51 protein-coding genes, 1 pseudogene and 4 riboswitches (1 of these 56 running past the window's edge) are annotated in these 57,671 nt (G+C 43.2%); of the genes and pseudogenes, 31 read left to right on the forward strand and 21 right to left on the reverse strand.

Annotated elements, in window-relative coordinates; translation table 11 throughout:
• On the reverse strand, positions 1–1,504 hold a 1,504-nt coding region (gene istA, locus COP04_RS06990), incomplete at its 3' end, for an IS21 family transposase (protein WP_100487311.1).
• A 1,343-nt stretch (positions 1,505–2,847) separates the two neighbouring features.
• Between istA and COP04_RS07000 the strand changes: the two genes are divergently transcribed.
• From COP04_RS07000 to COP04_RS07020, 4 genes are all read left to right on the forward strand, one after another.
• Positions 2,848–3,180, forward strand: coding sequence for an ArsR/SmtB family transcription factor (locus tag COP04_RS07000; RefSeq protein ID WP_100487313.1), 333 nt, complete (start codon positions 2,848–2,850; stop codon positions 3,178–3,180).
• A 73-nt stretch (positions 3,181–3,253) separates the two neighbouring features.
• Complete coding sequence (locus COP04_RS07005) at positions 3,254–3,652, forward strand: VOC family protein (protein WP_100487314.1); 399 nt, start codon at positions 3,254–3,256, stop codon at positions 3,650–3,652.
• A gap of 252 nt (positions 3,653–3,904) precedes the next feature.
• Entirely contained in the window at positions 3,905–5,281 is a 1,377-nt protein-coding gene (locus COP04_RS07015) for an MFS transporter (RefSeq protein ID WP_100487316.1), read from the forward strand.
• Between the two features lie 14 nt (positions 5,282–5,295).
• Positions 5,296–5,484 carry a hypothetical protein gene (locus COP04_RS07020; protein ID WP_157800219.1) on the forward strand — a complete coding sequence of 63 codons (189 nt, stop codon included), beginning with the start codon at positions 5,296–5,298 and terminating at the stop codon, positions 5,482–5,484.
• A 260-nt stretch (positions 5,485–5,744) separates the two neighbouring features.
• Here the strand turns inward: COP04_RS07020 and COP04_RS20220 are convergent, their stop codons facing one another.
• Positions 5,745–6,467 carry a coiled-coil domain-containing protein gene (locus COP04_RS20220; RefSeq protein WP_239984796.1) on the reverse strand — a complete coding sequence of 241 codons (723 nt, stop codon included), beginning with the start codon at positions 6,465–6,467 and terminating at the stop codon, positions 5,745–5,747.
• A gap of 472 nt (positions 6,468–6,939) precedes the next feature.
• On the opposite strand from COP04_RS20220, the gene tnpA reads away from it, so the two are divergent.
• From tnpA to COP04_RS20735, 10 genes are all read left to right on the forward strand, one after another.
• Entirely contained in the window at positions 6,940–7,356 is a 417-nt protein-coding gene (gene tnpA / locus COP04_RS07030; RefSeq protein WP_100487318.1) for an IS200/IS605 family transposase, read from the forward strand.
• 658 nt (positions 7,357–8,014) lie between these two features.
• Positions 8,015–10,441: a Xaa-Pro dipeptidyl-peptidase gene (locus COP04_RS07040; RefSeq protein WP_100487320.1), complete on the forward strand. Its 2,427-nt coding sequence runs from the start codon at positions 8,015–8,017 to the stop codon at positions 10,439–10,441.
• A 102-nt stretch (positions 10,442–10,543) separates the two neighbouring features.
• On the forward strand, positions 10,544–11,965 hold the full coding sequence (locus COP04_RS07045; RefSeq protein WP_100487321.1) for a C69 family dipeptidase: 1,422 nt from the start codon (positions 10,544–10,546) through the stop codon (positions 11,963–11,965).
• A gap of 284 nt (positions 11,966–12,249) precedes the next feature.
• A complete protein-coding gene (locus COP04_RS07050) occupies positions 12,250–12,966 on the forward strand; it encodes a response regulator transcription factor (protein WP_100489576.1) in 717 nt (238 codons plus the stop codon).
• Positions 12,956–14,290, forward strand: coding sequence for a HAMP domain-containing sensor histidine kinase (locus COP04_RS07055; protein ID WP_100487322.1), 1,335 nt, complete (start codon positions 12,956–12,958; stop codon positions 14,288–14,290). The genes COP04_RS07050 and COP04_RS07055 overlap by 11 nt, the downstream gene beginning before the upstream one ends.
• 125 nt (positions 14,291–14,415) lie before the next feature.
• The gene (locus COP04_RS07060) at positions 14,416–15,078 is read left to right on the forward strand and encodes a VTT domain-containing protein (RefSeq protein ID WP_100487323.1); all 663 of its coding nucleotides are present in this window, start codon (positions 14,416–14,418) and stop codon (positions 15,076–15,078) included.
• A 396-nt stretch (positions 15,079–15,474) separates the two neighbouring features.
• Positions 15,475–16,743 carry a ferredoxin reductase family protein gene (locus tag COP04_RS07065; RefSeq protein WP_100487324.1) on the forward strand — a complete coding sequence of 423 codons (1,269 nt, stop codon included), beginning with the start codon at positions 15,475–15,477 and terminating at the stop codon, positions 16,741–16,743.
• A 631-nt stretch (positions 16,744–17,374) separates the two neighbouring features.
• Positions 17,375–18,130 (forward strand): Tim44 domain-containing protein, encoded by a 756-nt coding sequence (locus tag COP04_RS07070; protein ID WP_100487325.1) that lies wholly within the window; start codon positions 17,375–17,377, stop codon positions 18,128–18,130.
• 146 nt (positions 18,131–18,276) lie between these two features.
• The gene (locus COP04_RS07075; RefSeq protein ID WP_100487326.1) at positions 18,277–19,170 is read left to right on the forward strand and encodes a magnesium transporter CorA family protein; all 894 of its coding nucleotides are present in this window, start codon (positions 18,277–18,279) and stop codon (positions 19,168–19,170) included.
• A gap of 36 nt (positions 19,171–19,206) precedes the next feature.
• Entirely contained in the window at positions 19,207–19,323 is a 117-nt protein-coding gene (locus COP04_RS20735) for an NAD(P)-dependent oxidoreductase (protein ID WP_162297083.1), read from the forward strand.
• Positions 19,324–20,036: 713 nt separating this feature from the next.
• On the opposite strand, the gene COP04_RS07085 is transcribed toward COP04_RS20735, so the two are convergent.
• The 4 genes from COP04_RS07085 to COP04_RS07100 all read right to left on the reverse strand — a co-directional run bounded on the left by COP04_RS07085 (position 20,037) and on the right by COP04_RS07100 (position 24,295).
• A complete protein-coding gene (locus COP04_RS07085; RefSeq protein WP_100489577.1) occupies positions 20,037–21,029 on the reverse strand; it encodes a ketoacyl-ACP synthase III in 993 nt (330 codons plus the stop codon).
• Positions 21,030–21,114: 85 nt separating this feature from the next.
• Positions 21,115–21,465 (reverse strand): hypothetical protein, encoded by a 351-nt coding sequence (locus COP04_RS07090; protein ID WP_100487327.1) that lies wholly within the window; start codon positions 21,463–21,465, stop codon positions 21,115–21,117.
• A gap of 517 nt (positions 21,466–21,982) precedes the next feature.
• Positions 21,983–23,413, reverse strand: a complete 1,431-nt coding sequence (gene aspA, locus COP04_RS07095) for an aspartate ammonia-lyase (RefSeq protein WP_100487328.1) — start codon at positions 23,411–23,413, stop codon at positions 21,983–21,985.
• 558 nt (positions 23,414–23,971) lie between these two features.
• Positions 23,972–24,295: an ArsR/SmtB family transcription factor gene (locus COP04_RS07100; protein ID WP_100487329.1), complete on the reverse strand. Its 324-nt coding sequence runs from the start codon at positions 24,293–24,295 to the stop codon at positions 23,972–23,974.
• A gap of 613 nt (positions 24,296–24,908) precedes the next feature.
• On the opposite strand from COP04_RS07100, the gene COP04_RS07105 reads away from it, so the two are divergent.
• On the forward strand, positions 24,909–26,231 hold the full coding sequence (locus tag COP04_RS07105; protein WP_157800221.1) for a helix-turn-helix domain-containing protein: 1,323 nt from the start codon (positions 24,909–24,911) through the stop codon (positions 26,229–26,231).
• 175 nt (positions 26,232–26,406) lie between these two features.
• Here the strand turns inward: COP04_RS07105 and COP04_RS07110 are convergent, their stop codons facing one another.
• On the reverse strand, positions 26,407–27,594 hold the full coding sequence (locus tag COP04_RS07110) for a S53 family peptidase (RefSeq protein WP_100487331.1): 1,188 nt from the start codon (positions 27,592–27,594) through the stop codon (positions 26,407–26,409).
• Between the two features lie 577 nt (positions 27,595–28,171).
• Between COP04_RS07110 and COP04_RS07115 the strand changes: the two genes are divergently transcribed.
• The gene (locus tag COP04_RS07115) at positions 28,172–28,783 is read left to right on the forward strand and encodes a flavin reductase family protein (RefSeq protein WP_100487332.1); all 612 of its coding nucleotides are present in this window, start codon (positions 28,172–28,174) and stop codon (positions 28,781–28,783) included.
• A gap of 400 nt (positions 28,784–29,183) precedes the next feature.
• Here the strand turns inward: COP04_RS07115 and metC are convergent, their stop codons facing one another.
• Together metC and COP04_RS07125 are read right to left on the reverse strand one after the other, a co-directional pair.
• Positions 29,184–30,371 carry a cystathionine beta-lyase gene (gene metC, locus COP04_RS07120; protein ID WP_100487333.1) on the reverse strand — a complete coding sequence of 396 codons (1,188 nt, stop codon included), beginning with the start codon at positions 30,369–30,371 and terminating at the stop codon, positions 29,184–29,186.
• On the reverse strand, positions 30,364–31,485 hold the full coding sequence (locus COP04_RS07125; protein ID WP_100487334.1) for a PLP-dependent transferase: 1,122 nt from the start codon (positions 31,483–31,485) through the stop codon (positions 30,364–30,366). The genes metC and COP04_RS07125 overlap by 8 nt, the downstream gene beginning before the upstream one ends.
• A gap of 137 nt (positions 31,486–31,622) precedes the next feature.
• Positions 31,623–31,735, reverse strand: a riboswitch (SAM riboswitch).
• A gap of 491 nt (positions 31,736–32,226) precedes the next feature.
• A riboswitch (SAM riboswitch) is annotated at positions 32,227–32,332 on the forward strand.
• Positions 32,333–32,499: 167 nt separating this feature from the next.
• Between COP04_RS07125 and COP04_RS07130 the strand changes: the two genes are divergently transcribed.
• From COP04_RS07130 to COP04_RS07160, 7 genes are all read left to right on the forward strand, one after another.
• Positions 32,500–33,663, forward strand: coding sequence for an amidohydrolase (locus COP04_RS07130; protein ID WP_100487335.1), 1,164 nt, complete (start codon positions 32,500–32,502; stop codon positions 33,661–33,663).
• 115 nt (positions 33,664–33,778) lie between these two features.
• The gene (locus COP04_RS07135; RefSeq protein WP_100487336.1) at positions 33,779–34,258 is read left to right on the forward strand and encodes a hypothetical protein; all 480 of its coding nucleotides are present in this window, start codon (positions 33,779–33,781) and stop codon (positions 34,256–34,258) included.
• A gap of 727 nt (positions 34,259–34,985) precedes the next feature.
• Positions 34,986–35,384 carry a MerR family transcriptional regulator gene (locus tag COP04_RS07140; protein WP_100487337.1) on the forward strand — a complete coding sequence of 133 codons (399 nt, stop codon included), beginning with the start codon at positions 34,986–34,988 and terminating at the stop codon, positions 35,382–35,384.
• A 15-nt stretch (positions 35,385–35,399) separates the two neighbouring features.
• Positions 35,400–36,572: an MDR family MFS transporter gene (locus COP04_RS07145; RefSeq protein WP_100487338.1), complete on the forward strand. Its 1,173-nt coding sequence runs from the start codon at positions 35,400–35,402 to the stop codon at positions 36,570–36,572.
• A 339-nt stretch (positions 36,573–36,911) separates the two neighbouring features.
• A riboswitch (SAM riboswitch) is annotated at positions 36,912–37,018 on the forward strand.
• Between the two features lie 115 nt (positions 37,019–37,133).
• On the forward strand, positions 37,134–37,583 hold the full coding sequence (locus tag COP04_RS07150) for a LysR family transcriptional regulator (RefSeq protein ID WP_100487339.1): 450 nt from the start codon (positions 37,134–37,136) through the stop codon (positions 37,581–37,583).
• A gap of 172 nt (positions 37,584–37,755) precedes the next feature.
• Positions 37,756–38,070 carry a hypothetical protein gene (locus COP04_RS07155; RefSeq protein ID WP_100487340.1) on the forward strand — a complete coding sequence of 105 codons (315 nt, stop codon included), beginning with the start codon at positions 37,756–37,758 and terminating at the stop codon, positions 38,068–38,070.
• The gene (locus tag COP04_RS07160; RefSeq protein ID WP_100487341.1) at positions 38,063–38,527 is read left to right on the forward strand and encodes a hypothetical protein; all 465 of its coding nucleotides are present in this window, start codon (positions 38,063–38,065) and stop codon (positions 38,525–38,527) included. The genes COP04_RS07155 and COP04_RS07160 overlap by 8 nt, the downstream gene beginning before the upstream one ends.
• A 230-nt stretch (positions 38,528–38,757) precedes the next feature.
• Here the strand turns inward: COP04_RS07160 and COP04_RS07165 are convergent, their stop codons facing one another.
• The 3 genes from COP04_RS07165 to COP04_RS07175 are packed head-to-tail and all read right to left on the reverse strand — an operon-like array spanning position 38,758 to position 41,591.
• Positions 38,758–39,522 (reverse strand): ABC transporter ATP-binding protein, encoded by a 765-nt coding sequence (locus tag COP04_RS07165; protein WP_100487342.1) that lies wholly within the window; start codon positions 39,520–39,522, stop codon positions 38,758–38,760.
• Entirely contained in the window at positions 39,516–40,508 is a 993-nt protein-coding gene (locus COP04_RS07170; RefSeq protein WP_204988034.1) for an ABC transporter permease, read from the reverse strand. Before COP04_RS07170 ends, COP04_RS07165 begins: the two co-directional genes overlap by 7 nt.
• Before the next feature lie 36 nt (positions 40,509–40,544).
• On the reverse strand, positions 40,545–41,591 hold the full coding sequence (locus COP04_RS07175; RefSeq protein WP_100487343.1) for an ABC transporter substrate-binding protein: 1,047 nt from the start codon (positions 41,589–41,591) through the stop codon (positions 40,545–40,547).
• A 1,413-nt stretch (positions 41,592–43,004) separates the two neighbouring features.
• Here COP04_RS07175 and COP04_RS07180 point away from each other — a divergent pair.
• The 6 genes from COP04_RS07180 (at position 43,005) to COP04_RS19515 (ending at position 48,699) form a co-directional block, all read left to right on the forward strand.
• Complete coding sequence (locus tag COP04_RS07180; RefSeq protein WP_162297084.1) at positions 43,005–43,259, forward strand: hypothetical protein; 255 nt, start codon at positions 43,005–43,007, stop codon at positions 43,257–43,259.
• A 235-nt stretch (positions 43,260–43,494) separates the two neighbouring features.
• A riboswitch (SAM riboswitch) is annotated at positions 43,495–43,593 on the forward strand.
• 649 nt (positions 43,594–44,242) lie between these two features.
• A complete protein-coding gene (locus tag COP04_RS07185; RefSeq protein ID WP_100487345.1) occupies positions 44,243–44,659 on the forward strand; it encodes a GNAT family N-acetyltransferase in 417 nt (138 codons plus the stop codon).
• Positions 44,660–44,873: 214 nt separating this feature from the next.
• Positions 44,874–46,184 (forward strand): O-acetylhomoserine aminocarboxypropyltransferase/cysteine synthase family protein, encoded by a 1,311-nt coding sequence (locus COP04_RS07190; RefSeq protein WP_100487346.1) that lies wholly within the window; start codon positions 44,874–44,876, stop codon positions 46,182–46,184.
• Positions 46,185–46,208: 24 nt separating this feature from the next.
• Positions 46,209–47,339, forward strand: a complete 1,131-nt coding sequence (locus COP04_RS07195) for an iron-containing alcohol dehydrogenase family protein (RefSeq protein WP_100487347.1) — start codon at positions 46,209–46,211, stop codon at positions 47,337–47,339.
• Positions 47,336–48,478 carry an amidohydrolase gene (locus COP04_RS07200; RefSeq protein WP_100487348.1) on the forward strand — a complete coding sequence of 381 codons (1,143 nt, stop codon included), beginning with the start codon at positions 47,336–47,338 and terminating at the stop codon, positions 48,476–48,478. The genes COP04_RS07195 and COP04_RS07200 overlap by 4 nt, the downstream gene beginning before the upstream one ends.
• Before the next feature lie 80 nt (positions 48,479–48,558).
• Positions 48,559–48,699, forward strand: a complete 141-nt coding sequence (locus COP04_RS19515) for a hypothetical protein (RefSeq protein WP_157800223.1) — start codon at positions 48,559–48,561, stop codon at positions 48,697–48,699.
• 31 nt (positions 48,700–48,730) lie between these two features.
• On the opposite strand, the pseudogene COP04_RS20225 reads toward COP04_RS19515, so the two are convergent.
• Positions 48,731–48,934, reverse strand: a pseudogene (locus tag COP04_RS20225) (methionine ABC transporter permease); the annotation flags it as partial.
• Between the two features lie 235 nt (positions 48,935–49,169).
• Here COP04_RS20225 and COP04_RS07210 point away from each other — a divergent pair.
• Positions 49,170–49,505 carry a DsrE family protein gene (locus tag COP04_RS07210; protein ID WP_100487349.1) on the forward strand — a complete coding sequence of 112 codons (336 nt, stop codon included), beginning with the start codon at positions 49,170–49,172 and terminating at the stop codon, positions 49,503–49,505.
• Positions 49,506–49,729: 224 nt separating this feature from the next.
• Here the strand turns inward: COP04_RS07210 and COP04_RS07215 are convergent, their stop codons facing one another.
• The 5 genes from COP04_RS07215 to COP04_RS07235 all read right to left on the reverse strand — a co-directional run bounded on the left by COP04_RS07215 (position 49,730) and on the right by COP04_RS07235 (position 54,004).
• On the reverse strand, positions 49,730–50,557 hold the full coding sequence (locus COP04_RS07215; RefSeq protein WP_100487350.1) for an energy-coupling factor ABC transporter ATP-binding protein: 828 nt from the start codon (positions 50,555–50,557) through the stop codon (positions 49,730–49,732).
• Complete coding sequence (locus tag COP04_RS07220; protein ID WP_100487351.1) at positions 50,544–51,395, reverse strand: energy-coupling factor ABC transporter ATP-binding protein; 852 nt, start codon at positions 51,393–51,395, stop codon at positions 50,544–50,546. Before COP04_RS07220 ends, COP04_RS07215 begins: the two co-directional genes overlap by 14 nt.
• On the reverse strand, positions 51,392–52,156 hold the full coding sequence (locus tag COP04_RS07225; RefSeq protein ID WP_157800224.1) for an energy-coupling factor transporter transmembrane component T family protein: 765 nt from the start codon (positions 52,154–52,156) through the stop codon (positions 51,392–51,394). Before COP04_RS07225 ends, COP04_RS07220 begins: the two co-directional genes overlap by 4 nt.
• A 136-nt stretch (positions 52,157–52,292) precedes the next feature.
• Complete coding sequence (locus COP04_RS07230) at positions 52,293–52,901, reverse strand: ECF transporter S component (protein WP_100487353.1); 609 nt, start codon at positions 52,899–52,901, stop codon at positions 52,293–52,295.
• 155 nt (positions 52,902–53,056) lie between these two features.
• Positions 53,057–54,004 (reverse strand): nucleoside hydrolase, encoded by a 948-nt coding sequence (locus tag COP04_RS07235; RefSeq protein ID WP_157800225.1) that lies wholly within the window; start codon positions 54,002–54,004, stop codon positions 53,057–53,059.
• Positions 54,005–54,326: 322 nt separating this feature from the next.
• Between COP04_RS07235 and COP04_RS07240 the strand changes: the two genes are divergently transcribed.
• A complete protein-coding gene (locus COP04_RS07240; RefSeq protein WP_100487355.1) occupies positions 54,327–55,340 on the forward strand; it encodes a G1 family glutamic endopeptidase in 1,014 nt (337 codons plus the stop codon).
• A 275-nt stretch (positions 55,341–55,615) separates the two neighbouring features.
• On the opposite strand, the gene COP04_RS07245 is transcribed toward COP04_RS07240, so the two are convergent.
• The 3 genes from COP04_RS07245 to COP04_RS07255 form a co-directional block, all read right to left on the reverse strand.
• Positions 55,616–56,044 carry a CBS domain-containing protein gene (locus tag COP04_RS07245; RefSeq protein ID WP_100487356.1) on the reverse strand — a complete coding sequence of 143 codons (429 nt, stop codon included), beginning with the start codon at positions 56,042–56,044 and terminating at the stop codon, positions 55,616–55,618.
• A gap of 124 nt (positions 56,045–56,168) precedes the next feature.
• Complete coding sequence (locus COP04_RS07250; RefSeq protein WP_100487357.1) at positions 56,169–56,981, reverse strand: energy-coupling factor transporter transmembrane component T family protein; 813 nt, start codon at positions 56,979–56,981, stop codon at positions 56,169–56,171.
• Positions 56,982–56,985: 4 nt separating this feature from the next.
• On the reverse strand, positions 56,986–57,671 hold the 3' portion of the coding sequence (locus COP04_RS07255) for an energy-coupling factor transporter ATPase (RefSeq protein WP_100487358.1). 172 nt of this gene lie beyond the right edge of the window; only the last 686 of its 858 coding nucleotides appear in the window; its start codon lies off the right edge, out of view; it ends in the stop codon at positions 56,986–56,988.

Raw genomic sequence — 57,671 nt, forward strand, 5'->3', positions numbered from 1 at the left:
CCCTTACCAGTTGTCGGTATTGACTAATATCGGTCACTTTCACCTTGTAGCCCTGCAGGGCTTCCGAAGTTTGGCCAGCCAGGCGAGTCACATTGCCGGTCACCTGTTGAATGATTTCATAAACCGCTTCGTACGTGAAGTTCTGCCTTCGTTCCGCTTCGGTCAGTGCCTCGGTCAATGTGGCCATACCCAAGTCCCGGTGAAGGAGTAGAAGTCGAATAAATTTGCGGTCTCCAGCTGCGCCTTCAGCCTCACGCATTTTGCGGTGAAATTGCCGGAAAACTTCAGGGATCTGCGGACTCTGAAAGGGGAGCGCATCTCGGATGGCACGCGGTTTTTTCAGAAGCGCCTCCAGATAGTGATCCAGACGGGTGAACAGCTGATTTCGTTCGTAAGAACGAGGATACTCCGCGATCACTTGATTCTGAGCCACAATGACCAGATGATCCACGAACTTCTTGACCCAGACGGCCTGTCCCACATAAACGCAAGGAACGGAATACTGATTCGTTTCCACATGAATTAAGGAGAGCTGATTGACCTGACAGGACACCAGTTGGCAGGCTTCAAACGGTGTTTCCGGTAGGGGATGGAGCGTCAGCTTTTCCCTGGCCCAAACCTGGGCCACCGTTTCATCGGTATGCGGAACACGGACGTGTTCCGCTTCTTTCTGGCACCACTCCAGAAGGTAGTCATTCAGCTCATCCAGGGACTGTACGTCTGGAAAAGGAACGAGTGTGTTACGCCGGACATAACCGACCGTTCCTTCAATCCGGCCTTTTTCATTTCCCCTTCGGGGATTGGCGAATGTGGCTTTGAATCCGTAATGCGCCTGGAGCGCGATAAACGCTTCCTGTTCCAGGCGATGCCGGCCCTCCAGAATTTTCTCTACGGCTGTTTTCAAATTGTCCAAGAGGCCTTCGACCGGCACACCTCCCAGAAATTCAAAAGCGTGTACAAAGCCATCCAAAAAAGCCTCCTGTTTCTGATGGGCATAGGCTCGGACAAAACGTAAACGGCTAGATGAGAGCTGGAGACAAAACAAAAAGATTCTCTGCGTCCGCCCGCTCAGGATGATATCCGCCTCACCCCAGTCGAACTGGAATTGAAGGCCCAATTGAAACTCAAGGGGGATGAACACCTCCTTCTGTTTTTGCCTTCTCCGAGCAACGAGTTTACGAATGTTAGAGGCAGATCCTTTGAAGTTGTATTCTTCGACCAATCGTTGATAAACTCTCGCCGCCGTATGTTTCTGTTTGACCCAGTGTTTTTGATCCTCAAGGAGCCACTGATCGATGACGGGCAGAATGCGTTGAGTTTCCTCTGAGTATTCTTTCTTCCCGTACGAACGTTGCCGAACCGCAAGGGTCGGAGGCTCCTTCTGTTTGAGATATTTACTCACCGTATTTCTTGAAATCCCTAAATTTCTCGCAATCTCACGTTGAGAAAGGCCTTCAACCTCCTTCATAATTTTGATACGATCATAGAGAGCCATATCGATCATCCTTTTTTCCCTCTCCCTTATGTAGAATTGCTGGTTACTTTTCTATCATAGGAAAGATGGGCTAAAAATTGGAAATCATGTGGCTCATTTCTATGCGATCATTTTGCCTATAAATGGCTCAATTCCAAGTTATCAAAAACACCAGTATTCAAAGCAACATACGATGAAAAAAAACATATCATTACCTGATCACTCTCATACAGTCTTAGTCAAAAATTATACGAAGAGTTAATCGCACATAAAGATTATTATCTGTCTTTTACTTTCCCCAGCCCAGTACAAAAAGATACAAAAAGATACTAAACTCCATTCTACGACACTTTCTAAAGGTGAATGGGCAGGGGGAGGCAGATTGAGATATTCTAAGGTTGTTTTGAACAAGAGTAATTCATTAGCACTGGAGGAAAGAAAATGTAGTGGCCAGCAGTATTCGCTTAATAATGTTGACGAGGATAAAGATAGCTGAGGATCTGATAAACGATCTATAATTTGCTGGAACAGGAAGGCCTGAAGATACTAACCGTCAATACCAAGCACGTGAAGAACATCCCGGATGTGAAAATGAATTTCAGAAGTTTGAAAATAAGTATTAATGAGAGGGTTAGCTGAGACCCAAGAAAATACACGAAATGACTAGATACAAGGATCATGGAGGTTTCCAGATTTATCGCTTTTGTATCTTTTCGTTTATAGCCTGACTTCCTAACGAATAAAGTATGATTAAGACTAAAAGCAGAACAATACGCAATATCTCAAATTTAAAAGGAACGATCACAATAACAGCAAGGATTAAAGCAATGTAAAGCAATGCCAAAAGAAAAGGAGATCGTTTAAATGACAAGTAAGTGCTAACAAATCTTTTCATCAGAGATCATCTCTTAGATAAATAATTTTATACGGACAATTATATAAGATATGTCATGTAAACGCTATACATTTTTAATGACCATATAACTATAAAATCGAGACTTTATCCGATAAATCGACAAGATAATTTAACCATACGGAGGGATTTCGATGAGAATAAAGGGAATAAAAATAAACACGGATGACTGATCAGCCACTCAAAAAGTTTTTTAAAGAAATTATACGGTCACCGTATCCATTGACAGCATAAGCAAAGAGTTTAGAACCTTGATTATTCAAGGACTCTGGGTTCTTATTTTAAAAAAAGTTGGTGATATTGGAAGCAGAACAGATAAACACATTAAAGACTGTAACTTAAATATTTGATTAATGGATTCTTTCATATTGTTAAATAGTTAAATATATGTTTAACGTTTGAATTATAAAGCTTTTTTCGATAAGATACAACGTAGAAGGGAGGGGGAGTTCATAATCCGATGCGATCAATTATTCATCCCGGTATGACAGATGTTGCTCTGGAACAACTGTTTTATGCACTCAGTGATAACACACGCTTAAAAATTGTTGAGCGGCTGTATAAATCCGGTGAACAGCAGTGCAAGTCCTTTGACACCCTGGCTTCGAAAGCGGCGCTGTCCCATCATTTCAAAGTCCTGAGAGAGACTGGAGTCATTTGGGTGAGAGAAGAAGGAAGAAAACGTTTTTTATCTGTCCGAGCCAAAGAGCTGGATCAAAAGTTTCCCAGCCTTTTGGAAACAGTCATCGAATGTAAGGTGAAAAATGATGCTGAGATACATTCGCAAAAGTAATCTTTATTTTTAATCTGTACTGGCCTGATTTTATCAACTTTTTTGAAAATATGGATGAAGGAGAGTAAGTAAAATGAAAATAAAAAAGGCATACTTTCGCATGTATGTCAATAATCTCGATGACGTCTTGCCTTTTTATCAGAAACTCTATGGATTGCCGGTCAATTTAAGATTCAAATACGAGGAAATGCATCTGGAATTAGCTTCAATCGGACATTTTCTGTTTGTCGCCGGAACGCCTGATGACTTAAAGCCATTCAGCCAAACTAAAATAACCTTTTTAGTCGATTCTCTGGATGATTTTCTCACTTATTTTGAGGAGAACAAAATAAAAATCATTAGAAAACCCCGAAAAGTGCCGACCGGTAGAAATGTGACGGTGCAGCATCCGGACGAATTGATTGCGGAGTATGTTGAGCATCAGGTTTCCGAAGTTCAAGCGGTCAATCTGATGAGTCACGAAAAATCCTGATTTTTGAATTAAAAGATTAATCGACGGCAAGCGGGATACACAAAAAATAAAGCAGTGTTATTGGAGAGATACTGGTGAGAGCTTTAACTGTGTGCGGAAAAGAAAAAAGGACTCTTACTCTCGGAATGACTGGAGGTACACCGGAAAGATCCACTTTGATCGAGAGGGTTTTCCAACGGCTTCATCTTGTTGCATTTTTTTGCCTGACAGCGATGCAGGAGCAGCAACGCAATGGCACTAGGAGGCAGGAAGATGAGTAGTTGGAGGAAGAACCACACGATTTTTATGGCGGCCATTTTGTCCGGATCGATACTTAATCCACTGAATTCATCGATGATTGCCTTGGCACTGCACAGCATTCAGCAGGACTATCATCTGAGTTTCGCGACTGTCTCTTGGCTGGTCTCTGCTTTCTATCTGGTCAGTGCTGTCGGTCAGCCGGTGACGGGGAAGGCTGGCGATCTGGTCGGGCGACGAAAGTTGTTCCTCGGCGGTCTGGTGCTTTCGGCAATCGCCTGTTTTTTTGCCCCTCTGGCATCGACTTTTCTTATCCTGCTTCTGATGCGTCTCTTACAGGCGGTCGGCAACAGCACAATTTATCCTTCCAGCGTGGCTCTGGTACAGCGTTCAGTCAGTCAGAAGAAACAGGGATCCGCGCTGGCCGCCTTGGCCATTTGCGCGTCGGTGATGACGGCGTTTGGTCCGACGGTTGGCGGTTTCCTGATTGTCTGGGGGGGCTGGCCGAGTATTTTCTACGTGAATTATCCGTTTATTTTCATCAGTCTCATTCTCGGTTTCTTCGTGTTTCCGAAGGACGTCAGAAATCATGCTTATCACTTGAAAAGTTTTCTGTGGCAGCTGGACATCCCCGGAATTGTTTTGTTCTCGATCAGTATTGTCGGCCTGCTCTGGTTCCTGCTCACACTGAAAGAACACGTTGCGTTTTGGACACTTGCCATCGGTCTGGCTGCAGCGGCACTTTTTATCTGGAGAGAATGGAAGACGCACGCCCCCTTTGTCGATCTGCATCTGTTGAAAATGAATCACCGGCTGACGCTTGTCTATCTGCTTTTTATTCTGCTGAACGTCGCTAATTACTGCCTTTTTTACGGTATGCCTGCTTTTTTTCAGAGCGGGATGCATCTGGGTGTCCGCGCGAGCGGGGCAATGATGCTGTCCATGTCGCTCGCCAGCGTTGTTGCTTCACTGATCATCGGACGACGGATTGACCGTTCGGGGCCAGCTGGGCCGCTGAAAATAGGAGCTGTTCTGACTGTACTCGGATCACTGCTCTTAATGATTGTTGCTTTCGACCGCTCCCTGATTCTAATTGGGCTGTTTCTGCTCCTGATCGGTTGTGGTTATGGTATCGGCAACGTCGCTTTACAGACAATGATGCTGATTGAGTCACCTGAAGAAATTGTCGGCACAAGCGCCGGACTGTTCCAAACGTGCCGCTTCATCGGTTCGATCGGAGCCTCAGCCGTTCTCGGCGTCATCTTTGCCCAGACAATCACTTCGATGGATTTTCTTGCCCTGACATGGGTACTTTCCGCCGTCAGCATTCCGGTGCTTTTGATCAGCTTGATTTTCTTTGGAAAAAAGCGTGCTGCAGGGGATGCAAAGTGAGGGAGTTTGAATGCGTGTCTTTGGTTAATGGCTATGTTAAAGTTCAATATTGGTTTCACCATTCTGTTGATTGGAACAAAGGGGCGCGGGCTCTGGCGGGAACCGCGGGCCCCAGCAGTGAAGTAGCGAGGGGGCTTGCGGATCGCCCGTGGAAAGCGAGCACATGGAGCGAAAATCAACAGATGAATTTAACAAAGCCTTAATGAGATTTATCAGAAAAATTCTGAATGAATGCTATCTCACACTATGTTTTACTTTGCCGGCTACCATTTTGTCGAAACGAATGGTTGGTACTTAATCTCATCAGAAGACATCATATAAATCTATATCGCCCATATCAATCCGACTACTTGATTCGTTTTAGTCAATGAACTCCTGATTTAAACTCACTGGTCTTTAGCCAGTAGATCCTTTCAGGACTTGGCGGCACAAGATACGCATTTAAACCTTGTGATTCGTTTGATCATCGAGCTTGCTTCAGGTTTCTTATTTCGCCTTCCTGCACGATCGACCGTACTGAAAGGGTAGTTATCACCTTTCCTTGCTCATCAAATTTCATATTTAGTTCGGTTATGGCTTCTGAATTTTTAACAACTTGCTTTTGAATACCATCAACTTTCCTCTCAATTCGATCCAAATGATCGTTAATTCCATCAAATTTTTGACCCACCGCATCGAACCTTTGATCTACTGCGTCAAACTTCTGATCCACCGCGTCGAACCTTTGATCTATGACGTCAAACTTCTGGTCCATTGCGTCGAACCTTTGATCTACTGCGTTAAACTTTTGATCCACCGCGTCGAACCTTTGATCTACTGCGTCAAACTTCTGATCCACCGCGTTGAACCTTTGATCTACTGCGTTAAACTTTTGATCCACCGCGTCGAACCTTTGATCTACTGCGTTAAACTTTTGATCCACTGCGTCGAACCTTTGATCAATTATGTCAAACTTCTGGTCCATTGCGTCAAACCTTTGATCAATTACGTCAAACTTTTGATCCATTGCATCGAACCTTTGATCAATTGCACCAAACTTTTGATCCATTGCGTCAAACCTTTGATCAATTGCACCAAACTTTTGATCCACCGCATCGAGCTTTTGATCAATGACGTCAAACTTTTGATTAACTGCCTTAAATCCTTGTCTCATTTCTGTGAGAATTAATTTGAGCTCTTCGTTCATTCAAAATCATGCCTCATTTCATAGGGATTATTAGTCTCAACATATATAATTATATATGGAAATGCGGGGGTTCGTATATATTTTTTCGACAATCAGATTAAACCATAGAACCTGAATTATTCATAGGGAATCTTTTCTCCTCATAACCTGTTGGTTCCATTTTTACAATATTATCTGTCTTGTCTTAGGCAGCGGTCATTAGGGCTTTCTTTCCTACTTTTTTCCAGCTTGTTTACTATTGTCTTCCTTATTTTACTATACCGGATAATAACTCAAGTCTAACACAATTAAATAGTGGTGCTTTTCTTGTCCTGAAGTCCTTTATCTGTGTATCGTCAAGAGAAGTATGTGATGTGTACAGTCATTAAATATTTTTGGCAGGCAGCAGACTTTTTCAGACTAGGGGATACTCCAGTATCCTCTGAAGCTCTGCTATAATAAGGTTAGGTGAACAAAATGAGATATATAAACTATGGAAGACACGGCCTACGATATGCAATACCATATTGTCTGGACAACCAAATATCGTTATAAAATACTGCGAGGGAAAGTAGCCGTACGACTCAGGGGGATTATATGGCAGGGGTGTGAGGCAAGAAATATTCAAATTATCAGGGGATGTATCGGGAAAGAATATGTACATCTATTGGTGTCCTGTCCGCCCAATATAGCTCTGAGTAATTTGCTTCAGTATCTCAAGGGACACTCTTCAAAAATGTTACAGGAAGAGTTCAATAAATTAAGGCAAAGGTATTGGGAACAGCATTTATGGGCACCGGGCTATTACTGCGGGACAGTGGGATCCGTGACAGAAGATATGATCAAAGAGTACATCGAGAACCAAGACAACGGCCAGGATGACGAGACGTTCAAAATTGTCAAAGACTGAGTTCAGTCGAAATCTTAAATTTGCTTGAGCCGAGGATTTTTTGAACGGCCTTAACCGGAAAAAATCCCCCCAAAAAAGAATTTGCAGCCAGATATTTGCTGAACTCATGATAATAACTGCAATAAAAAGGGAGAACATCAATGATTACCCAAATAGTGACAATAACATCTCGTTGTGGTTATTGCTTTATTGTTTGTTGCCTAGCGTGCAAAAACGGTGCACTTTGAGTGCCCAGTCTGCGGATATGCGTTTAAAGTATCGGTTGCGACATTCATGATCGCCTTTCGCATGATGGGGAAACGTGATGTTACGCGCCCAAACTGCGGGTACAGGGGGATGCCGCCGCCTGCAATTGCTGACGAATAATAAATGGACTGTCTCCAGAAAAGGTTATTCACTTAACGTGCTCCTTTCATCGCCGCCCTCCCATTTATGCAAATTTACCGATCCTCGATTTGCCCCCCAATTTTGGTCACACAATCGGGGGGCAAATCGCTCATATGGATTTATCAATATTCCTGAGAAAATATAAGCCTTCACAGTAATTTATCAGTCATCCCGTTACTCCTGTTTGAAAATCCACAGTAACGAAACAGCCTGATTGAAGCCAAGTAAGTGTTATAATGACTTCAGTTACTATATGAGGAGTTTTAGACATATGAAGAACAATCAATTTGCCCGGTTATTTGCCGACCACAAAACAGTGCTAAACGAATTACAAAGGATTCATTTCTTAGATGATCGAGTAGGCCGCGCGGTGACACCTGCCGGTACATATCGTTTGCTGCTGCGAAAGGCTTTTTTGAAGGTCAGGAGCGGCAATGAGCTTAATAGCAAACTTAAAAACTACTTAGCTACTCCCGATACCGATCTCAAGGATTACTTAGATAATGATCGGCCCATCACGCCGAACGTCTTCTATTTGGTTGCCCTGCAACTATTCGATTTCTTAGTTGATGTCGACTATGCAATCAATGATCCGCTTACTGCCATGGAAAAAATGCAGTTACCGGTAATTGAAGCCTCAGGTGTGTGGAACAAAGATCAGTTACTGGATGCCTGGTATCTGCTGCTGACGACCCACACTAAGGACGGCCAGACTTTTCTTGATCAGCTGACGAATCAAGGCTACTTTGCCTCGTTTTACGATTTGCCGGCCAGCAGGAAGCCGTTGTTTTTTAACGGCAAAGCCCAGGCAGTCTTTGATACGGCTAAACTGATTCGCGATGTCGTCTATGTGGAATCTTCAGTTGATTCCGATCACGACGGCAAACGTGATTTACTCAAAGTTGAAATTGTCCGCCCGGCGGATACTGAAAAAGATTTGAAGGTACCTGTTCTCTACACAGCCAGTCCTTACAACCAGGGAATAAACGACGAAGCTGGCGAGAAGGCCACGCATAACGTCAATGTACCGTTAAAAGAAAAGCAGCCCAATGATTTGAGTTACCAGGACATTGCCTATCACGGCGATGGAATATCACTGCCGGAGCCCAGACCGGTTTCTGGGGAAACGAAACAAGCCACTGAAACGTTTAGTCGCGAACAGTCCTATACGTTAAACGATTACTTTCTGGCGCGCGGTTTTGCGGCGGTCTACTCTGCCGGCATCGGAACGCTTGATTCTGACGGGATTCAAACGTGTGGTGATCCGCAACAAACTGAGGCGACAGTCGATGTCATTGAATGGCTGAGTGGCAAACGGCAGGCCTTCACCAACCGAACGGACAATATCGCGATCACTGCCTGGTGGTGCAATGGTTCTGTGGCCATGACCGGCCGCTCCTATCTCGGCACCCTGGCTACAGCTGCTGCCACGACCGGGGTTGAAGGATTAAAGACGATCATTTCTGAAGCGGCCATTTCATCCTGGTACGATTACTATCGTGACAGCGGTTTGACGATTGCCCCCGGTGGTTTTCCTGGTGAAGACGCTGATGTACTGGCCATAGAGACGATGAGCCGGATGAAGTCCGCTGCTGATTACCAGCTGAACATCAAAGATTTCTTCTCCCGGCAGATGAAGCAGATGGCTCAAGACATGGATCGTGACTCGGGCAATTACAACACCTTCTGGGATGCCCGCAACTACCGCAAGAATATGAAGCACATCAAATGTGATGTGCTTCTGGTCCACGGCTTAAACGATTGGAATGTTAAACCGCGTCAGGTAGAAAAGCTGTGGCAAGGATTGCGGGATGTGCCGGTCACCAAAAAGATCATCCTGCACCAGGGACAGCACATCTACATCAATGCTTTCCGTTCCATTGATTATACGGACATAATCAACCTCTGGGTCAGTCATGAACTTTATGGCATCGAAAACGGAGCCAAGGAAAGCTTACCGAACGTGATCGTTCAGGACAATGTGACCCCGGAAACATGGAACGCTTATCATGATTGGTCCGAGCCGGATTTAGCTAAGACGACCTATAAACTGGCCGCAGGGAAACTGGTTATTACTCCTGTCAGTCATGAGGTGCAGTCGTTCAAGGATCATTTGCCAGAAGATGTCTTTAATCGCTACGCTACTCATATTGATCAGTGGGAGCATGACATCATAGAGGATCAAAGAAACGATCTGGCTGAAAACCGCTTGTTGTTCAAGTCCCAGCCAATGGACGGGGACACGATGATCGACGGCAATGTCGACATCCACGTCAAGGTAGCCGCAAATCGTCCATTTGGGATGCTGAGTTTCCAACTGGTCGACTATGGCGAGGCAAAACGATTTAATGTTTCCCCAACCCCAATTCACGGGATGGATCTGGCCTATCATTGGCGCGAGGATCGTCTTCGTGAATTCACTTTGGCTAATTTTGCCACGCCATTTAAGATGATTTCGAAGGGCCATATCAATTTGCAAAACCGGGAAAATCCCTGGAAGACCAATGAATTGAAGCCTGACCAATTCTACGATGTGGACATTGAACTCCAGCCTACATTCCACAAATTAGCCGCCGGCCATCAACTGGGGCTCGTTATTTACGCTACCGACTTTGGAATGACGGTGCGCGGCAATCAGGATCTGCGCTACGCGCTGGAATTAGCTGGCTGTCACCTCGATGTCCCATTTAAAAAATAAGGTATAAAAAGAGGTTGTCTCAAAACGGTAATTAAGGAATCGTTCATTAATCAACCAGCTTTCAACAATGAAACTGGAATACGGTCAAAGAAGGTTTTCATAATGTCAAAGTCAAATCATTCAAGCTGTACGGCAGTCCTTGTCGGGAAGGAGGCCTCCATTGATGGTTCGACAATGGTCGCCCGTAATGAAGACGGACACGGGGCGATTAATCCGAAGCGATTTACAGTGGTGAAAGCTGAAGATCATCGGAGCAGGTACGTTTCTCGTGTCAATGAATTTGCGATCGATTTGCCTGATAACCCGCTGCGTCATACATTTACGCCAGGCGCTGATGAGTCTGAGGGGGTTTGGGGCGAATCAGGTATCAACACGGATAATGTGGCAATGAGCGCGACTGAAACGGAATTCACCAATCCCCGTGTACTTGGTTTTGACCCATTGGTGAAAGAAGGCATTGGTGAAGAAGCCATGGAGTCTGTGGTTATACCCTACATTCATTCTGCGCGCGAAGGCGTGGCACGTCTCGGAAAAATGATTGAAAAATATGGGACCTATGAGAGCAACGGTATTGCTTTTTCAGATGCGAATGAGGTCTGGTATATGGAAACGGTAGGCGGGCACCATTGGGCAGCCCAAAGGATTCCGGACGATGCGTATGCCATCGCGCCCAATCAGACGGGCATTCAGAACATCGATTTTTCAAAGCCGGATGAATTCATGTGGGCGACAGATCTCCGGGAATTTGCTGAAGAGAATCGCTTAAATCCGAGCAAAACGGAGTTTAATTTCAGAAATATTTTCGGGACGCATACGGAAGCGGACCGACACTACAACACGCCGCGCGCTTGGTACGGGCAGAAATATCTTAATCCCGAAATTGAGCAGGATCCGATGAGCGATGAAATTCCCTTCATTCAGCGAACGGATCATAAAATCAGCATCGAGGATATTCAATATATCTTGAGTTCACATTACCAGGGAACGCTATACGATGCCTTTGGCAATGGGACGGAAGAGCAGAAACATACGTTCCGTCCAATCGGCATTGACCGGAATCAGGAATTTCATATTTTGCAGATTCGTAATGATGTTCCAGCCGAATATGCAGCAATTCATTGGCTGACCTTTGGTGTGAATCTCTATAGCGCACAGGTGCCGTTCTATGCGAACGTAAATGACACGCCTGGAAATTATCAGAATACCACGAACACGGCCGATATGAACAGCATCTACTGGCTGAACAAAACGATTGCCGCACTTGCGGAACCGCATTATCATCAGGTGATCAACGAGGTCAATACGTTTAAAGATGAGGCACAAAGCTACGTTTGCGGAAGGATTGCCTCTGCAGACAAACAGGCAGAAGAATTGTCCGGCAAGGAGTTGACTGCTTTTCTGACAAAACAGAATGAAATCACTGCTGCTGAAGTGACGAAGCGTACTTATGCCTTGTTTGACAGCCTGGTCAAAGAGGCAAGCAACCACATGCTGCTTACTTTTGAAAAAGGTCAGAATTTATAATTTGATAAAGAGAGAAATGATAAGGAAAAAATCGGAGGGGTGTTCCCCCTTCGATTTTTGTGTTTAAATTTTAAAACAATCTCGATAAATATTGGGATGTAGATCAGATACTCAAGTTTCACATGACCGACCCCTGAGTATTATGCTTTATGGTTTCATGATTTTTTATATTTGTTTTATAGTTTTTTTAGGATGCAATGATAGAATGAACGATTATGTTAAAGTGAAGGATGGTTAAGGAAGGTTCCAATATTTTAAATGAAGAAAGGTAAATGGTGACGATGATGAACCAATCCATATTAATTGTGGATGATGATAAAGATATTGTCAGATTGATTTCAGACGGTCTCGAATATGAACAATTCAAAGCGGTCTCCGCCTTTTCTGGATTAGAGGCTTTGGAGGAAGTACGTTCAGGTCATATTGATTTTGTTATTTTGGATATCATGATGCCTGAAATGGATGGACTGGATGTATGCCGGACACTTCGGCGCGAATCCAATGTCCCGATTCTCATTCTGAGCGCCAGAGACCGGGAAATGGATAAAATTACTGGGCTCGAAATTGGAGCTGATGATTATATGACAAAACCATTTAGTGTTCAGGAATTGATTTCGAGAGTAAAGGCGCACTTTCGCAAATTTGATCGGCTAAAAAAAGAATGGAGTGTTCAAGCGAGTCAAGAAACGAATCATGACGTGACCAACAGGCGACTTATTTTAAATAAAAAGACTTATGAAACATTACTTGATGGACATAAAATTGATCTATCGGTCAGAGAGTTTCAAATTTTAGCTTATTTATCCGATCATTCTGGTCAGGTATTGAGCAGGGAACAAATATATGAAAATGTCTGGGGCGATGAATTCGGAGATATTAACACAATTACGGTTCATATCAAAAACATTCGGAAGAAAATGGGTGAAAATTTCAATTCAATTAAAACGATATGGGGGATTGGCTACCAATTCATCAATGAGGACAATCTAAATGAAACTTAAACTCAAATTATCGCTGATCTTTTCAATGATTGTCGTACTGATGGTACTCATGATTTTGCTCTATATTAAAATGGATGTTGCGGATCACATCGTTTCAACAGTTAGCGGACTGCAGACGCGCTATAATTACAGTGGCCAAAAGCTGGCAACTCAAATAGGCTCTGCATATCCTGACATGCCATCCATCAAGGAGACAATAAAAGCTGCATCAGTACGTGAGAAAATAGATCTTTCACTTTACAGTAAAAACATCGTAGAAATGTACGCGTTTCACGGTGACCCTGATATAAAAGCACTTGGCGAGAAATGGTTTCCAGTCAGGGACAACAACGGGCAAAACGTTTTACTGCTACGTGTACAGTATCCTCTTAAATTTGAAAACGCTGCATTGCATGATGTTCTGATCCGGACGCTACTCTTCCTTATTATTTCACTCGGTATTATTTTTATCTTGCTTGTCTTTTATCTAAACCACCTGATTACTAAACCCATCAGGCAACTTAACGGTTTCATCAAAAGAATCAACTTTATAGGCCCTGTATTGGTAAATAAGGAAAGACGAAGGGACGAAATCGGCGAACTCTATGATCATGTTCGAGATTTGCAGAGTAGGCTGAAACAGACCAATCAGGAGCAGGTCGATCTTATTTCCGCGATTACACATGACATTAAGACACCGCTGACTTCCATTCACGGCTTTATCGAACTTCTGCTCACTCAGAATAGGCTGCCTGAACAGACAAAAAAGGACTACCTGCACCTGATTGAAAGAAAATCACAGGATATGACGCAACTTGTGAACATTTTCTCTTCATTCACTAAAAATGAGATGCTACTGTTATCCATAGCATTACGCCCGATCTATGTCCGGCGTTTCTTTCAAAATGTCGCTGCAGAATACGAAACCGAGTTATCCGGACTGGAAATCGTATCCGTCTGGAACCAGCGCTTTGATAAAAATGATCTATTCTATGGTGATGAAACAATGCTGCGACGCGTTTTCGCCAATATTATCAGCAACGCTGTACGCTATGGACGCAGTCCTAATTTACAGATCTGGGTCGAGGGGTATCCGGGCAAACACGATTTTTTCTTTAGGATTGAAGATAATGGAATAGGTGTACCGGAGAAAGATTTCAAGCTTCTCTTTCAAAAGTTTTTCACAGTTGATCCGTCACGTCAATCCGAAGCAGGAGGCACAGGGCTTGGACTGGCCTCTGTTCAGTCGATTATCGAAAAACATGGAGGAAGTATTCATGCCTTTCGATCCGAGAAGGGCGGGTTAGGACTATTATTTTCACTGCCTAAGCCTGAGCATCTATAAATGACTGTCACACATTAGGATGCACCCTTAGATGATCAATTTATTTTTCTTTATATCTCCTTCACTTTCATTTTATTTTTTCTTGATAGACTAGTCTAGAATCGAAATGAAGGAGAGATATCTGAATGAGCTCTCTATCTTGGATCATTAACACTTTTTTGCACGTTGACCAAGCTCTAGCTCAAATTGTCGTTCAGTACGGTATCTGGACATATGGCATTCTTTTTGTCGTCATTTTCATTGAAACGGGACTCGTTATTTGCCCGTTTCTTCCAGGTGATTCTTTGCTTTTTGTTACCGGGGCTATTGCCGCCCACAACAGTTCGGGTATCAATCTGCTGGCTCTGATCATTCTGATTATTTTTGCCGCAGTTCTTGGAGCTACGGTTAATTATTGGATTGGGCGCGAAATCGGGCAGGGCCTGAAGAAACATCATCTGTTCGTCAAGCTGATCAGTGAGGAACAAATGGAAAGAGCCGAGAAATTTTTCGATAAGCATGGCGGATTTGCTGTCTTTCTCGGCCGGTTTATTCCTTTCATCCGAACCTTTATCCCGTTCATTGCCGGTGGCAGCAGGATGCGTTATTCATACTTCTTTTTATACAACGTGGTTGGCGGTTCAGTGTGGACCCTAATCGGCTTGTTTGTCGGGTATTTCTTCGGACAAATCCCGGTCATTAAAGGAAATTATTCACTGATCATGCTGATGATTGTCTTCATTTCACTGATTCCCATTCTGCTGATTTGGCTGAAGAAGTTTTTTTTAAAGAAAACCCGGCAAAGCTAAGCCTCTGGCGCAGGCTGAGCCTTAGTTGTGACGGCCTATGGATGGCCTAATGCCGACATGCCACAGGACGTGGTGTTTTATGTTCGGCCACCTATAATCCGCAAAATTTTAACTTTCTTATTACTGTAAAAAAACAGTAGACTGAATGATGCAGAAACAAAAGTGCCAGTCAACGGTACATTTTTATATGAATAAATGAGCCGTCAAAGACATCCGGCAGCATGATGAGTTTTCTGTTCCTGTAAGGCTGGCTTTCGATTACTATCAAGCGGGCGCGTCCCTTATAAAGAAACTAGAGAAGAAAGATCCCTCTCACTCCCACCTCAAATATTCTTGTCCTGATAAGGGGCAGCTTTAAATTATACAGTTATTAGCAGGTCGCAAAGGGGTTTTATCATGAGAAAGAAATTAGGTATTCTTATTATTTTTTTTAGTGTAGCCTTAACATGGTTATTCTGGTTATTTGCCAAGCCCACTAGAGATATTGCTGTGATAAGTGGCTATTCTCAATTAGTGGCCGCTTGTGCTCTAGTTCTCTTTGCCTTAATAAATTTTATTTCTACGAGGCACAAGGTTGTTGATTATTTGTTCCATGGACTGGATCGATCGTATATTTATCATAAGTACTTAGGTATCTCAGCGCTGCTTTTGATTTTTGTTCACGACGTGACAATGAGCATAGGGAAAAGAAGTCCCATTCAAGCAGGATTACCTAAAGATCCTTATGCTATATACGGAAGTTTAAGTTTGTATTCGTTTGTAATTATTATGCTCATCGCTATTTTGGCAAAAGAGTTAAACTACAAAAGATGGAAGACTATTCATAAATTCATGCTGCTTGGATATGCATTAGGTATTTATCATTATTACGGAAGTGCAACTTATGCCGTTTTTTCGATCAATGCTTTTAGTATATGGTTAAATATGATAAATTGCATCGGTTTGTTATCTGCTATTTATAGTATTTTCTTTTATGAAAGAACTGCTTTTAAATATCATTTTAAAGTTAAAAAATTGAATGTGGTGGCAAAAGGAACGTTAGAAATTACGGTAAGCCCATTAGGCGCTAACATGGACTTTCAACCTGGGCAGTTTGCGTTTTTGAAAATATTGGATAAGGACAATCAATTTGCATCTCATCCATTTACTATCAGTCAAGCGCCCAAAAATGGAGAATTACAATTTACAATTAAAGATTTAGGCGATGATACAAAGGCTATAATGAACACACTGAAAATCGGTGACAAATTGGTTGTCGAAGGACCCCACGGAAAATTTAATTACAAGACAGGGGCTAAAAATCAAATATGGATTGCGGGCGGAATTGGCGTCACACCATTCAGGAGTTTTCTACAAGCAGGAATACCAGAAGATTATTCCATTAATTTCTTCTATGCCTATAACAGTGAAGAAAACGGGGCTTATGTGAATGAATTGCAGGAGTTGGCATGTAGCCATAACATAAAAATACATTTGTTTAATTCGAAAGAAAAAGGACATTTATCAGTAAGTGAAATGAGTCACTACGTTAAGACTGCAGAAACTATTGATGTCTATTTCTGTGGCCCTAAACCGATGAGAGAAAGTTTAAAAAAACAATTCATTAGCAGCAAACTAAAGGTCGGAAACTTTCATTATGAAAACTTTCAATTCAGGGATTTTTAAGTGTTCATTTAACTTTTGCTGCTTTGGTTGTTAGGCAGATAGACTTTGATATAGTGGGGAAGCCCGTTGCGTTTATAAAGTGTTTATTATGCCTTTACTTTCCAAAAGCGGGGATCTCAATCCATCGGACGGTATCTGGTTTTAGTCTTATTACGGGGGAACCACTCCAATGAACAACTGGAAGGTATAATACAATGAAGAATAATATTTATGATACGGAATGATTGAAGAACGAGTCCATTACTCGTACCTGTCCAATAGAAGTCGTCTAAGCTCTTCTTGGGGGTCCGATACCTGATTCCTGTTCCAACGATCGCATGGCCAGTGCTTCTAAAACGGCTTGGACCGGCGAAAACAACGCCAACCGCTCAGAGTTGTTGACAACTTGTTCTGTGATCGTACTTAATTTTTGGGTTTGTTCTCTCCCAATCCGGCTAATTGTAGTTCCATCTTGTCCAAACGCTTTTCAAAAGGATTCATGCGTGTGTCCAATCCATCCAGCTTGTCAACAGTTTGTTTTAATAAGGCATTCTCTTAAGGGATTGCCGTAAAGTGGCGGTTTTTTCTGAGTAGCTTAGAGGCTTGACAGTGACCGTTAAACTAGAATTAAAAAGCAAGTTGGAGTGACTGGATGAAACGTTTGCGAATCATTTGTTTTATTTTACTTATCTTGTTTGCCATGGGATCGGTTGCTGAAAATGTGCACGTGGCTTATGCCCGGGCCGGTGGTGGCGGAGCAGGAGGGGCCAGAGGGGGCGGAACGACTGCTGGTGATGCCGGACATACCGGCGGACCAGGGCTTGGTCCCGGTCCCGGTCACTTTACACGTACCGATCCGGTGACACAAACCACACCTTTTGATATTCTCTTTACCGTTGCCTTTTTTGGTTTTCTTATTTTTGGTCCGAAGGGTGCATGGAGTGGTGTATTTAGGGGGGCTTTCTTTTACAGAATTAAAAACCCGACTTCAAAAAATATTGAATTCTGGAGAGATAAAGCTTTACGCGACCGAATTATCGAATGCTACGTTGAGATTCAGAAGGCCTGGTCGGCGCAGCATCCGGATGAAGCAAAAGCCTATATGTCCGATCTGATGATCTGGCAGCATCAGCAGATGATTGACGAAATGGTGAAGAAAAATGAGCATAACATCGTGAGCAGGGTGAGGGTCGTCGGTATTCGAGCCGTCTATGTGTCACCGGATAAAGACGATATGCGTGTGTTGATTACCGGAAAAATGATTGATTATCGAATCAACATAAGTACGAAAAAACTGCTTGCCGAAAGCCGGTTTCGTAGGGACATCGCGACAGAAAGCTGGCGCTTCATCAAACGCGACGGTGAATGGGTAGCTGACCGGATCAATGGCGAGATTGTCAGTAAGTGAAGGAAACAGTTTCATGTCACTGCTGATTTGATCATAGTCCGTCAGTCTCAGTGTTGGAAAAACCTTTGGGACAATGATATTCTCTTAAGAGAGAAGTTGCGGGCAAGGCAACCCTTAGTGACACCTTCATTTGGAGGAGAATATTAATGATCGAACGGTTTTTGATAGATCAAAAATCAACCTGGGTGATTGTGACCATCCCAGTGGAAAGCGAATTAAGCGAATTAAGAACGCAATTAGCTGATGAGATTCTGAATTATGCGCTCGATAGCAACGAGCGTGCCCGCGTGGAATACGACACCTATACGCATACGTTATTGATTATTTTTAACGCTGTTTTACCAAGTTTGGTAGATCAGCATTACGAGACAGCTCCGGTTGCATTGATTATAACGGATGGTCAGATGTTCTCATTTTTGAGTGACCAAACAGCATTTATTGCTGATAAAATTCGCGTGATTTTAACCGAACATCGCTCACGTTACCTCGCTTTATTTGAACTTTTATTCCAGCTTTCGGAAGATTACTTCGGCGATATTGAGGTGACTAACCGGCAGCGCCGAGCCGTGGCCGAGAAGCTTCGGCATCAAACAACAACCCCCAACTTATTGGCGTTATCTGATTTGGAACAAAGCCTGGTGTATCTGTTAACCGCGTCAAAAGCGAATGTGATTTCATTGAATCAGCTAAGAACACTGCAACCCATTCGACAATTAACAGGTATTGAAACTGAACGGTTGGATGATGTCATCATCGAAGCGAAACAAGCTGTTGAAATGGCACAACTCACCACCGATGTCATTGAACGTTTATCAGTGACTTACAACAATGTCTTAAACAACAATTTAAATAATACGATGAAATTTTTAACGGTTTGGTCATTGGTTTTAACGATTCCAACAATTGTTACCGGTTTTTTTGGTATGAATGTACCACTGCCTCTTGTGAAGAACATGTATGCGTGGGAAATAACCATTGGCATCACGATCATCTTGGCGGTCTCAATGATGATCAGCTTTTGGAAACACCATCTGTTGTGATCTTGCTGGCTATCACTTTATGAGCATGACAGTCAAGTGTTAAATATGATGGAACCCAGCGCCTACTCAGTTAATGAGGCCCAGGGCTCAATTGTCGATGAAAAAGAACTGATTCGTACGCTAAAGGAGCACAGAATGCATGTGCTCCTTTAGATGTGTTTTGGCATAAATCATTACCGGATGATGAATCAATTAGGACTGCACTTGCTTTTACCGTTAAGGCAAAGGATAGATTGTCGCTATAAACAACACAAGAAGTTGATCAGGTGTTGGTAGAAGAAAAGTCTCAGTGGGAAGGTAAATGAAAATAACTGAATGCCCGTCGGTAAAGCTGTTTTACGATATACTTAAGCGCCTACCTGAATCATCATCATCAAAATAGGAATTTCAATCAGGCTTAAAAGCGTCGTTTCTGTAACCATGACTGCCGCATAGTCTGAATCGGCATGGAAAATTTTGGAAACGATGGGTGCGTTGGTCATCACCGGCTGTTTTACAATTCATCTTCGGCACGTTGCTTATTTTACAAGTTTTACAAGAGGTGAATGTGCCGTGATACAATTATTTTTGCTACTGGATGGCTCTAAGTAACTATGTAACTATGCCATTTGATTAAATAGAAACGAGTTGAATATCGAGCACACTAAGAAAAGCATCGGAAACATCCCGATGCTTTTCTTACACTTTAAGAAAGTATAAAAATTTCAAGGATTAAAGTGTAAGTGCAACTNGAAAAGCATCCATCCCGATGCTTTTCTTACACTTTAAGAAAGTATAAAAATTTCAAGGATTAAAGTGTAAGTGCAACTAGGCCTCTGGCATTGCCTAAAGGCTTGCCAGAGGCAAGTTTTCTTTAGATGTCCACATTAATATTTAAACAGCATACCGATCGTTTGCAGACCTGCTCCAACTGTCCAGAAAATAACGTAGTCACCTCTTTTAATACGTCCCTCTTGCAGCCCTTCATGGAGGGCGAGAAAAGGACTGCTTGTCCCTGTATAGCCAAACCGATCGCCTATGTAAATGATTTGTTCATTAGTAAGGTTAAAGTGTTTCTGTATTTCGAGAATATTAGCTAGTGAAAACTGAGATAAGCAGTAGGCTTTTACTTCCTCTGGCGACAGGTGTTGCTCGTCCAATAATTCCTGAATTGAGTGATAAGCAGGAGGAAGTGCACAGCTTCCGTCAAAAGGTGTCCATTTAAGATAACGGCCGCCCTTGCCTTGGCGCAGAGCCTTAGCGAGACCTTGAGCGGGATAAATGATGTTCTCACGGGTTTCGGTTGTCTCTGAAAAGTAGCTGGAACCCAAGAAACCTTCTTCAGTTTCTGACTTTTCCAGAATGACGGCACAAGCGGCATCTCCATAGTTTGAATAAGTCACTTCATCATTGGGGTCGCAAAGCAGTGTATTGTAATCCGAGCCAACAACTAAAGTTCTATTTACTTTTGGATTAGATTTCATGTACCTGCAAGCCTGCTCCACAGCAACTGACATTCCGCCGCAGTTCGCGTTCGAATCCAGAATAATAGTATGAGATTTTGCCTGAATGGCATGATGAACAAATGTTGCGTTCGTGGGAAATGTGTATTCAGGGACTTGTGTGGAAAACACAATCATGTCAATATCTTCGCCAATAAGGTTCGCTTGTGCTAAAGCATCTTTTGCCGCTTCAGTGCCCATGGTTAATCCATTTTCTTCGTCACTTTGGATCATGTAGCGGCTTTCACGTCCCATGTGTGTTAAAAAGTGGTCAATGTCCTTCCCCTGGTCGTGAAAGTGTTTAAGAAAATATTCATTGGATAGGCTCGTTTCTGGATGATAGGCACCTACAGAGCGAATAATAATATTCAATAACATCTCTCCCAAAGTAAAAGTTTTTAATAAAAAAACATCATGAAAATGAAAAATGTCCACCGTAAGGAGAACATTTTGTTCCTGATCGTTAGTTAGAGGCAACCACGACTTCAGCATTATCCAATTCTGTTCGGTGAGCAATGCGCTTCAATTGCATGCTGACAACCGCGCTGCTTGTAATGAATTTAACTTTATTAAATCCACTCGCTTTGTACATTTTGTAGCACGCTTCAAGCATTGGCAAAATTTCAGGCGAAACGACAACCAAAGATTTGCAGTCCAGAATTAAGTCATAGTCTTTCGGATCAATGGCTCCGACTTCTGCCTGATAGGTCTGCACAAAACTTTGGGCATCTTTTTCTTGAAACTTACCGCTCACTGCAATATTGACTTCTTTTGTTTCTGGGTGAACTTCGATAGAATACTCGGCGTTGTTCATTTGAAAACTCCTTTATTTACTAGTAGTAATATTTACATTTGAAATATCGACATATTTCTCCAAAATATTTAATAGATCGGTAAAAAATGGAGTGTCCCAAATTTTCACTGCCCAATGTCCAATTCAGGCAAGTAAACCATGATTTGATAAAGTCCGCGTTCCAATGATTGCAGGCTGCGGAGAAATAGGCCCATTTATTAAACAGGGAGTTTAAAATTGATTGTTGGCTGATTAGATGAAGGGAGCATTGCTGACGTTTGAATTATTAACGAACGCATTGCTGCCTAGTATCTTGACTTTGAGTTTAATTCTTTTTGCCGGATAGAATCATGCTACTGCCCCATTTTGAAAACGCTACTTAAGAATGTGTAGCTCCATTGAATTTTGCTTTAAATTGATAAATGCCGAACAGGACGCCACATCCTGTTCAGCATTAAGCCATACATGCCGTCACAATTCCCTCATCCGCGAGTTGGAGTCATGTATTTTATCCAGTGTTTCAATAAAAGCAGTTTTATTAGTGTATGGGTAGACAGGAATTTAGCTGTTTTTCTCCCGATATCCCAGGTTTCGTCATTTCGTATGGGTCAAGAATAATTTGTAATTGGTTTCTGGTTAGCACATGCTGTTCTAAACAGAGTTGCCTGATTGGTTTTTTGGACAGGATGGCCTGTCTTGCCAATTCAGAAGATGCTTCATACCCTAAATAGGGACTGAGTGCTGTAATGATTCCAACACTTTTTTCAACGTAGGACTTTAATGTTTCTTCATAGGGCTCAATCCCCTTTAAACAGTTCTTTGTAAATGTTTGAAAAACATTGTCCATGATGCTGATGGATTGAAGAAGATTGAACACTAGGACAGGTTCCATAACATTTAACTCCAGTTGGCCTGCTCCCGAAGCCAGTGCAATCGTCTGATCATTTCCGCTCACTTGAAAAGCGACTTGATTAACCACTTCTGCCATCACTGGATTTACTTTTCCAGGCATTATCGAGGATCCTGGCTGCCGGGCAGGAAGCTTGATTTCATGAAATCCGGAACGGGGACCAGAGGCCATTAAGCGTAAATCGTTTGCTATTTTTGACATATTGATCATGCATATTTTCAGCGCAGCCGACACTTCAGTATAGGCATCCGTATTCTGTGTCGCATCAACTGAATGATCTACATGGCGAATTGGCAAATGACTGATTTTTGACAGATATTTAACCGTTAGTTCAGTGTACTGTGAGTCTGCATTCAGCCCTGTTCCCACAGCTGTGGCTCCTATATTCACTTTGTAGAGCGGACGGCCAGCCTGTCTGATTCTCTCAATGTCCCGTTCAATGACATGGCTATAGGCTTCAAATTCCTGACCAAGCCGGATGGGTACAGCATCCTGAAGGTGTGTCCGTCCCATTTTTATCACATGGTCAAATTCATTCGCCTTTTTCTCAAATTCAACCAACATCATGCTCATAGAATCTAAAAGCCTTTTTAGCAATTTAATCGTTGCCAGGTGAGTTGCCGTAGGAAATGAATCATTGGTCGACTGCGACATGTTGACGTGACTATTCGGGCTAATCAGCGCATAATTTCCTTTTTCCTGGCCCATGAGTTCTAATGCACGGTTTGCGATCACTTCATTTACATTCATATTGATCGACGTTCCGGCTCCGCCTTGAATGGGATCTACGATAAACTGATCCTTCCATTTTTCATCTATAATTTCTGTCGCTGCCGTAACAATTGCCTGACCAATTTTGGGCTTAAGATGTTTGATCTCCATATTTGCAAGAGCTGCAGACTTTTTAACCATAGCGAATGCCTGTATTAATGTTTCGCTTATTCTATAACCAGTTATAGGAAAGTTTTCAACAGCTCTTAACGTTTGTATGCCGTAATATGCATCAACGGGCACTTCTTTAGCACCCAAAAAATCATGTTCAGTCCGTGTGCCAGACATTGAAATTCACACTCCCAATTGCTAATATTTTTTCTTTTTCGATTTAAAATAGACAATGGTGTCTAACGATACCCATAATAGTTAATGATCTGCATGTCACACCCTTGTGAGAAATAACATACTTCATCTGACGTTTCGCCGATAATAATACTACAAATTATTAAATGTTTAATATGTTTGTAAGGTTATTTGACAAAGTTTTTGATTCAAAATAGGCTCTAAATAATCAAAATTAACAACAATGCTAACAGTCTGAATTAAAATTAATTTATTTTATTACATGTTGAACAGTACTAATCGGGGTTACAATTCTTTGGATCATGTTTTATATGTAGCAGAATGTTCTGAAATAAAGGAGAAGGAATTTACTTTTAATCGTTGGTTGGACCAATTGTCCAAAAGCGATGGGTGAAAACGAAAAAATAGTGTTCTATTAAACCTTTTAAGGGCTTCCGGGAATCTCAGCATCTTCTGATGGGCTTTACAACCGGTGAACATTGACAGAATCAAATTGACACACAATGTAAATATTTGGCTTGCTTCTCAGCTTTCTACGTTTCACTTACCGGTGTTCATTTCTTTTTGAATGTTCATAATAGATCCTATTAGATTTGGGAAGTACTTGTTTAACTCTGTCTTTCTAAGCGATAAAAAACTGTTTCTGCCATTTCTGCGTATGTGGATCAGACCATTTTCTCTTAATGTCCGGTAATGATGCGACAAATTGCTCTTTTTACCAAGATCCTCAAAATGAGAGCAGCTTTGTTCTCCTTGGTTATTATAGAGTCTTGTCACAATTTGCAGGCGAGTGGGGTCACTTAAAGCATATAATAATTGTTCTAAATTAATGTCCTCAATGTTTGGGTGAATGAGCGGTCGCACGATGAACCTTCTTTCTTTATATTACGATTGAATATAGCTTATTATGCTATACAATTCAACTGTTTATCAATCTACAAACAATCAAATTTCAAAGGCAAAAAAAATCGAGCCCCACGAGGCTCTCTACTTTTGCTTGAATTAAACCAGAGTTTGGATGACTTCGATAATACATCTTTTTTTATTTAGCGATGACCTAACTAATCCGAAGTTATCACAAAGAAGCGTAAACAAATTCAAAAAAGAGTTAAAATGGGCAGGATTCAATAATTGTGATTCGTTTTCTATTCTATTAATTTATTATCAATTGCAAAATGATGTCAACTTTTTAGAAAAGAAATGGAGTTTAGAACACCATCAATTGGCCATGTCCGACTAACCACCGGTAAAAAGTGATTTGAATTTAAAATGGCAAATGTTATAAGCAACAGAAAAAGGACAAAAATAAGTTTTTTCATAAAAAGTCCCCCTATTGGTTTTTTTGTGACGAATATACTTAATAAATTTAACTTTAATAACACTAAGTAATCCTGTCAATACTTTATTGAAGAAAACGTGCAAAAAAATTGTTAACAAGTTATTATATAGTAAAAATACGAGAATGGGAGTTAAAGTTGTGGAATATATTCAAAATATTAAACGCATTCGACGTGGATTGGGACTAACTCAGCAGGAACTTGCAGGACCGGGCTTAAGCAGAAGCATGATTAGTTTGATCGAAAGCGGCAGGAGCGTCCCGTCACTAAAAACTTTACAGATCATTGCTGATAAATTAGGTGTGCCGGTGCAAAACTTAATGGAAGATGAGCCACATAATCAACATGAGATAAAGTTAACCGTCAGTGATGAAATTATCCAAAAGAGAATATCGGTTTGCAAAGCACTTCTTAAGGCTAAAAAGCTGAATGAGGCAGAAAAACTTTTATCAGAAACGGCTCAGCTAACAAAGAATAATGTATTTGCCCGCGGACTTCTATTGAAAGAAAAAGGGATGATTGCTTTCGAACGGAAAGATTTTACTCAAGCCATTAATGCCTTTGAAGAGGCTTTGCTATATATAACTCCTGATCATGTTGAAGAATTAATGGAAATATATTGTCAGCTGGCAGAGACTTACCGAAATAACGGAAACTACGTATTGGCCATTGAAAATGCGTTATATGGAAATATCATAACGAAAACGAAACAAATACAAACTGATCCCCTGATTCAATTAAAGCTGTATTATAATTTGGCTAATTGTTACTGTCGACAGAAAGAATTTCACAGGGGACTTGAAGTGATTAATCAGGCTTTAAAAGTAATGAAAGAAACCAAGATGACCTATCTTGAAGGCAACTTTTATATACTTAAAGGGTCGTCGGAGTCTTACTTTGGAGACCATAATGCGGCATTGAAATCGGACCAAACAGCGCTTTCGCTTTTTCAGGTGGAAGAAGATGAAAAAAATCGGCAACGAATCATGGGATGCTTGGTTAATTTGGGGATTGACTATCGTTTCCTGAAAAAATTTAACCAATCATACGCTATGCTGTTAAGAAGCTATAAAATGATGGAAGAAGGCTGGCCCGAAGTTTCTCTGAAAAATGTTATTTATGAGCTTTCCTTAACCTTGGTTTATCTTGATAAGTATGATGAGGCGCAGAACTGGATAGCGAAGGGATTAGATATCCAGACCGATGAAAATTCAATGAACGGAAAACTCACGTATATTGCTGCTTTAATCTGTTTTCATCAGAACGAGCTGCAGGCTGCCAAACGTTCTGCTGACAGAGCGCAAACACTGCTGGGCGGTAACGCTTATTGGGAAGGGAAATGCCTGAAGCTAAAAGGAGAAATTCTCTTCAAAGAAGGTCAAAACGCAGAGGCCTATAGAATTGCAGACGAAGCACTGGATGCGCAATTAAAGGAGAGAGATAAAATATATTTTGAAGAATGAGCACTTATTATTATTTTTCGAAATAAATACTTTAAAGAATATTTTACGATTAAAAGAAACTGGGGAGAGAATTTAATTTTCTTTCTCCAGTTTCTTCATCTTTAAAAAGTTTGAGATAGTTTTATACAAGAAAGGATTATATTATTTGGGTAGAAATCTAGTAACCATTTAATTTTTAATAACTACTTAAAAGGGGTATCAAGTCATTCGCAGCCGGGCTGCCTATCCCAGTTACTTCATCATAACCTGGCTTCGCGGTATAACCATTACTTCCTGATGTGATGTCATGAAAGTCGGTCGTGTAGCCGCTGCTTCCGGTTGGACCGGCGATGCTATAAATAGCGCCTAACGCTTGCGCACTTGATAGCGGCTGCAAACGTCCTTGGTCAGCCAGCGCGATTAATGCACCCCATGCCGGAGCACTGAAACTTGTCCCACCGACTTGGAACCATCCCGATTGCCCTTGATTTGGTGTACTGGTATAAACATATACTCCGGTATTTGGGTCGGCATCGAACGCCACATCCGGTATACCTCTATTGGATCCAACCACATTTGACCAGCCTGTTTGGAAGTTTGGAATACTTTCGTAAGTACTCGTTGCTCCTCCAGAACCCGACCAGGCAGATTCGCTGCTGTATGACCCATCAGCTGCCAGATATAAGGAAGTTCCCCCAACCGAAACGACATTGGGCGAAGCTGCGGGCCAGGAGCTTCCCTCACCATTGTCACCGGAAGAGGCTAAATAAGTGATTCCGCTATGGTTAAAATGACTGTCGTACGAAGTTTCGGATGAAAATTCGGATCCTCCCCAGCTGTTTGAAACTACGGTTGCACCGTGAGCTGTCGCATAATCAATGCCTGCGAGTAAATCAGTAAGGGACGCTGACTTTGTCGCGACCACTAATATTTGTGCATCCGGAGCGAGGGCGTGAGCCCATTCGGCATCCAATGATGTTTCAAGAGCCCAGCCGCCATTAGTACTTGGCTTTCCTTGAGGATACGCCTCAGTAATGTTTGCACTCGACAGGCCAAACTGTTGATCAAATGTGCTCAAGTCGGCTTGGATCGTCGGGCTGCCATAAGCATCGACGACGGCAATAGTCTGGCCGGCTCCTGTCTGACTCAACTGATTAATTCCATAAGCGCTTCTAATCTGCGACGGGTCATAAACATTGGAAACAACGTTAGGCTTTATTCCACTAGAGATGTGTTTGAAATGCAGCGGATGATGGGCAACCCATCCACTAGGTATTGAGGGTGACGCTGCCGCTTTCGCATTGGCGAAAATGGGTGTCTCAGTGAATAGAACAAATAGCACAGCCAAAAAAACCATTCCGAATGCCTTGGAGATCCGTTTCATCTACTTTCCCTCCTAGATTGATAGTTTAATTTATTCTGATATTATTAATCGGAATAAATTTCAAAATCAATAATATCACGATATTCGTAAAAAAACCATCGAAAAATGTTATCAATACCATTCATAGATAGTAATAGTGATTATATTGGCTTAGTATAAACTGACGATTTTAATGAATAATTTTAAAAGAAAGAAAAATTAATAATAGCTAAATGGGTAAAAAGTACTTTAATCGGGGGAAAAAGAATATTGGTTTGATCCGGCCGAACTTAGCAACCTGACTCATTATTTTGACGGTATCAAAGGAATGGTGATTAACGGCGGGCAGTGTTTACACTTTTCTTTTCTGTACCCTTTGAGAAAAACCGTCAACTTTTTTGAGAAACAAAAGGAAAATGCTCGATTTAACTCAAAGAAGGGAGGCTCTCTATTAAAAATCCAATCCGGCATTCAAAATGAAACACGATTATATTTCTGCTATGAGTCGAAAGAGGTTATACTGTTTTTATTAAATAACAATCAACATTAAGAAAAGAAAGACACAGACTAATGAGTTTCAAGATGGGAGGAACGTACTTTGATCAGTATAGATCCTGCAACTCTCTCTGTGAGAGAGAACTATAAATTTTTATCAGGCAGTATTATTCCCAGACCGGTCGCATTCGTGACCACCCAGTCGCTGACAGGAGTCTTGAATGCCGCCCCGTTTAGCTACTTCAATATTGTCACAGAAGAACCGCCGATGATTTCTGTCTCAGTACAACGATCAGGCGGAAAAATGAAAGATACATCTAGAAATGCGGCTGAACAGAAAGAATTTGTTGTTCACATCTCAGATGAGACCTATATTGATCAAATAAATAAAACAGCGAAACCTTTGCCATCGGATGAAAGCGAGATTGAATATTCCGGACTCACTCCCATTGATAGCACAATGATAAATGTCTCGGGAGTGAAGGAAGCAAGCATTCGGATGGAGTGCATTCTTGAGAAAATCTTACCGCTTGGAGGGACGGGAGATCATCCTTCATGTGATCTGTTAATCGGACGCATCGTTCATTACCACATTAGAGAAGATTTATACAGGAACGGGCGAATTGACCCTTCAGGGTTAAAACCAGTTAGCAGGCTGGCGGGAAGTTCTTACGCTAAGCTGGGAGAAATCTTTGATTTGACTCGACCAGTGTAAGCATTTAATCATCCGTTCATAAGCAAACGGTGTGATTTTGTTTGTATTTGTATCAGAAAAATTATTGAGTGAGTCAATCCGTATTTACTGTGCTGGTTATTGCGATTGCCTAATTTGTACGCGGCCGATGAAAGCTTTTTTAGCAGACATGATATCTCTAAAACCATCAAAAATGGCTCGACGATGGCCACCTCGAATAGCAAATCTGCTTTGCGATTGAGCTGGGTCAGCTAGAGATTAACTGTCTGGAAATATATCAACCGTTATTGGGAAATATCGATTTTCATAAGAATAGACTAGCAGTGATGATAAAGACCCCGAAAACCTTGATAACCGAGGATTTTCGGGGTTTCCGTTTTTTTATAGGGCGCTTCATTACTTCATCAGGAAGATACTCGTATCAAAGGAGGCCCTTTACCGTCTCCCGTTCATTTTCATGGCCGGCGGTTAATCCGACCGTAAAGTCACGAATCAGATCATCCGGATCTTCCAGACCAACCGATAGACGGAGCAGACCATTGCCGATGCCGGCCTTGATTCGTTCTTCTTCTGAAAGTTCAGCATGAGACATCTTTGGCGGGTAGGAGAGAATTGATTCGACCGCGCCAAGGCTGACTGCGAAAACAGGCAGGGATACGTGATTGACAAAGCATCGTGCAGCTGCTTCATCTTTTAATTCAAAAGAAAGAACGGCTCCGCCTGAACCGGCCTGCACCATCTGAAGATCGGATCCGGGATGTCCGGGTAGGCCGGGATAATAGACCGTTTTTACTTCCGGCCTTGCTGAGAAAAATGAAGCAATTTTCAAGGCGGATTCCGCAGATTTACGGAAGCGGACATCGAGTGTTTTCAGTCCTCTCAGCAAGAGCCAAGAATCCTGAACACCGAGAACCGCACCCAGTGCATTTTGCAGAAAATAAATTTTCTCTGCCAGTTCCTTGTTCCCGGCGACTGCCAAACCGGCCACAACGTCACTATGCCCGGAAATAAATTTGGTGGCGCTGTGTAAAACAAGGTCGGCACCCAGCTCAAGCGGACGCTGAAAGACAGGGGTCATAAATGTATTGTCAACGAATGTATAACATCGATGGGCTTTGGCGATTTCCGAAACAGCATGAATGTCTGTGACTTTAAGTGTCGGATTTGAAGGAGTTTCAACATAAATCACTTTTGTATTCGGACGGATCGCCTGTTCGACCTGGTCGAGATTTGAAGTATCAACAAAAGTATGGTCAATGCCAAACCGGCCCAGTATCTGAGTCAGAATCCGGAAGGTCCCTCCATAGACGTTTTTCGGAACGATGGCGTGATCACCTGTGGAAAGCAGCAGGAAAGCTGTGGATATTGCTGCCATTCCGGAAGCGAAGGCAAAACCTTGGACGCCGCCTTCCAGCGACGCAATCGCTTTTTCCAGAGCTTCGCGTGTCGGATTGCCGGATCGGCTGTAATCATACTTTCCAAAGTGGTCGAAGTCTTTTTGATGAAAAGTCGATGACAAATAGACCGGAACATTAGCTGCACCCGTCTGCGGATCGACGGAAACGGTATTCCGGATCAACCGGGTAGAAAACTGGAAAGAATCAGTCATGGATCGTCACTCCCTTTTTCAGTGATTGAAAGGCCTGATCCAGATCCTGAATCAGATCTTCCGAATTTTCAATGCCTGTGGACAGGCGAAGAAGCGTATTAGTCAAGCCGTACTTGAGCCGCAGCGCTTCAGGAATATCGGCATGGGTCTGCGTCGTCGGGTAAGTGATCAGACTTTCCACTCCGCCCAGACTCTCGGCAAAGGTGATCAGCTTAAGACCCTTTAGAAAGGGTTCAACGTAAGATTGCTTGCTGATTTCGAAGCTGACCATCCCTCCTTTTCCCGGATAAATAACGTTTGTGACGAGAAGTTGTTCCTTCAGGTAGCTGACAATCTGTTTGGCATTGGCTTCATGCTGCTTCATGCGCAGAGCCAGCGTTTTCAAACCCCTAATCAACAGCCATGAGCTGAACGGATCAAGCACAGGTCCATAGGAATTGTGGCTGATCCTCAGTTTCTCAGTAATCTTTAAGGAGTTGGAAACAACCAGTCCTGCGAGCACATCGTTGTGCCCTGCCAGATACTTGGTGCCACTATGCACAACGATGTCGGCTCCTTCTGAGATTGGCTTCTGAAGAATCGGCGTGTAAAAAGTATTATCAACAATCAGTAACGCCTGACTTTTTTTTGCGATATATGAAATCCGGGACAGGTCAACCTCATGCATCAGCGGATTAGTCGGTGTTTCAATAAAAATAGCTTTTGTTTCTGCCTTAATCAGCGAAGACAGTTCCTCATAACTTTCACCATCCCAGTACGAGAACAAAATGTGGTATTGATTGGCGAGAATCTCAAATAACCGGTATGTTCCGCCGTAAAGGTCGCGTGAAGCGATGATGTGGTCTCCGCTGCTGAACAGTGAGAAAACAAGCTGTATGGCGCTCATTCCAGAACTACAGGCAAAACCCTCTTCTCCGCCTTCGATGTCGGCAATCGCTTTTTCGAGAATGGACCGTGTCGGATTTCCGGTCCGAGTGTAGTCGTAACCTTTTGATATACCAATCCCGCTGTGCCGGTAGGCCGTGGATAAATAGATTGGAACGCTCACAGCGCCCAGTTCGTCAAAACCATTCCCTATTTGTGTCAGTTTGGTTTCTACTCTGTACTCAGACATATTTTGATTACCCCTCTCATTTCATTGTTTGGTAATGATGCAGGAAAGCTTCGAGAAAGACAGCCGGATTTACCCACTATTTTTCTCAAAAATAAAAAGCCTTCTTCGGAAAGAAGAAGGCTTTGTCAGCAAGTTTCTTCTTATCCCTCAGGCACACTCCTGTACCTGCTGGAATTAGCACCTTACCCCTCTTTTGGCGGCGGTTGCTGAAGCGTCATCGGGCCAGTCCCTCGACTTCTCTTGATAAGAAAGTAAATCATTAAGTATTGTTCAATTAATGAAAAGTGTATAACAGTTTAATTGCTTTTTCAAGCCTATGTTTCTTTTTGAACTATTCTTGAATTGGGAAATCAATGAAATTTACGGCTTTTTTTTCTAAAATATGCTCTCGAAGTTAATACAGACCTTCACAGTAAATAAAGGCATGATCATCGAATGAGGATAGGCAACCATTGGAAATCAGTACGTTGCTCAGATGATTGATCACCGTAAAATTCTGAGGAGAGGCGCTCCCAAAAATATATTAACAAGTATAAATTCGATAATTACTATGTGTATTAAAATTAATTAAGTGTAACCCATCAAAATGATAAACTCCGTAAGATGGCCCATGTTTTTCGACTTGCCAATATGGCGTCTGTAAATTTAATTAATATTAAACACATGAGAGCAATGTGAATTTAATATTGACACTCTGAGATCCGGTATCTATGATTAGTGACAACAACTTAATTTTTAAAATTCTTGTACAGAGCGGCGGAGAGGTTGGCCCAATGAAATCTGATAACTAGTATTTAGTTGTATGGTGTCAATTTCCGGAACACGGGATGTGTTCAAAAGATGAGAAGAAGCAGGAATAAGCGTTCTTATTTTTCGGGCTTGTTTTTTGTGTTGATCTCAGGAGATTTCGCTTATTTCCAACAACTTCATTTTTTAAAAATTTCAAGCAATTGCCGGTTAGACTGTTCTTATCAGGTATAGCCACGAGAGGTTTAGATAGGGGTGGAGAATCAGATGCAGACAAAATTAACCCATGCAGCATTGCAAGAAAAGATGATACACTTTCGTCATCATCTTCATGAATATCCGGAACTGGCGGATCATGAATATGCGACAACAAGGTATATTAAAGAAATTCTGCAATCATGGGGAATAAAGATATTGCCGACGACATTAAAAACAGGTGTGATTGCGGAAATCGGCAATAACGCCAAGGGACCAACTATTGCATTGCGTGCCGATATTGATGCTCTTCCGATTACTGAGCAAACCGGATTACCTTACGAGTCACGAAACAAAGGCGTGATGCATGCCTGCGGACATGACATTCATACCGCATCACTACTTGGTGCTGCTTACTTGTTAAAGCAGGAAGAACAACAGCTGAGAGGCAGTATCCGCCTGATTTTCCAATTGTCGGAAGAAGCAAACGAAGGTGCTTTGCAGGTGATTCGTGCCGGGCATCTCAAAGGTGTCGCGGCTATTATCGGTTTTCATAACGAGCCGGGGATTTCATTGGGCAAGATCGGGATACGTTCGGGTGCCTTTATGGGTGCCATTGATAAATTTAAGGTGACACTTCGTGGCAAAGGGTCACACGCGGCGCACCCGGAAGCCGGTCATGATCCAATCATCGCCTTGACCACTACAGTAAACGCACTGCAATCAATCATCAGCCGTAATCTATCTCCACTCAGCGGTGCTGTTGTGAGCGTGACCCAGCTGAATGCCGGTAATGTATGGAACGTTCTACCAGAGACAGCCGTTTTCAGCGGAACCGTTCGAACACTGGGGGCCACCGACCGCAAGATGATCCATCAACGATTTTCTGAAATTGTCACACACACAGCGGCTGCATATGGAACAACTGCTGAGATTGACTGGTACAGCGGCGATCCTTCCGTGAACAACGATAGAAGACTTTCAGAGATTGTGGCTGACGAAACCGGTAAATTTGCGACTGTATTTATCCCTGAGCCAACACTGGGCAGCGATGATTTCGCTTGCTATCAGGAGCACATCCCCGGTGTCTATGCCATTATTGGCGTTAATGGGAATGTGAGCGTTCATAATGCCCACTATACAGCAGACGATGGTGTGTTAATCTATGGTGCCCGTTACTTTGAAAGGAATGCCGTCAGAATTTTACAAAAACTGGAAAATGAGTCAGTAAGATAATGTGACTGGCAAGGATCAGGTGCCCAGACAGCCATAGACTGGCTATGAATCTGCAATTGAACGGTGAGATAGAGATTCCGAAGGAGCAAATCCTGAAGGGAGTTAGTGAGGCATCATGAAGGAACTTAAAAAGACATTCGTTTCATTTTTCAAACTGCCACTGGTTTTATCTCTGTTATTAATGCTCTTGCTCGTTTCCGCTGGTTGCGGAGCACAAAATGCAGAGGTACCGCATCAGATACATAAAGCTGCCAAGGTGAAATCTTCGAAAAAACCTATGGTGGACGTATCGACTAACTACGATTTTAAAGTGAAAATAACCCCTCCAAAAGTTGGAAACGATAAACTGGCTCTTGCTGCCTTCTATAAAGGGAAAAGAACAACAGATCTCCAGAAGGTTTCTCTGTCAATAAAAATGGTGGTTATGGATATGGGAACGACTCAAATCCAGTTTCCGGTGAAAAACCTGGGTAAAGGGACGGTGCTTGTTAAAGATACATTTCTGATGCCCGGCCGTTTTTTGATCCATATCCATGCCCTAACAGCTTCGTACAAGGTTGCTAATAAGGATATCATTGTTAACATCGACAATTAACTACGGGAGAGCATCGTGCCGCGACAATCAGAAAAGTTGTTCGCAACACATCCGCCGTCCTTCTTACTGCGGATGCGTTGTTTATTTTTCAAAGCAGTTTATCTGCGATGGCAGTGTGAAATTGAGTCGGATTCTGTTGTTACATACACCATTCAGATTACTTCCGAGACGAAGGTAATCCCCAAACGGCATTACGTATCCTGGATAAGGTAAACTACCGAACGGATCAGTCAGTGGCGAGATGGTTAATAACGAACACAAAGGACAAAACAAGTGATCTGGCAGACGAACAGACAGGAAGTGGTCCCTTTGTCAAGATAGAGAGAGCTAAGATAGGGAGTGGTGTGTAAATCTGCTCTCTATTTTATTGCCCCGCTCTGAGCAATCTTGTCCCTCGGTTTTGTCCTAAGTGCCCTTCAGAGATAGCACAGTTGGGCTTTTATAATGATAATATACACAATATCTATATTATAGAGAAGTAATGGATTTTTCAGTCAGGAATTGATATGAATGAAACTGTTGATAGTTTTGCACCTGTTTCAGAATAAGCTTCTTTTTCGAGACCCTTTTTCTTCCTTTTTACCATATCAATTTGGTTTATCTGGCTTTTGCTTCCTTACCCTGACGCGTTAGAAGGTAAAGCCAAGTTTATGAGAAGAATTTTGATTATTGCTCTTGACTTAGAGGTAACTCTAATTCTTATACTACGAAAAAGGGGATAGGTCATATGAATAAAATCAGTGATGTTTCGCAGTTGACGGGGATGTCTGCCTATACACTTCGCTACTATGAAGAAATAGGTTTACTTCCTAAAGTTAAAAAGAATTGTTCAGGTGCAAGAAATTATAGCGCCGAAGACATTGCATTTATCGAATTTATCAAAGGTTTAAAGAAAATGGGACTCTCGTTAGAAGAGATCGTCCATTTTGGAAAAGAAGGTTGTATCAGTGAGAATAGAAGTTTGACCGGGAAGGTTGAACTCAGAAGTGTATTAGAGAAACGTTCGGCAGTATTAGAAAGTCATTTACGAAAACTTGATGAAAAACGAAAAATCATTGAAAATAACAGGAAGAAAATTATCGGCCGAATGAACTTATACAAGGCAATGATAGACAAACAGCACTAATGAGGAAGGGTTAGCTTGAAGCATTCAAAGTTAAAATGGTTAGTCACTGGATCAATTTTAAATAATGCAGGCGTTAGTTTTATTTGGCCGTTAAATACTATTTACATGCACGATCACCTAGGAAAATCACTGAGTGTGGCTGGCCTTGTGCTGCTATTGAATTCAATGACAACGTTGATCGGTAATTTTTGGGGCGGACGGCTGTTTGATCGAATAGGTGGCTATAAAACGATTTTAATTGGATTGTTTACCTCGATTATTTCACTCATTGGTTTAGTTATGAATCACGGCTGGCCTCTTTACGCAGTATTTTTAATAATACTCGGTTTAGGCACAGGTATCATTGTTATATCCATTAATTCGCTTGCTTCCAGCATGTCCGGCTACGATCATCGTTATGTATTTAATTCAATTTATCTCGGACTTAACATCGGGGTGGCTGTTGGGACTTCGATTGCCGGTTTCATCGCTGATATCAATATTTCTCTTATATTTACAGCAAACCTGCTGTTATATGTAGCCTTTTTAACGATTGTTTTATTTTTTTACAAAAATATAGAGGCTGTTCATCTACAAAGTCATCCTGAAAAAACAAAGAGGGCAAAGATGGATCGTAGAAGTCATAAACAGTTCATCAACGTCTTTATCATTTGCTTTCTTTATTTCATCATATGGACCGGTTATGTGCAATGGCAAAGCAATATTTCGGTTCGTTTACCAGAATTAGATATTTCAATAAAGCAGTATAGTTTTTTATGGACAATCAATGCAGTGCTTATTATTTTAGGTCAGCCATTTATTTCACAAATTATTAAGAAAGCGGCTCATACTTACAAAGCACAAATTGATATAGGCATTGTTTCGTTTATTTTATCTTTCGTCGTTCTCATGTTCAGTCGGCAGTATGCGGGATTCATAGTGGCAATCGTTTTACTGACTTTTGGTGAAATGTTTGCGTTTCCGGCGATACCGGCCATGATCAGTACGATTGCCCCCACTCAGCAGAAAGGATCTTATCAAAGTTTTGTAAATATGTCATCCACTTTGGGAAGAGCACTTGGACCAATACTTGGCGGAGTTGTTGTTGAACAATTATCTTATGTTTATCTTTATTTAATGACGATTATTCTAATAGGTATATCGACTTTCATTTTTCACTATATGTTAAAACATATTGGCTCGTATTGATATAGAAGATATTCTTCATTAGCAAAATTTCAACTTTCTCGGAATAAAAATTGAACCAAGTATAAATGGAAAAATAAGAACGTGTAAAAATATAAAAAATGGGCGATATCTTGCAGCTCGTTTCGTGAATAACTGACATACAGCCATTGACTCAATCTTTATAAATCCCATAAAAGCAACGCTATGGAAAATTATTTTGTCTATCTATATGCATACTACTTTGAATCGATCTACTGTGGAAAAGCAAAATACACAATAAACATATAAAAATAGTATGAATTAATCTTGATTTTTATATTCAAGTTATATATTCTGTAGTTAACCCCAAATTTTAATATATTCTTATCCAAAGTGGCAGAGGGACTGGCCCGATGAAGCCCGACAACCAGCACAGTGTGTATGGTGTCAATTCCATGAACACAATAATTGTGTTCAGAAGATAAGAAGAAAAAACAAGCCTTCTTGTCTCTTGGCTTGTTTTTTCTTAGGTTGTTCAATTTGTCGATTTTTCTTAATGGGATCAATTTGACATTAACTTAATCTAAAGGAGTGCGTTTGAAAGTGCTAAAAAAGCAGCCCTCATTCAGGAAACTTTTTCAAGGGAACGTGTCGGACATTTTGCATGATGAACACACCTTGAAAATGATTGACGCGAGAATTGATAAAAAATATACTGGTAAATTTTCAGAAGTTGCCCAGAAAATGAAGGGAGGCGAGGGCACACCGATTAATACTGAAATAAACCCCAATCCTGCGATGACGATCGACCAGTTGAACGCTTTCCTGGCTGTTGCTGAATCTCAGAGTTATCAACTGGCGGCAAAGGAGTTAATGCTCTCACAGTCCACGATTTCTTCACGTATTAAAACGCTTGAAAGAGAATTGAATGCGGATCTCTTTGTTAAAGAAAGGTTGGGCTTGCATTTGTCAGTACGTGGGGCTGTTTTTGCACCCTATGCCAGGCTGATGGTTGATACTTTTAGAAGGGCATTGCTGAAATTGGGAAGCTGACAAATGCTGTGCGCGATGGAACAAATTAGTAAGCCGTATTGCAAGTGTTTTTTCTTTTTTTGCTCTTCTTTCATAACTATAAGGATTAAAGGAGAGTGGTAGAGATTTTACATAAGGTATATTCGATCAGCAGTTTTGCTGAAAAACTAACAGTCAATCGCGGGTGTTTCCATTGTTAAAAATTTTACGATTCATTCATTATACGGCTGGTATGGTGGGTTCATTAATTGTTCTGCTGATGTCTATCACCGGAATCCTACTTAACCACCGCTCACTTATCGGTTACTCCTCAGCTGCATCAATGAAGATACAAACACTGATCTTTGCGCTGCATTCAGGGTATGTAGGAAATACCTCTATTGTCTGGCTGACTGATATAGGCGCTATTTGCATGATTGTGCTAAGTATTTCAGGAGTCTGGATGTGGATTAGTTTTGTCATAAAAATCAGTAAGGGAAGAAAAAGGAGAAGAAAAAGGAATGGGTAAAAAATTCATCACAATTGTCTTCAGTGCACTGTTCATTTTTACACTTGCAGGGTGCTCCTCATCAAATGCAGGCGGTGCGTCAAGTTCGCAATCTACTAATAATAGTACGCAGTCGAGCAGCAGTAATAACAGCAGCAGTACGAGCAAACAGTCTCTGAAGACGGCGCTTGAGAACGAATTGAGTGGGTTCACCAAGGTAGAACAATATATTAAAAAATCAGATTATGAATTGGCTGATACGCTGGCTGGCCAACTGCATGACGAATTCCACACAGCCATTTTACCGCCGCTGCAGGCAAAAAAAGGCGCAACCTATGCGGAGAACGTTCATGCCCAATATGATGCTCTCCAGAATGCGATCACAAACAAAAATCTTTCGCAGATTAAGTCACTTGTGAAAGTCAACCGGACGAATCTTTATACTGTGGCAAAAATTCTCGGTGTATCGCTGAACTAATCATTTCGGAAAAGTCCATAATAAAACAGGCCGCCTGCTCAAATCGTTCGGGCAAGCGGCCTGTTTTAAGGTTAGTCATCAATAACGTAACTTAGGTTGCTCCCATACATGGAGATCATGAGGCTCAATCCCTGCATGTTCATATCTATTGATTTGTACCATCTTGCAGTTCCTCCGATTGTGACGGATTTTTTAAGTCCGTTAGCTAAAATGGAATCAGAAAAAACACATCAAGCTGAGAAGTTCAACACATCCAGAACTTGTTCTTTTAAAGCAATGAACGCCTTACTGTCGCGATGGCGCGGGTGAGGCAGCTCCACATCGATCACTTTTTTCAAAATGGCGGGGCGTGGTGTCATGGTGAAAATCCGGTCTGCCAGATAAACAGCTTCTTCGACATCATGCGTCACCATCACCATCGTGATTTTACGCTGTTGCCAGATCTTGATGAGTTCATCGTGCATCTTCATCCGGGTAAAAGCATCCAATGCACCGAAGGGTTCATCAAATAACAATACCTTCGGATAATTAATCAGTGCTCTTGCCAGAGCGACACGCTGCTGCATGCCACCGGAAAGTTCGTAAGGATAATTCTTTTCAAAACCCTTTAACCCGACTAAATCAATGAAGTGCTGAATGTCATCATGCTTCTTACGATATTCACCAGCTAATTTAGGGCCGAATCCCACATTTTGTTCGATCGTCAACCACGGATATAGCGTAGGATCCTGAAAGACTAATCCGCGTTCACGACTGGGCCCTTCAACAGGGTTTCCGTCAACCAACACTTCTCCCGAGGTCGGGTGGTCCAGACCGGCTAATAATCGTAATAAAGTAGATTTGCCGCAACCGGAAGGTCCAATCAACGCAATAAATTCGCCCGGTTTTACCTCTGCGTTCACGTGATGTACGGCTTCGACCGGAGTACCGCTGTCTGTACGCGCTGGAAAGGCTTTTCGAATATTGTTGAACGTGATTTGCCCATCTTTTACCATTTAATAATCCCCTTCTGCCATCTCAGGAAGTAGTCACGTACTTTGAAGAGCAGCGTAATGATCAATGAGAAACTGATTGCAATGACGATCAGACCGGCGTAAACATTCGCGTACGCCAGTATTTGCCGCTGCCAGTTAATATACCAGCCGATACCGTATTTAACACCAATCATTTCAGCGGTCATCAGTGTAATAAATGACGAGCATGTCCCGTTGAATATGCCGACGAAAATATTAGGCAGCGCGCTGGGTACGGCAACTCTGAAAATCTTCTGTAAGTCCGTGGCGCCGAGTGTGTCTGCCACTTCCAAGAACGTCTTTTTAACATTGGCAACACCGGAGTTCGTTAACACGGTTACCGGGAACCATGTTGACAAAGCAATCAGGAAGACCGATGCCTGAAAACTTGTTGCAAAGGCTGACAGAGCGATCGGTATAAATGCGGTAGATGGAATTGGGCCCAGTAATTTAACAATGGGGTCCACCCAGTAATTCCACTTTGTATACCAGCCGATCAGTACTCCGGTCGCCAGACCTGTTACGGTGCCAATGAGCAGTCCGATTGCCAGCAAGCGGGCCGAATAGGCCAGACATTCTAACAGAAATGGCCAATCCGTAACCAGCACGTTTAGAATTGCTTCAGGCGAAGGGAAGAAAATTGGCTGAAGCAGTGCCAGTTTAAGTGTGACGAAATTATACAGACCGACGGCTAGAAATGACGCACCAATGAAGTAACTTTTATAGACGAACTTCTGCAGACCACCGAAAAGGGTGTGATAGGTTGCTAATACCAGAGTGATGATTAAAGCTGCAATCAGCAAATCTGTATACCATGGAAATGATTTGGTCAGCAGCGCCTCGCTTTTCGGAACAACCAGTTGAACGATAAGAGTAATGGCGATCGCCAGACTGGCAAAGTAGGCCCGTCCGGCCTGTCGTTCACTTAGTCGGGTGGCTCCCTTGACATACAATGAATCATTTTCCAATAAAATCCCTCCCTCTTAATTGCATTGCCGAATCTCTTATTGAATGCCTTTTTCCTTCAAGAAAGAGCGGTTGACAAGTGCATCCACATCGACATCCTTTGAAACGACACCAATCTTCTGCAGACTCTCAGCCACTTGCAAGAAGTCTTGTTTGCCGCCGTTATATGAAGCTTCCCAGTTATACGTCTTCATAGCTGCCAGATTTGTCAATGGATTTCCGGCAACATATTTGTCTTGAACCTGAAGCCGAGCAGCTTCAGCCTGATGTTTTGCAACCCAGTTTGTCGCTTCCTGCATTGCCAGAGTGTATTTGCGGGCAATTTCCGGATGCTGCTGGGCCAATTGATCAGACACATAGGCGACACAGCAATATTGAGTGTTGAATGGTTTCGTAGATGCCATGCTTGCCAAAATATGAAATCCATATTGCTTTACGGCAATTTCAGTATCTGGATCTTCAATGGCGATCGCATCAACCTGACCTTTGGACAGTGCAATCGGCAAGTCAGAGGCATCGTAGGTCACAAACTGCACGCTCGAATTATTCGTTGTGACATTCAGACCTGCATTGGCAAGATACCGTTTTGTAAAAGTCGCTTCACTGCCGGCCACTTCAGCGACGCCGATCTTCTTGCCCTTAAGTTGTTTCGCCGATGTTATTTTTGAATTTTTTCCGGTAAGGATTGAGACACAACCGGTGTGCAACCCGGTTGTGATTTTCAAGTTTGCACCATTCGCCAGCGGCTGAACCAGAGCGGCTAACATCGTATTGGATGCATCAACTTTATTTGCCGTGATCGCGTCGAGGCCGTTCGTACCCGCCGACAGTTTGACAAGTTGGTATTTTAGTCCCACTTTTTTAAAGAAGCCCTTTGCTATAGCAATTTGCTGTGGTGCTTCACAGACACCGGATTCATCTGCGAGTCTTAAAACATAATGATCATTTTTGGAAGTAGTTCCGCTGGCTGAATTGCCTGCAGTATAGCGATTATACGTGAACACACCTGCAATCAGTACGACCACAATGACAACCACTGAAACAATCCACCGTGTCAAATGTTTTTCCTGTTTTTTCTCTGCCATTCTGTATGCAACCTCCAATGAATAATGATTAAATTTACAAACTAAATTTAGTGAATAACTGATTTTGTAATAATCAACTCTGTTTTGCTGCTGATTCGATGTTGTCGCTGCTATTTGTACCTTCTCTTTTTATGTAGCTCCAAATATCGGCTGATCATTGCTGATTGTAAGCATATCTGAACAGCTGCTTTGCTGCCCGTTATTCCAGTGTGAACAGTGGCTGACACGCTTTTCAACTTTTTCCCTCGCTGCAGGAGGATAGAGGCTCTCTGCTCGTTCAAGATACTTTATCTAAGCGGTCAGCGATCTTCGGATTGCTCAGGAATTTAACTGTTTGACGAGTATGAGCATCGTATCGTTCAACTCGCAACGATAAACTTTCACACTTTCAAATCTTCAAACCTTTCCAGCACAAATAGTAATGAATTAATCGGGTGACCCCGGCAGTACGTAGAACCTTCAGCACGCATTTTGGTAGTAATAGCTGGTTCTAATTATAAATAGTAAACCACTTTATATACTGAGGATTAGGGACTAAGAAACTGCGATAGTGTTAATTTTTGATGGGTATTAAGGTTAACACTGTCAATGATTACTGTACTTAGTTCTACATGACTAACGCAATGGCGGATTCAGCCACAACGGCAGGCGTGTAGTCCAAAGGACGGGATTAGCAAGAAGCTGCAAAGATGTTATTCACAAGCGCCGAGGTACTATCTTCATGTGCCGCTGCTGCGATAGCATCTAAATCGACCAAGTCAATGCCTGATTTACCGGTAGTTCCAATATGGGCAGCCTTAGCACATGCATTAACAGCGGCAGTAGAGTAGAAATCTCAGGTTTTTAAAAATCTGTAAAATGCGTTTAGTCTTGGTAAACATCATCTGTTAAGTTGGGCCAGCACATGATTCGCTTTGATCCACTTGTGGTCCGGCATGTACGTGTAAAGTTTTGAAATCAAACTATGTTTTGTTCAAACAAAACCAGCTCCCTTTTATAATAAAAGTGACAAAACTAATATGCAGTGTTCTGATGTTTACAAATAGCGTTGGTGGGCCAGCACGTAAACTGAAAGGCCTTGGTGCTTGATCGGTGGCTGCTGTTTAAGAACCGGTAGTTTGCTCTTCACATCAACGCGTAATGATTAACAAAGAACGAACTGCTTTAATTGACGCTTAATTTAAACCGTTCGATTACATTTGTCAATCCCCTTAAACTAGATTGTGATTTTAAAAATTAAATGTCGACAGCGCTGCGAAAAGTTGCGGAAATGGCGAAATTGTTGTCCGTAAGGCAAATTTTAATATGATATGTCTGTGTTCGTTAATCGTCTCGTCTTCTTCGGAAAGGCAGAATAAAAAATTAAAAAAGCGAGTAATTTCTTTTTATGTTCTGTGCTCAACCGGCTTGGGGGTGCATTATGTACTGACAACGCAAACCAACACGGTCAACAGCTATCTTTATCTGTTTGATCCTTATCTTGACGAGGATTTAAAGTATGCGGACGGGATGTCCAATTGGCAGGCTATACCGTATCACTTTAACCGGCAAGTTCCGTTCAGTTTTTTTGAAGCAGATGACGATAAAAAAGTCTATGTACTTGAACCAAAAGATCACTGCGAGGTTATTGTCCTGGCGCGGGCAACTAGGAAGTTTTCAACTGATTGATTGACGAAGTTCTGTGGATCAAACATGAAACGGTTACGAGAAAAGAAGAAAATACTATTTTTTCTATAGTGGTTTGCCTCCATTATGAGCAGCCATACTTTTTGATTGACATATAATACGCATGACTTATAATTTAGCTAATGATCAGTGTTGCAAATTTCTGAAACACGTCCGGGCACGATCAGGCAGAAACGTTTCGTATGATTTGCTTTTTAAAAAAATTGAATATTAAACATTCTTATCAAGAGTGGCGGAGGGACTGGCCCAATGAAGCCCGACAACCAGCACAGTGTGTATGGTGTCAATTCCAGCAGGGAGATCTGAGAGATAAGAAAACAGGATGAAGCCACCAATGTTTTCTTAATCTTTTAAGAAAACATTTTTTTATTGCCTATTTCCGGTTTTCTGGGGTCTTCGGAAACGTATCGACGGAGTACTTTTCAGCAGACGTATTCATGTACAGGATCAATTAAAAGAGCTAAAAAATTAGAGTGAAAACGAATGTCGGACAGGGAAAATGATGGATCCGCTTATATGAACGAGATGCTTGTGACGGGTTTTCCTTGTTTAAAATCATGAGGAATTGTGCGCGGAGTAATTTATGACTTTTGCAAAAGAGCTGATCACATGTGAAAGCGTTCGGAAGATATTTATTTCAACTGTATCAGTTGCTTATCTGGGATCTCGGTTATTTACCATGGGAGTCGGAAGCCTTCTGCGACGCAACCTCCAGAATGGACGATCATGAGTAAATCTGCCGGACCAAGAGTTTTTATTGTTGAATGTTAAAAAATCTCCTGTCCGATTTTTCTAAGGGGCAGGAAGAAAATTGAGAGGGGGATCAGATAAGTTGAAACTTGATTCACTAATAGTAAAAGGAATTGATTCAAAAGAGAATCCATCTCTTGGCGGACCTGGCGCAGGCACTGGAAAAAGCGAAACGGTAAAGGGCAAGTAAAAATAAGTCTGGAGTGGGTAAGAAAATGGAGATTCGCAAGATGGTACCCGATGACTACGAAGCAGCTTATGATTTATGGTCGCGGGTACCGGGAATGAATTTACAGTCATTGGATAACAGTTACGACGGGATCGTCCGGTTTATTCGGAAGAATCCTGAAACGAATTTTGTTGCTGTGGAGGATGAGCGGATTGTCGGCACGATTCTCGGTGGAACAGATGGACGCAAGGGTTTTATTTACCATACGGCGGTTGACCCTGCCTGTCAGCGCAGAAAAATCGCTTCCTATTTAATTGATCGAGTTTGTGCAAATTTTAAACAGCAGAAGATCACAAAAATCGGCTTGTTTATTGTCGCCGAGAATGACGGCGGTAAAACATTCTGGAGGAAAAAAGGTTGGAGTTTCCGGCCGGACATCCTCTATCTCGACCGGGATTTATAAGCGGTGGATCAGAAAGTTAGTGTATGGTTCTGGGGGAAAAACACATAGGCAGATGAAAAGTAACCTGTTTTTTATGATCATACAGCGTGTGTAGCTTGTATGGATCCTGACGTTGAGTAAACTGGTCGTGATTCGGAACGGCTGCGCGCCCTTCATTCAGGCTGTCTCTGATAGAACCGGCTGATGGATTTATTTAAAGCAGGAGGAATTTTGAATGGCAGAGAAGAAACAGGAAAAATTTGACACTTTGAAGATACACGCGGGGTATGATCCGAAAGAACATAACTATGCTTCATCAGTTCCGATCTATCAAACTGTCGCGTTTGGCTTTGGCGACTCAGGGCGGGCAGACCGGCTTGTTAATTTCAAGGAAAAAGGCTTCAGTTATACCCGGATGGGTAACCCGACCACCGCCGTTCTGGAAAGACGGATTGCGGATCTTGATGGTGGTGCGGATGCAGTCGCTGTGGGTTCTGGCATGGCTGCGGTTTCCTATACAATTCTCAATCTGGCCGAAGGTGGCGGCAGGATCGTTGCTGCCGCAAATATTTACGGTTCGAGTTTTGATGAGTTTCGCACGCTTTTTCCAAAATATGGCATTCATTTTGATTTTATCGATGATATCAATGATTTTGATCAAGTTGAATCCGCTATCAAGGAAGATACGAAAGCGATCTTTGTGGAGAGCGTGACCAATCCGACAACGGCCGTGACGGATGTGGCGGCTCTTGCCCAACTGGCACACAGACATGGGATTCCTCTTGTCGTCGATAATACCTTCCCGACGCCCTACCTGTTTAACCCAATCCGCTATGGTACGGATATTGTTGTCTATTCGTCAACAAAGGGGATCAGCGGGCATGGGGAAGTGATTTCCGGCCTGATCGTTGACGCAGGAAACTTTGATTTCAGCAACGGCAGGTTCAAACAGTTTGAAGAAAAAGAATTTGTCTTGGGAAGTGAGGAAGAGCATGAGCAGAGAAGCTTTGTAGAAGCATTCGGCAATAAAGCCTTTATCGCCCGGATTCGAATCAAATATCTTCGCCTGTTCGGCGCCGTGCTGAGTCCGTTCGAGTCTTATCTTGTCCTTCTTGGCATTGAAACCCTGTCAGAGAGGCTGGCCAAACAAGTTGCCAGTGCAAAAAAGATTGCGGAGTTCCTGGCAATAACTCCACATGTCAAAGCTGTCCAGTACTCCGGCTTGTCTGATCATCCGCAGCATGAGCTGGTAAGAAAATATTTTCCCAGAGGTGTCGGAGCTATTTTTGCATTCGAAGTGAATGGGACAGAGGAGCAGGCGAAGAAGATTCTGGATTCGGTGAAAATTTTCAGCTACCTGCCTAATGTGGGCGATGCGCGGTCGTTGATTGTGAATCCAGGTCGGACGACGCATCGTGAAATTCCTTCGGTCAACAAAAAACAGAGCGGACTCTCCAACACGGTGATCCGGCTCTCGATCGGTCTTGAAGACGTGGATGATCTGATTGGTGATCTGGATCAGGCGATTCACAAAGCGTTTGAATAATAAAGTTTTCGGGAGGGAAACCAGATGGATCTTGGAAAAATTGTCAGGGGCGGCCCGAGCCAGTATATCTGCTTGGATGATGCGATTACTCATCTGGATGAGATTGCTGTACCCTTCTCGTCGATACACATCGTCACGGGGGAAAAATCATTTGCGGCTTTCCAAAAGATCTATAAGAAAGAAGTCAGATGGCCGATTCATCGCTACGACGGTACATCCAGTCATGAGGACATGGACCGTCTGGTGAAAGAAATCGGACAGGCCGATCTGATCATCGGTATCGGCGGCGGCCGTGTCTTGGATACGGCTAAGGGGGTTAATCATCGGCTGCGGTCGCAGTACATTTGCATCCCGACCGTGCTTGGGACGTGCTCGGCTTATACGCCGCTCGCCATTATCTACAACTCGCAGCATGTTCATATCGGCAGGGATCATTTTGAGGAGTCGGCTTATGCCGTGCTGGTTGATCTGTCTTTATTGATCGATTCGCCGAAAGATTATTATATCGCCGGCATCGGGGATACGCTGGCCAAATGGTATGAAGCAAAATCAATTCAAAAGGATGAAGCCCAGACGGCGGATCCTTTTGTTTCACTGGGACTGGATGCCGCGCTGGATACAAAAAAACTGTTGCTTCGTTATTCAGGGGAAGCGGTGGCAAGCCTTGAAGCGCACCAAATCAGTCCGGCTTTTCGCGTTGTCTCCGATGTCATTGTTGGCCTGTCCGGAACAGTCGGTAGTTTTGCCCGCGACTACGGTCGTGCTTCCGGAGCGCATGCAATCCATAATGCCATGAGCAAGATTCCAGAGACGTACCGTCTGCAGCACGGAGTCAAGGTCGCTTATGGCCTGCTTGTTCTTTTGCTGACCCAAGGTAATGAAGCGGAAGTGAGGAAACTTCTGCCCTTTTACAAAAAGATTGGACTCAGATATTCGCTCGACCAGTTTGGCATTAGTAATGTGAATCAAGCAAAAAGGGTCTTGGCAACAGAATGTGTCGAGACAGAAATTGGGTTTTATTTTGTTTTTAAGAAGATTAGTGTCGATTTTATCCTGAATGCGATCAACAAGGTTGAATCGTTTGTTACTCAGACAGATCAGAACAAACAGTCTGTATACCCGAATGCCTACAAGGCAGGTGAGAAACAGGTATGACTGAAGAAAAACTGGACGAGAAAATTCTGGCGATTTTTAAAGATCTGCATCAGCATCCGGAACTGTCCGCACAGGAATTCGCAACGACTAAAAAAATCAGACATTGGCTGAGCGAGCGGTCAATCACATTGCGGGAGACTGATCTGCCGACCGGAGTTTTTGCTGAGATTGCGGGAGATCCGAATGGACCGGTTGTAGGGCTACGGGCCGATATTGATGCGCTGCCGATCAAGGAACAGACCGAAGTCCCATACAAATCTCAGAACGATGGCGTCATGCATGCCTGCGGCCATGATTTTCATACAAGTGCTTTGCTTTGGGCGGCTTATTGGCTCAAGGAAAAACAGGCAGAACTTTCGGGCACCGTACGTTTGATTTTTCAGCCGGCTGAAGAGGCGGAGCATGGCGGCCTTCAGGTTGTCAGAGATGGACAGTTGAAGGGGCTTGATGCAGTTATAGGCATTCACAACAAGCCGGACTTACCCGTCGGGACGATTGGGATTAAGGCTGGACCGCTCATGGCGGCGTGTGACAAATATAGGATCACTTTCCATGGGATCGGCGGGCACGCAGCTATTCCGGAACGGACCAAAGATTCGATCGTTGCCGCTTCTTCGTTTATTCAGACGGTTCAGACGATCGTCAGCCGGAATATCTCTCCGAAGCATGAAGCTGTTGTCAGTGTCACCAGCATTCATGGAGGAGACGTCTGGAATGTGCTCCCCGGGGAGGTCGAACTTCTAGGCACAGTGCGCACGTTTTATGACGAGGACCGTGATCTGATCATCAACCGGTTTGAGGATATTGCTAAGGGACTGGAGCGGGCTTATGGCGTACAGGTTCGCGTGGAATGGGGCCAGGGAACACCGTCTGTATTGAATGACGAGAAACTGACCCGGATTGTTCAGACGGCGAATCAGACAGAAGTCAAGGTGGTGACACCGGAGCTGTCGGTAGCGGGCGACGACTTCTCCTGTTTTCAGCGGGAAGTTCCCGGAGTTTTTGTGTTTGTTGGATCCGACGGGCCCCAAGACTGGCATCACCCCTCCTTTCAGGTAGATCCCGCAGGAATTCGCGTAGCCGCTGGTTTTTATTATCGTTCCGCGATTGCTGTTTTGAAAGATTTAAATAAAGAATGAAGTGAGACGCGGGAGAACGGACCAATTATGCAGCTTGGCCGGACGCACTGAGCGTTTGACGCAGAGGAGGCAGATACACGATGGGGAAACAATTAAAATTCGGTGATTTTCTGATAGGAACAGGTCACCACATTGCTCTTGGCGAATCAGGCAAGTATCGGCTGATGGCGCACAAAACTTCAGTTCCTTCAAAATATCGTATCTATTGCCGAACAAGGTAAGCTGGATATGCTCGTGTAAGTGACAGTCTCTTTCCACCGTCATGGTCCCCACGGCCTTTGCTGCCTCCAGAATGCCCGGATCAATATCCAGCAGAGAGTTTTCCACAAGTCGTCCTATGTAAGGTGAGACGTATAGGACTAATGGAACAATTGCGGCAGTTGTTCCGATCATCGTATGAACAGCCAGCCGCGTAAAGGGAAGGATCGCAATCAGTAAAATAATAAACGGCAGTGAACAAATCTAGGCAGTGCTGTCTAACTATGCAAGTATGAAAGAGAGCTCCAGGTCTTATACGGGAACTCTCTTTCTCTGCGGTTGCGGCTATCATCACAGCCCGCCCGCTCCGTACTATGATGATTTGTGCTGCTTTTTTTCAGCGTGCATTTGAATGCTGTGATTATCATATCCTTATAAATTAAAGTGGCGATGACGTATAATAAAAATAGAAACAAAAAGGGAGATTGAAACCATGCATCCTGTGTATCGTGTCATTTTTCACATCGACGAAGAAGACAAGTGGCCACTTTTACTTGGAAATGTTAAAAATCTTTTGGCAAGCCAAGACCTTGCTGAAATTGAAGTAGTGGCCAATGCAGCTGCTGTCGCTGCTTATCAATCAAAAGAATTTGTGACTCAAATGACAGATCTTAATGGTCAAGGTGTACAATTTGTTGCTTGCCAGAATGCACTAAATGCACAGCATATTTCGAAAGAGGATCTTCTAAAGTTTGTCTCTGTCGTTCCGGCGGGAATTGTAGAATTGGTGAAAAAGCAAAATAGTGGTTATGTATACATTAAGCCATAAAGCGGGCACTCACATCACCGGCATCTCTTGATAATGAGTATGCCCGCAACTTAAGATTTATCGGCTAAACTGGCTGAAGCGTTAGCAAGTCACCTTCTCATGTACGAATATGCGCATTATTGACTATATACAGAACATATAGCAAACAAGAGTCCGCAAGCCTTGCTTTCCAAAGGGTTTCGGACTCTTGTTCTTATAGATTATTTACTAGATACTATACGCGTTCAGCTACGGCCCGTCTTTAATTTCTGGCGCTCCCGAAGGCGGTCCGCTACAAATTGTTCTGCAGTCAAATAGGCTTCATCATATCCGAGCTGATGGCTTAGCTGCGTCACATGCGGCGGCTCGAGATCGGCCGCGCGAAGCGCATCTGTTTGTGAAAAAACTGATTTCGTGTCACTGTCGATTCTGACTTTACCATCCTGAAAGACGATCGTTCTTTTGAAGGTTTCAGCGACAAAATCCATATCGTGAAGAATAGAAATGACCAGCTTTCCCTCACGCTCAAGTTTTCTGATTAATGCTTTAATCAAGCGTTTGCCCGGATAATCCTGGGCCATTGTCGGTTCGTCCAGCAGCACAATCCGGGTATCCATGGCCAAGATTGAAGCGATGCTGACCAACTTGCGCTCGGAGAATGAAAGATCATACGGGTTGTCGCGCACTTTGCTTTCCAGTCCGACCTGCTCCAGCGCTCTTTTTGTATTTTCATCCGCCTCTCCCGCAGGAATTCCGATGTTGAGTGGACCAAAAATGACCTCATCGTAAACACTGCTTTTGAAAATCTGATCACCGGGATTTTGAAATACAAGTCCGATATAAGCCGCCAGTTTTGCAACGCTGATTTGTTTTGTGTTGGCGCCGCAAATCAGTATATCGCCAGACACAGGTTTCAGAAGGCCTTTGAGAAGCTTGACAAATGTTGTTTTCCCGGCACCATTCTGCCCGATGATCGCTGTGCTGCTGCAGTCAAATGTCAGATTAATTCCCTTTAACAACTCATCGCTGTCCGGATAGGAAAAATGTAGATTTTTAACTTCAATTAGATTCATTGAATTTTTGCACCTCATTTACCGCTTCGTGAAGTGTGATCGGATAGAGGCCTGATTGCTGATTGCGAATATCGAGCCCTCTGCAGATTTCAGTGAAAACCGGCGGACGTACGCCATGTTCCGCCAATTGATTGAGAGAGAATAATTTCGCCGGTGTATCAAAAGCAACAATGTTCCCTTGATCCAAAAGCATCACACGATTGGCATGTTCAGCGATTTCCTCGATTTTGTGCTCAACCATGATGATCGTCATTCCTTGTTTACTCAGGTGCTTAAGCGCTCTGAAGACTTCCCGGGTACCCTGCGGATCAAGTTGGGAGGTAGGTTCGTCAAGAACCAGTAATTCGGGCCGCGTCACAAGAATACTGGCAATTGCGACGCGCTGCATCTGGCCACCGGAAAGCTCAAATGGATTTTTGTCATGTAAGTTTTTAATTTCCAGTAAATTTAATGTATCATCAATACGCGCGAGCATCTCCGGCTTGGGTACGCCAAGATTCTCCAGGCCAAAGGACAATTCCTCAGTCACTGTTTCTTTTGCCCCGCTCATTTGTGTATAAGGATTTTGAAAGACAATGCCAATTTTTGGGGAAAGATCGCTTAACTTGCTCTCTTTAACATTAATTCCGTCAATTCTCACCGAACCGCCGTATGCACCTTTGAAAAAGTGGGGAACCAGACCGGTCAGAGCTGCGCATAGAGTTGATTTACCCGCCCCATTTCGGCCGATAACACCAATAAATTCGCCTTGTTCAACTTCAAAGCTCAGTCCTCTGAGCGCGAGTTCGGCAGTCAGCGGATACCTGTATTGCAGATTGGTGACGGTAATTTTACTCATAGCAGCCTCCACACGATTGAAGCAATCAAAAGCATTGCCAGAATTATTCTGACCGGCGTCTTGTATTTGTAGACGATTTCGTCATGGAAATAAGTTCGTTCCACAGTGGCACTGAAGGCTCTGGCCTCCAGTGCCATCGCACGTTCCCGGGTGCTTACAAGGGCGTTGATCATCACAGGACCGATCAGAGGGAGAAGGGCTCTGGCCCGGACAAAGAGGTTTCCTTCTGTTTCCAGCCCTCTTGAACGCTGAGCATCGGAAATCGTCTTCATAGTTGTAGTCATCTGTGGAATAATCTGAAAAATCGAATTGATCACATAACCTATCCGATGCGAGAGCCCCTTACGCTGAAGCGTCTCAACCATATCAGAAGGGCGTGTGGTCAAGACTACAAGCGAAAAAGCAAGCAGTATATCCAAAAAACGCACGATGATTGAAGAAGCATAAATCAGACCTTCCTGGTAGAAATGAACAGGGCCGATGGAAAACAGTATAATATGATAGCCCGGCATAAACGCGCTTTGCACAATGACAACGGATAAAAGCACAAAGAGAGAAAGCGTGATAACCGGAATCATTTTTTTCATAGCCCTGGCACAAATGATCAAAATCATGTTTATCAGGACAGCAAGTATACCGATTGTCTCTGAGCCGGAAATGATCGGGGCCACAATGAACACGAAAATGTAAACGAGTTTGGTTAAGAAATCCGCATCGTGAACAAAAGACTTCTTATCGACATATAAAGAAATAGATTTCAATGCGATCTCTCCTCATTAACTTCAGTCAGTCATTGGACGGACGGCTCTGATACTTGAGTAATCCGGACGGGCACTTCCGATAGCACTGCTAAAGCCTGAAAAATTCCATCATTCAGTGGCAACAGATCCATATGATTTAATCAAGACTTGTGGTCTTCTGGCTATTGTCATATAGGATGGTCAAGCTCTTGGGTAAAACGCGAAAAACTGCAAAAGCAACGATCGAACTGATAATCTTATCGGGAGCATCCACGGATATGTTATCCACGAACGATGAGAGGATTGCGTTAACATGGTGTGCATTCAGAAAGGCAAACGCGGCGTCACCCCAGATATTGCCGGTCTGTCCACCGTAATAAACATAGTTCAGCGGTACAGAAATGATCGATGACACGAAGGCAACAATCACCCCGAAAATAATGATCTTCCATAACCTTCCTGCCATACCGTAATAGGCAAGAATACCCGAGGCGATGCCGATGCCTATACTGGCAATGCCGTAGACGGCTGAGGCAGGGCTTATAGTCAGGCCATAGATAATATTATTGATAAAACCGGACAGTGCACCCAGAACCGGTCCGCCGAGAATGCCGGCAAAAATGGTTCCGATTGAGTCCAGCCAAAGCGGAAGCCTGAGCGTTTCGGCGAACAGCTTGCCGATGTAATTGATGGCTACGGCAGCAGGAATTAAAACAATTGAAGCCGTATTCAATTTGACCATCCATAAGTTTCTTTTCTTATTCATGAAAAATCACGCCTTTTTTAATTATTGGGTTATTCCAAACGAACAGAGTATGAGCAAAAGATGATATCAAAATAATTCAATCTGCTTTAAGTTTGAGTGGGTAGTTCTGATCGGCGCTTTCTTCGATTCTTAGGAACCGCGTATACAGGCAGCAGCTAATTGCGGTAATGCGAGCAACTGTCGAAAATAAAGTCATTAAATGCAGTTCGGTCCACCTGAGTCACAAAGTCTACATTTTCAGGCCGGCCTGTCAGATGATGCAAGTCAACCAGCGTGCACCCGTAACATTGTCCTCCACCGGTATCAATATCAACACTGACCCGTTGGATGCCGGAGAACAATTCGGGTTTCAATTCATAGATGACTGTGCATGCATCATGAATGGCGACCCCATCCAGCCCCATTTTTTCTGAGTATCCCATGTAATAATGGAGAAGATCTTCAAGCATCCGGCTTGCCCTATTTTCAAGAATGGCGATGTGTTGAATATCCTGGCGTGTTGTATAGGCCTTATAGGTAACATCCAGGCCAAACATGGTGATCGGGACACCGGAACCAAGGACGATTTTTGCGGCTTCCGGATCAACGAACATGTTAAATTCGGAGACAGGGGTCATATTTCCGGCGAGACTGCTGCCGCCCATCAAAGAAATATGATCTATTTTCGTCTTCAGCTGCGGCCGGACACTAAGCACCTGAGCGATATTGGTCAGCGGCGCGGTCGCGATAATCGTAATTTTTTTCTCTGACCCTTCGAGAATTTTTGAAATGAGATCAAATGCGCTCATTTTATTCGGCCGGATCATATCCTCGGTTATATTCATTCCCTCCAGGCCTGTCTTTCCATTTGCCTTTTCCGCAACGGCAAGCGGTTTGATCAATGGCTTTTCAGCACCGCAGGCTACGGGAACCTCTACGTTCAGATGCCTGGCGATTCTCAGCGCATTATGGAATGTCTTAAGTACAGTCTGATTGCCGGCCGCGCAGGTAATTCCCTTGATATCAAGCCGGTCCCGCCATGCAAAGGCAACCATCAAAGCAATCGCGTCATCAATACCGGGGTCACAGTCGATCAATATTGATTTTGTTTCTGACTGATCCAACCAATCCACAATCCTTTCCGAATGACTTATTATTTTTCGAAGCTGCTGTCCCTCCCCCGGAGCAGAAAAAGCTGATCATTATTTTCTCAGGATATATGAGATTATAGGAATCGATCCCTTTATTCAGCCTCAGCCACTCATTAGAAATCTAAAACTTTACATCTGTCTTGACACATATCATGTCATAATTTGAGATTAATGGCAAGTCCATTGGATCTGTTAATATGATGTAATATTTAATACAAAGCGTCTTTCTGGTGCGATGCGTAGTATGATAATTTTTGAAAAATAGCTTATTTATCAGGAGGGGAGAAGGAATATTTTGAAAGCAAAATTAATCAGTGCCTTAACTTTAACCATCGCTGCTGCTTTCACTATTGTTCTTCTGACGTATACCCATTCCAATCAGGCCGATCCAGTTAACCAAAATTCGACGGTTCATGAGTGGGTTGCCGCAGGGCATGCGCAGAGGGATGCAGTGCCGTACCCTGTCAGGCAGCAGGAACCTTCACTTGCCCCGATGAGTCTTCCTGCCCAGACCGAGGAGTCGTCGAACTGGTCCGGTTACGCGGTGACTCCGGCCGGTTCTCGACTGTATACGTCAGTCAGTGGGAACTGGACCGTACCGAAGGCTTCTGGCATCTCGTCCTCTTCCAGCGCTCAATGGATCGGACTCGGCGGCATCAGTTCAAGCAGTCTTCTTCAGATGGGGACGATTGAGCAAATTCAGAGGAATAGTGAGACGGCCACTCTTTTCTGGGAACAGCTTCCCGGCAGTGCGAAGAATATTATGAATGTACCTGTCAGATCACAAATTTCCGCAAGCATTTTTCGAAGCAATAATGAAATATGGTCACTGCAATTTAAAGTGACCGAGCCAAATGGTAAAAGAATCACGAAAACTGTTTCAGTCAAACTAACGGCCAGCTATGAGAAGGGGATTGAAACTTCTGCTGAATGGATCAGCGAAGATCCATCCAGCGGTAGCGGAGGCTTATATCCCCTGGCCAGTACAGGGGTTGTAAATTATACCGGAGCAACAGTAAATAACCAGCCTATTTCCGAAAATGGAAATAGCGTTCAGCCACTGGCTATGGTCAGTTCGGCAAATGGATTATTGATTGCTCCATCAAGCCTGCTTTCTAATGGAACGGGATTTTCAACAGAAAGTACGAGTATGGGTAATCATTATTCGTCCCAAGGAGGGTATGGAACACCTGAAATATCTGAAACACCTGGAATTTCAGAAATGCCTGGCATACCCGGGGTATCCGGAATGCCTCATCATTTCCATGTAGGGCGTCACTATTTTCGAAGATGGGTCCGAGGATATTGAAGAATGGGTGAAATAAAAAGCATCCAAGTGATAAATGCAAATAAAATTCTTTACTCAGAACGGGACAAGCGGCAGTCTGAATAGATTTTGAACCCAATGGAGTTAAAGCTAAACTGAAATGAACGAAAAATGAACTGAGTTAAGAAGAGCTCGAACCGAATCGAGTTAAAAACAAACATGGGACATGAAATTGAATCCAATGAAAAAGAAGGGGGAGGCCCCTTCTTTTTCAATAAATCAGATCTGGACAAGCAGTTCTTATGACCTGCAGAGAGTCAGTACGTATTAGATGAAATGCCGGAAAGCGCTGCTTCGGCTTCATCGCGGTAACGGTTTTCCGTTGCCAAGTCACCCAAAGCAACGATACCGACCAACCGGCCGTTGTCGACGACGGGAAGACGGCGGATCTGGTTTTCAGACATCAGTTTAGCGGCTTCATGAACGTCCATATCCGGGGTTCCCGAAATCATGTTGTCGCTGGTCATACATTCATCGCAGCGTACCTGGTTGTCGTCTTTCCCCTTAGCAGTTGAGCGCAAGGTGATGTCACGGTCGGTGATGATCCCTTCCAACCGGCCATTGTCGACGACAGGGATTGAACCGATATTGTTTTGACTCATCAGTTCGGCAGCTTCTTTAAGTGTCTGATCCGGCGAACAGCTGACCACATCATCCGACATAATTTCTCTAAGTGTTTGAACCATTGAAAATCCCCCTTTCAATCATTAAATTACCCATGATCGATGCAAACCATAAAGAAGGGAGGGAGGGATTTAATGGCTGCCGGCGTATTTCCGGTAAAACGGTCGGGTTGGCGGGATTGGCAACTTATTCCGGAATAATCGGAATAAAATTTAGTGCGATTGTAGCACAGAAGGCAGCAACACACAGAGTCAGAGCAACGGCGTCAGCGCGTGTCAGGGTGAGGGTGTTCATCCGTGTCCTGCCTTTATCGCCGTGATAGCAGCGACATTCGATCGCATTCGTCAGTTCAAAGGCACGGCGAAAAGAAGACATAAAAAGCGGAAGGACAACCGGGGAATAGGATTTAATCCGTTTGATTGGACCACCGCTCCCAATTTCTGCACCGCGCGCTTTTTGCGCATCTGTAATACGGCTGATTTCTTCGGCCAGTGTCGGTATAAACCGTAGGGTAATCGTAATCATCATCGCAAGTTCTCCAACCCTGACATGGATTTTTTCCAAGGGACTTATCATCTGCTCCAGGCCGCTTGTAAGCGCGCTGAGCGATGTCGTATAAGTGATCAGCGAACTACCCGCGATCATTGCGGTCAGGCGGATCAGAAAGCCGAGGCCGACGAATAGGCCTTGCTTTGAAATATGAATAAAGTAAAAATGAATGACCGGGTCTCCGCTAACGTAAAATATATTAACGATCGCTGTAATCAGGATGACGGGAATCAACGACCGTATCCCGCTGAAAATCTGCGCTGCGGAAATGTGTGAACAGGCAATCATCAGAATAAGAACTGCGATCAGGAAGGCAAGACTTGCCGGACTTCTTGAGATAAAAGCCATGATGATGAAGCAAAAGGTCAGCGTAATTTTGACTCGCGGATCCAGCCGATGCATGATGGACTTGCCGGGCAAATATTGCCCGATCGTGATATCGCGTGCCATGGAATCACCTGACCTTTCCGAACAAACGCAGAATTTCTTCTTCAGCCCGATCAACGGTCAAAATGCGGGTATTGACCGGATAGCCGGCTTTTTTTAACCGGATGAGCACTTTGGTAATTTGCGGGATATCCAGACCCAAAGATTCCAGCTGTTCTGCGCTTGCAAAAATGTCGGCTGTTTTTCCGGACATGATTAGTTTTCCGTTGTCAATAACAGCTACTTTCTGCACGCGTTCGGCAATATCTTCCATACTATGTGAGACGATAATTACTGCGCGGCCGGTCCTGAGACGATAATTTTCAATCTGGTCAAAAATCCGTTTGCGGCCTTCAGGGTCGAGCCCTGCAGTCGGTTCATCCAGCACAAGAACGCTAGGTTCCATCGCCATGACCCCGGCGATGGCAACCCGTCTCAGTTCGCCTCCGGATAATTGGAATGGATTTCTTTCCAGATAGGATTCGTCAAGTCCGACCAGGTCAATGGCGGCCCTCGCTTTGTCTAGCGCTTCCTGATCACTGAGTCCCATATTTTTCGGACCATAGATGATGTCCTTTAAAACAGTATCTTCGAAGATCTGCGATTCAGGATATTGAAAAACCAGTCCGACTTTAAAGCGGATTGACTGAATGTTTGCAGGATGCTTCCATATGTTTTCCCCGTCAACGAGCACTTCACCCTGATCGGGCCGAA

Origin of the sequence: Sporolactobacillus pectinivorans (assembly GCF_002802965.1) — a bacterium.
GTDB classification, from domain to species: Bacteria; Bacillota; Bacilli; order Bacillales; family Sporolactobacillaceae; genus Sporolactobacillus; species Sporolactobacillus pectinivorans.

Bases quoted from the DNA above. Each gene is read 5' to 3' on its own strand.
- metC (WP_100487333.1), bottom strand. From the start codon at position 30,371: ATGACTGATTCTTTCCAGTTTTCTACCCGGTTGATCCGGAATACCGTT.
- COP04_RS07175 (WP_100487343.1), bottom strand. From the start codon at position 41,591: ATGGCAGAGAAAAAACAGGAAAAACATTTGACACGGTGGATTGTTTCA.
- COP04_RS07065 (WP_100487324.1), top strand. From the start codon at position 15,475: ATGAGAAAGAAATTAGGTATTCTTATTATTTTTTTTAGTGTAGCCTTA.
- COP04_RS07045 (WP_100487321.1), top strand. From the start codon at position 10,544: ATGTCAAAGTCAAATCATTCAAGCTGTACGGCAGTCCTTGTCGGGAAG.
- COP04_RS07135 (WP_100487336.1), top strand. From the start codon at position 33,779: ATGAAGGAACTTAAAAAGACATTCGTTTCATTTTTCAAACTGCCACTG.
- COP04_RS07085 (WP_100489577.1), bottom strand. From the start codon at position 21,029: ATGTTATTGAATATTATTATTCGCTCTGTAGGTGCCTATCATCCAGAA.
- COP04_RS07230 (WP_100487353.1), bottom strand. From the start codon at position 52,901: ATGAATAAGAAAAGAAACTTATGGATGGTCAAATTGAATACGGCTTCA.
- COP04_RS07005 (WP_100487314.1), top strand. From the start codon at position 3,254: ATGAAAATAAAAAAGGCATACTTTCGCATGTATGTCAATAATCTCGAT.
- COP04_RS07245 (WP_100487356.1), bottom strand. From the start codon at position 56,044: ATGGTTCAAACACTTAGAGAAATTATGTCGGATGATGTGGTCAGCTGT.
- COP04_RS19515 (WP_157800223.1), top strand. From the start codon at position 48,559: ATGGGGAAACAATTAAAATTCGGTGATTTTCTGATAGGAACAGGTCAC.
- COP04_RS07050 (WP_100489576.1), top strand. From the start codon at position 12,250: ATGAACCAATCCATATTAATTGTGGATGATGATAAAGATATTGTCAGA.
- COP04_RS07220 (WP_100487351.1), bottom strand. From the start codon at position 51,395: ATGAGTAAAATTACCGTCACCAATCTGCAATACAGGTATCCGCTGACT.
- COP04_RS07070 (WP_100487325.1), top strand. From the start codon at position 17,375: ATGAAACGTTTGCGAATCATTTGTTTTATTTTACTTATCTTGTTTGCC.
- COP04_RS07060 (WP_100487323.1), top strand. From the start codon at position 14,416: ATGAGCTCTCTATCTTGGATCATTAACACTTTTTTGCACGTTGACCAA.
- COP04_RS07125 (WP_100487334.1), bottom strand. From the start codon at position 31,485: ATGTCTGAGTACAGAGTAGAAACCAAACTGACACAAATAGGGAATGGT.
- aspA (WP_100487328.1), bottom strand. From the start codon at position 23,413: ATGTCTGGCACACGGACTGAACATGATTTTTTGGGTGCTAAAGAAGTG.
- COP04_RS07215 (WP_100487350.1), bottom strand. From the start codon at position 50,557: ATGAATCTAATTGAAGTTAAAAATCTACATTTTTCCTATCCGGACAGC.
- COP04_RS07200 (WP_100487348.1), top strand. From the start codon at position 47,336: ATGACTGAAGAAAAACTGGACGAGAAAATTCTGGCGATTTTTAAAGAT.
- COP04_RS20220 (WP_239984796.1), bottom strand. From the start codon at position 6,467: ATGAACGAAGAGCTCAAATTAATTCTCACAGAAATGAGACAAGGATTT.
- COP04_RS07140 (WP_100487337.1), top strand. From the start codon at position 34,986: ATGAATAAAATCAGTGATGTTTCGCAGTTGACGGGGATGTCTGCCTAT.
- COP04_RS07055 (WP_100487322.1), top strand. From the start codon at position 12,956: ATGAAACTTAAACTCAAATTATCGCTGATCTTTTCAATGATTGTCGTA.
- COP04_RS07185 (WP_100487345.1), top strand. From the start codon at position 44,243: ATGGAGATTCGCAAGATGGTACCCGATGACTACGAAGCAGCTTATGAT.
- COP04_RS07015 (WP_100487316.1), top strand. From the start codon at position 3,905: ATGAGTAGTTGGAGGAAGAACCACACGATTTTTATGGCGGCCATTTTG.
- COP04_RS07210 (WP_100487349.1), top strand. From the start codon at position 49,170: ATGCATCCTGTGTATCGTGTCATTTTTCACATCGACGAAGAAGACAAG.
- tnpA (WP_100487318.1), top strand. From the start codon at position 6,940: ATGGAAGACACGGCCTACGATATGCAATACCATATTGTCTGGACAACC.
- COP04_RS07250 (WP_100487357.1), bottom strand. From the start codon at position 56,981: ATGGCACGCGATATCACGATCGGGCAATATTTGCCCGGCAAGTCCATC.
- COP04_RS07190 (WP_100487346.1), top strand. From the start codon at position 44,874: ATGGCAGAGAAGAAACAGGAAAAATTTGACACTTTGAAGATACACGCG.
- COP04_RS07110 (WP_100487331.1), bottom strand. From the start codon at position 27,594: ATGAAACGGATCTCCAAGGCATTCGGAATGGTTTTTTTGGCTGTGCTA.
- COP04_RS07000 (WP_100487313.1), top strand. From the start codon at position 2,848: ATGCGATCAATTATTCATCCCGGTATGACAGATGTTGCTCTGGAACAA.
- COP04_RS07165 (WP_100487342.1), bottom strand. From the start codon at position 39,522: ATGGTAAAAGATGGGCAAATCACGTTCAACAATATTCGAAAAGCCTTT.
- COP04_RS07090 (WP_100487327.1), bottom strand. From the start codon at position 21,465: ATGAACAACGCCGAGTATTCTATCGAAGTTCACCCAGAAACAAAAGAA.
- COP04_RS07160 (WP_100487341.1), top strand. From the start codon at position 38,063: ATGGGTAAAAAATTCATCACAATTGTCTTCAGTGCACTGTTCATTTTT.
- COP04_RS07195 (WP_100487347.1), top strand. From the start codon at position 46,209: ATGGATCTTGGAAAAATTGTCAGGGGCGGCCCGAGCCAGTATATCTGC.
- COP04_RS07075 (WP_100487326.1), top strand. From the start codon at position 18,277: ATGATCGAACGGTTTTTGATAGATCAAAAATCAACCTGGGTGATTGTG.
- COP04_RS07040 (WP_100487320.1), top strand. From the start codon at position 8,015: ATGAAGAACAATCAATTTGCCCGGTTATTTGCCGACCACAAAACAGTG.
- COP04_RS07130 (WP_100487335.1), top strand. From the start codon at position 32,500: ATGCAGACAAAATTAACCCATGCAGCATTGCAAGAAAAGATGATACAC.